At 70.2% G+C, this 56,858-nt stretch carries 57 protein-coding genes, 1 tRNA gene and 1 pseudogene (1 of these 59 running past the window's edge); 22 read left to right on the top strand and 37 right to left on the bottom strand.

The window, feature by feature from the left end:
• Positions 1 to 140 carry the start of a DNA polymerase III subunit delta' gene (locus tag QYS60_RS17265; RefSeq protein ID WP_003935247.1) on the bottom strand. 1,048 nt of this gene lie to the left of the window's left edge, so only the first 140 of its 1,188 coding nucleotides appear in the window; the start codon lies at positions 138 to 140; the stop codon falls past the left edge of the window.
• A 94-nt stretch (positions 141 to 234) separates the two neighbouring features.
• Here QYS60_RS17265 and QYS60_RS17260 point away from each other — a divergent pair, with 94 nt between their 5' ends.
• On the top strand, positions 235 to 621 hold the full coding sequence (locus QYS60_RS17260; protein ID WP_003935248.1) for a VOC family protein: 387 nt from the start codon (positions 235 to 237) through the stop codon (positions 619 to 621).
• A 4-nt stretch (positions 622 to 625) separates the two neighbouring features.
• On the opposite strand, the gene QYS60_RS17255 is transcribed toward QYS60_RS17260, so the two are convergent.
• The 4 genes from QYS60_RS17255 to QYS60_RS17240 all read right to left on the bottom strand — a co-directional run bounded on the left by QYS60_RS17255 (position 626) and on the right by QYS60_RS17240 (position 5,303).
• The gene (locus tag QYS60_RS17255) at positions 626 to 1,300 is read right to left on the bottom strand and encodes a helix-turn-helix transcriptional regulator (RefSeq protein ID WP_054374975.1); all 675 of its coding nucleotides are present in this window, start codon (positions 1,298 to 1,300) and stop codon (positions 626 to 628) included.
• 31 nt (positions 1,301 to 1,331) lie between these two features.
• Positions 1,332 to 4,247, bottom strand: coding sequence for a type I DNA topoisomerase (topA, locus tag QYS60_RS17250; RefSeq protein WP_371383745.1), 2,916 nt, complete (start codon positions 4,245 to 4,247; stop codon positions 1,332 to 1,334).
• Positions 4,248 to 4,382: 135 nt separating this feature from the next.
• On the bottom strand, positions 4,383 to 4,970 hold the full coding sequence (locus QYS60_RS17245) for a hypothetical protein (protein ID WP_003935251.1): 588 nt from the start codon (positions 4,968 to 4,970) through the stop codon (positions 4,383 to 4,385).
• 129 nt (positions 4,971 to 5,099) lie between these two features.
• The gene (locus QYS60_RS17240; RefSeq protein ID WP_003935252.1) at positions 5,100 to 5,303 is read right to left on the bottom strand and encodes a cold-shock protein; all 204 of its coding nucleotides are present in this window, start codon (positions 5,301 to 5,303) and stop codon (positions 5,100 to 5,102) included.
• A gap of 391 nt (positions 5,304 to 5,694) precedes the next feature.
• Here QYS60_RS17240 and QYS60_RS17235 point away from each other — a divergent pair, with 391 nt between their 5' ends.
• Positions 5,695 to 8,040: a DEAD/DEAH box helicase gene (locus QYS60_RS17235; protein WP_371383744.1), complete on the top strand. Its 2,346-nt coding sequence runs from the start codon at positions 5,695 to 5,697 to the stop codon at positions 8,038 to 8,040.
• Positions 8,041 to 8,045: 5 nt separating this feature from the next.
• On the opposite strand, the gene QYS60_RS17230 is transcribed toward QYS60_RS17235, so the two are convergent.
• The 7 genes from QYS60_RS17230 to ssd are packed head-to-tail and all read right to left on the bottom strand — an operon-like array spanning position 8,046 to position 12,600.
• The gene (locus QYS60_RS17230; protein ID WP_371383743.1) at positions 8,046 to 8,390 is read right to left on the bottom strand and encodes an Rv3654c family TadE-like protein; all 345 of its coding nucleotides are present in this window, start codon (positions 8,388 to 8,390) and stop codon (positions 8,046 to 8,048) included.
• Positions 8,387 to 8,701 (bottom strand): TadE family type IV pilus minor pilin, encoded by a 315-nt coding sequence (locus QYS60_RS17225; RefSeq protein ID WP_371383750.1) that lies wholly within the window; start codon positions 8,699 to 8,701, stop codon positions 8,387 to 8,389. The genes QYS60_RS17230 and QYS60_RS17225 overlap by 4 nt, the downstream gene beginning before the upstream one ends.
• Positions 8,702 to 8,718: 17 nt before the next feature.
• Positions 8,719 to 8,922, bottom strand: coding sequence for a DUF4244 domain-containing protein (locus QYS60_RS17220; RefSeq protein ID WP_003935256.1), 204 nt, complete (start codon positions 8,920 to 8,922; stop codon positions 8,719 to 8,721).
• 42 nt (positions 8,923 to 8,964) lie between these two features.
• On the bottom strand, positions 8,965 to 9,597 hold the full coding sequence (locus QYS60_RS17215; protein WP_371383749.1) for a type II secretion system F family protein: 633 nt from the start codon (positions 9,595 to 9,597) through the stop codon (positions 8,965 to 8,967).
• Positions 9,561 to 10,361 (bottom strand): secretion protein F, encoded by an 801-nt coding sequence (locus tag QYS60_RS17210; protein WP_371383742.1) that lies wholly within the window; start codon positions 10,359 to 10,361, stop codon positions 9,561 to 9,563. The genes QYS60_RS17215 and QYS60_RS17210 overlap by 37 nt, the downstream gene beginning before the upstream one ends.
• A complete protein-coding gene (locus tag QYS60_RS17205) occupies positions 10,358 to 11,530 on the bottom strand; it encodes a TadA family conjugal transfer-associated ATPase (RefSeq protein ID WP_371383741.1) in 1,173 nt (390 codons plus the stop codon). Before QYS60_RS17205 ends, QYS60_RS17210 begins: the two co-directional genes overlap by 4 nt.
• On the bottom strand, positions 11,527 to 12,600 hold the full coding sequence (ssd, locus tag QYS60_RS17200) for a septum site-determining protein Ssd (RefSeq protein WP_371383740.1): 1,074 nt from the start codon (positions 12,598 to 12,600) through the stop codon (positions 11,527 to 11,529). The genes QYS60_RS17205 and ssd overlap by 4 nt, the downstream gene beginning before the upstream one ends.
• 345 nt (positions 12,601 to 12,945) lie before the next feature.
• Between ssd and QYS60_RS17195 the strand changes: the two genes are divergently transcribed.
• Positions 12,946 to 13,788, top strand: coding sequence for an HAD-IB family hydrolase (locus tag QYS60_RS17195; protein ID WP_371383739.1), 843 nt, complete (start codon positions 12,946 to 12,948; stop codon positions 13,786 to 13,788).
• Between the two features lie 411 nt (positions 13,789 to 14,199).
• On the opposite strand, the gene QYS60_RS17190 is transcribed toward QYS60_RS17195, so the two are convergent.
• On the bottom strand, positions 14,200 to 14,949 hold the full coding sequence (locus QYS60_RS17190) for an oxidoreductase (RefSeq protein ID WP_371383738.1): 750 nt from the start codon (positions 14,947 to 14,949) through the stop codon (positions 14,200 to 14,202).
• Between the two features lie 203 nt (positions 14,950 to 15,152).
• Here QYS60_RS17190 and acs point away from each other — a divergent pair, with 203 nt between their 5' ends.
• A complete protein-coding gene (gene acs / locus QYS60_RS17185; protein WP_289377549.1) occupies positions 15,153 to 17,090 on the top strand; it encodes an acetate--CoA ligase in 1,938 nt (645 codons plus the stop codon).
• Between the two features lie 70 nt (positions 17,091 to 17,160).
• On the opposite strand, the gene QYS60_RS17180 is transcribed toward acs, so the two are convergent.
• Positions 17,161 to 18,534, bottom strand: a complete 1,374-nt coding sequence (locus tag QYS60_RS17180; RefSeq protein WP_371383737.1) for an MFS transporter — start codon at positions 18,532 to 18,534, stop codon at positions 17,161 to 17,163.
• Between the two features lie 196 nt (positions 18,535 to 18,730).
• Between QYS60_RS17180 and nhaA the strand changes: the two genes are divergently transcribed.
• From nhaA to QYS60_RS17165, 3 genes are read left to right on the top strand one after another with little or no spacing between them, the layout of a single operon-like run.
• Positions 18,731 to 19,948 carry a Na+/H+ antiporter NhaA gene (gene nhaA / locus QYS60_RS17175; protein ID WP_289377550.1) on the top strand — a complete coding sequence of 406 codons (1,218 nt, stop codon included), beginning with the start codon at positions 18,731 to 18,733 and terminating at the stop codon, positions 19,946 to 19,948.
• Positions 19,945 to 20,445 carry a phage holin family protein gene (locus QYS60_RS17170; RefSeq protein WP_371383736.1) on the top strand — a complete coding sequence of 167 codons (501 nt, stop codon included), beginning with the start codon at positions 19,945 to 19,947 and terminating at the stop codon, positions 20,443 to 20,445. Before nhaA ends, QYS60_RS17170 begins: the two co-directional genes overlap by 4 nt.
• 8 nt (positions 20,446 to 20,453) lie before the next feature.
• Positions 20,454 to 21,398, top strand: a complete 945-nt coding sequence (locus tag QYS60_RS17165) for an alpha/beta fold hydrolase (RefSeq protein ID WP_289377552.1) — start codon at positions 20,454 to 20,456, stop codon at positions 21,396 to 21,398.
• A 12-nt stretch (positions 21,399 to 21,410) separates the two neighbouring features.
• Here the strand turns inward: QYS60_RS17165 and QYS60_RS17160 are convergent, their stop codons facing one another.
• The 4 genes from QYS60_RS17160 to nth are packed head-to-tail and all read right to left on the bottom strand — an operon-like array spanning position 21,411 to position 24,748.
• Positions 21,411 to 22,601 (bottom strand): MarP family serine protease, encoded by a 1,191-nt coding sequence (locus tag QYS60_RS17160; RefSeq protein WP_371383735.1) that lies wholly within the window; start codon positions 22,599 to 22,601, stop codon positions 21,411 to 21,413.
• Entirely contained in the window at positions 22,598 to 23,296 is a 699-nt protein-coding gene (locus QYS60_RS17155) for a CoA pyrophosphatase (RefSeq protein ID WP_054373128.1), read from the bottom strand. Before QYS60_RS17155 ends, QYS60_RS17160 begins: the two co-directional genes overlap by 4 nt.
• Positions 23,293 to 23,916: a TlpA family protein disulfide reductase gene (locus QYS60_RS17150; protein WP_371383748.1), complete on the bottom strand. Its 624-nt coding sequence runs from the start codon at positions 23,914 to 23,916 to the stop codon at positions 23,293 to 23,295. The genes QYS60_RS17155 and QYS60_RS17150 overlap by 4 nt, the downstream gene beginning before the upstream one ends.
• Positions 23,917 to 23,953: 37 nt before the next feature.
• Positions 23,954 to 24,748, bottom strand: coding sequence for an endonuclease III (nth, locus tag QYS60_RS17145; protein ID WP_289377554.1), 795 nt, complete (start codon positions 24,746 to 24,748; stop codon positions 23,954 to 23,956).
• A 72-nt stretch (positions 24,749 to 24,820) separates the two neighbouring features.
• Between nth and QYS60_RS17140 the strand changes: the two genes are divergently transcribed.
• Complete coding sequence (locus QYS60_RS17140) at positions 24,821 to 25,090, top strand: hypothetical protein (protein WP_040781511.1); 270 nt, start codon at positions 24,821 to 24,823, stop codon at positions 25,088 to 25,090.
• Positions 25,091 to 25,288: 198 nt separating this feature from the next.
• The gene (locus QYS60_RS17135; RefSeq protein WP_003935274.1) at positions 25,289 to 25,963 is read left to right on the top strand and encodes a Crp/Fnr family transcriptional regulator; all 675 of its coding nucleotides are present in this window, start codon (positions 25,289 to 25,291) and stop codon (positions 25,961 to 25,963) included.
• Between the two features lie 63 nt (positions 25,964 to 26,026).
• On the opposite strand, the gene QYS60_RS17130 is transcribed toward QYS60_RS17135, so the two are convergent.
• The 3 genes from QYS60_RS17130 to QYS60_RS17120 are packed head-to-tail and all read right to left on the bottom strand — an operon-like array spanning position 26,027 to position 27,524.
• Complete coding sequence (locus QYS60_RS17130; protein ID WP_003935275.1) at positions 26,027 to 26,815, bottom strand: MBL fold metallo-hydrolase; 789 nt, start codon at positions 26,813 to 26,815, stop codon at positions 26,027 to 26,029.
• A gap of 59 nt (positions 26,816 to 26,874) precedes the next feature.
• Complete coding sequence (locus QYS60_RS17125) at positions 26,875 to 27,354, bottom strand: RidA family protein (protein WP_003935276.1); 480 nt, start codon at positions 27,352 to 27,354, stop codon at positions 26,875 to 26,877.
• 5 nt (positions 27,355 to 27,359) lie between these two features.
• Positions 27,360 to 27,524, bottom strand: a complete 165-nt coding sequence (locus QYS60_RS17120; RefSeq protein ID WP_006945567.1) for a DUF4177 domain-containing protein — start codon at positions 27,522 to 27,524, stop codon at positions 27,360 to 27,362.
• A 42-nt stretch (positions 27,525 to 27,566) separates the two neighbouring features.
• On the opposite strand from QYS60_RS17120, the gene QYS60_RS17115 reads away from it, so the two are divergent.
• Together QYS60_RS17115 and QYS60_RS17110 are read left to right on the top strand one after the other, a co-directional pair.
• Positions 27,567 to 28,580, top strand: a complete 1,014-nt coding sequence (locus QYS60_RS17115; protein WP_003935278.1) for an ArsA-related P-loop ATPase — start codon at positions 27,567 to 27,569, stop codon at positions 28,578 to 28,580.
• Positions 28,577 to 29,716, top strand: a complete 1,140-nt coding sequence (locus tag QYS60_RS17110; protein WP_289377555.1) for an ArsA family ATPase — start codon at positions 28,577 to 28,579, stop codon at positions 29,714 to 29,716. The genes QYS60_RS17115 and QYS60_RS17110 overlap by 4 nt, the downstream gene beginning before the upstream one ends.
• A gap of 21 nt (positions 29,717 to 29,737) precedes the next feature.
• Here QYS60_RS17110 and QYS60_RS17105 read toward each other — a convergent pair whose 3' ends face one another.
• A complete protein-coding gene (locus tag QYS60_RS17105; RefSeq protein WP_040781514.1) occupies positions 29,738 to 30,061 on the bottom strand; it encodes a WhiB family transcriptional regulator in 324 nt (107 codons plus the stop codon).
• 301 nt (positions 30,062 to 30,362) lie between these two features.
• Between QYS60_RS17105 and QYS60_RS17100 the strand changes: the two genes are divergently transcribed.
• Positions 30,363 to 32,714 carry a penicillin-binding protein gene (locus tag QYS60_RS17100; protein ID WP_371383747.1) on the top strand — a complete coding sequence of 784 codons (2,352 nt, stop codon included), beginning with the start codon at positions 30,363 to 30,365 and terminating at the stop codon, positions 32,712 to 32,714.
• 42 nt (positions 32,715 to 32,756) lie between these two features.
• On the opposite strand, the gene QYS60_RS17095 is transcribed toward QYS60_RS17100, so the two are convergent.
• A complete protein-coding gene (locus tag QYS60_RS17095; protein ID WP_054373134.1) occupies positions 32,757 to 33,233 on the bottom strand; it encodes a GatB/YqeY domain-containing protein in 477 nt (158 codons plus the stop codon).
• A 65-nt stretch (positions 33,234 to 33,298) separates the two neighbouring features.
• Here QYS60_RS17095 and QYS60_RS17090 point away from each other — a divergent pair, with 65 nt between their 5' ends.
• The 3 genes from QYS60_RS17090 (at position 33,299) to QYS60_RS17080 (ending at position 35,501) form a co-directional block, all read left to right on the top strand.
• Positions 33,299 to 34,252 (top strand): metallophosphoesterase, encoded by a 954-nt coding sequence (locus QYS60_RS17090; RefSeq protein WP_371383734.1) that lies wholly within the window; start codon positions 33,299 to 33,301, stop codon positions 34,250 to 34,252.
• Between the two features lie 54 nt (positions 34,253 to 34,306).
• Positions 34,307 to 34,380, top strand: a tRNA-Pro gene (locus QYS60_RS17085).
• 101 nt (positions 34,381 to 34,481) lie between these two features.
• Entirely contained in the window at positions 34,482 to 35,501 is a 1,020-nt protein-coding gene (locus QYS60_RS17080; protein WP_371383733.1) for an ABC transporter substrate-binding protein, read from the top strand.
• A 6-nt stretch (positions 35,502 to 35,507) separates the two neighbouring features.
• On the opposite strand, the gene QYS60_RS17075 is transcribed toward QYS60_RS17080, so the two are convergent.
• The 7 genes from QYS60_RS17075 to QYS60_RS17045 all read right to left on the bottom strand — a co-directional run bounded on the left by QYS60_RS17075 (position 35,508) and on the right by QYS60_RS17045 (position 43,436).
• Positions 35,508 to 36,245, bottom strand: coding sequence for a maleylpyruvate isomerase family mycothiol-dependent enzyme (locus QYS60_RS17075; RefSeq protein ID WP_371383732.1), 738 nt, complete (start codon positions 36,243 to 36,245; stop codon positions 35,508 to 35,510).
• Between the two features lie 49 nt (positions 36,246 to 36,294).
• The gene (locus QYS60_RS17070) at positions 36,295 to 37,743 is read right to left on the bottom strand and encodes a family 43 glycosylhydrolase (RefSeq protein WP_371383731.1); all 1,449 of its coding nucleotides are present in this window, start codon (positions 37,741 to 37,743) and stop codon (positions 36,295 to 36,297) included.
• A gap of 126 nt (positions 37,744 to 37,869) precedes the next feature.
• Entirely contained in the window at positions 37,870 to 39,645 is a 1,776-nt protein-coding gene (locus tag QYS60_RS17065) for a cholesterol oxidase substrate-binding domain-containing protein (protein WP_371383730.1), read from the bottom strand.
• 87 nt (positions 39,646 to 39,732) lie between these two features.
• The gene (locus QYS60_RS17060) at positions 39,733 to 40,542 is read right to left on the bottom strand and encodes a metal-dependent hydrolase (protein WP_003935288.1); all 810 of its coding nucleotides are present in this window, start codon (positions 40,540 to 40,542) and stop codon (positions 39,733 to 39,735) included.
• 155 nt (positions 40,543 to 40,697) lie between these two features.
• A complete protein-coding gene (locus tag QYS60_RS17055; protein WP_003935289.1) occupies positions 40,698 to 41,171 on the bottom strand; it encodes a Dps family protein in 474 nt (157 codons plus the stop codon).
• Positions 41,172 to 41,466: 295 nt separating this feature from the next.
• Positions 41,467 to 42,927 (bottom strand): catalase, encoded by a 1,461-nt coding sequence (locus tag QYS60_RS17050; RefSeq protein WP_371383729.1) that lies wholly within the window; start codon positions 42,925 to 42,927, stop codon positions 41,467 to 41,469.
• Positions 42,928 to 43,004: 77 nt separating this feature from the next.
• Positions 43,005 to 43,436: a Fur family transcriptional regulator gene (locus QYS60_RS17045; RefSeq protein WP_059175023.1), complete on the bottom strand. Its 432-nt coding sequence runs from the start codon at positions 43,434 to 43,436 to the stop codon at positions 43,005 to 43,007.
• A 134-nt stretch (positions 43,437 to 43,570) separates the two neighbouring features.
• On the opposite strand from QYS60_RS17045, the gene QYS60_RS17040 reads away from it, so the two are divergent.
• Positions 43,571 to 44,365 carry a DUF5602 domain-containing protein gene (locus QYS60_RS17040; protein WP_124258499.1) on the top strand — a complete coding sequence of 265 codons (795 nt, stop codon included), beginning with the start codon at positions 43,571 to 43,573 and terminating at the stop codon, positions 44,363 to 44,365.
• A gap of 2 nt (positions 44,366 to 44,367) precedes the next feature.
• Complete coding sequence (locus QYS60_RS17035; protein WP_003935293.1) at positions 44,368 to 45,165, top strand: DUF5602 domain-containing protein; 798 nt, start codon at positions 44,368 to 44,370, stop codon at positions 45,163 to 45,165.
• A gap of 15 nt (positions 45,166 to 45,180) precedes the next feature.
• Here the strand turns inward: QYS60_RS17035 and QYS60_RS17030 are convergent, their stop codons facing one another.
• From QYS60_RS17030 to QYS60_RS17015, 4 genes are read right to left on the bottom strand one after another with little or no spacing between them, the layout of a single operon-like run.
• A complete protein-coding gene (locus tag QYS60_RS17030; RefSeq protein WP_371383728.1) occupies positions 45,181 to 45,807 on the bottom strand; it encodes an acetoacetate decarboxylase family protein in 627 nt (208 codons plus the stop codon).
• On the bottom strand, positions 45,800 to 47,515 hold the full coding sequence (locus QYS60_RS17025) for an FAD-dependent oxidoreductase (protein WP_371383727.1): 1,716 nt from the start codon (positions 47,513 to 47,515) through the stop codon (positions 45,800 to 45,802). The genes QYS60_RS17030 and QYS60_RS17025 overlap by 8 nt, the downstream gene beginning before the upstream one ends.
• Positions 47,512 to 49,017 (bottom strand): NAD(P)/FAD-dependent oxidoreductase, encoded by a 1,506-nt coding sequence (locus QYS60_RS17020; RefSeq protein ID WP_203011382.1) that lies wholly within the window; start codon positions 49,015 to 49,017, stop codon positions 47,512 to 47,514. The genes QYS60_RS17025 and QYS60_RS17020 overlap by 4 nt, the downstream gene beginning before the upstream one ends.
• On the bottom strand, positions 49,014 to 49,592 hold the full coding sequence (locus tag QYS60_RS17015) for a TetR/AcrR family transcriptional regulator (RefSeq protein WP_003935297.1): 579 nt from the start codon (positions 49,590 to 49,592) through the stop codon (positions 49,014 to 49,016). The genes QYS60_RS17020 and QYS60_RS17015 overlap by 4 nt, the downstream gene beginning before the upstream one ends.
• A 190-nt stretch (positions 49,593 to 49,782) precedes the next feature.
• On the opposite strand from QYS60_RS17015, the gene QYS60_RS17010 reads away from it, so the two are divergent.
• The 4 genes and pseudogenes from QYS60_RS17010 (at position 49,783) to QYS60_RS16995 (ending at position 54,952) form a co-directional block, all read left to right on the top strand.
• Positions 49,783 to 50,949, top strand: coding sequence for an acyl-CoA dehydrogenase family protein (locus QYS60_RS17010; protein ID WP_371383726.1), 1,167 nt, complete (start codon positions 49,783 to 49,785; stop codon positions 50,947 to 50,949).
• A gap of 49 nt (positions 50,950 to 50,998) precedes the next feature.
• On the top strand, positions 50,999 to 52,522 hold the full coding sequence (locus tag QYS60_RS17005; RefSeq protein ID WP_371383725.1) for a long-chain fatty acid--CoA ligase: 1,524 nt from the start codon (positions 50,999 to 51,001) through the stop codon (positions 52,520 to 52,522).
• A gap of 25 nt (positions 52,523 to 52,547) precedes the next feature.
• Positions 52,548 to 53,887: pseudogene (locus QYS60_RS17000) on the top strand (MFS transporter).
• Positions 53,888 to 54,106: 219 nt separating this feature from the next.
• Positions 54,107 to 54,952: a PhzF family phenazine biosynthesis protein gene (locus QYS60_RS16995; protein ID WP_371383724.1), complete on the top strand. Its 846-nt coding sequence runs from the start codon at positions 54,107 to 54,109 to the stop codon at positions 54,950 to 54,952.
• Between the two features lie 29 nt (positions 54,953 to 54,981).
• On the opposite strand, the gene QYS60_RS16990 is transcribed toward QYS60_RS16995, so the two are convergent.
• The 3 genes from QYS60_RS16990 to QYS60_RS16980 are packed head-to-tail and all read right to left on the bottom strand — an operon-like array spanning position 54,982 to position 56,389.
• Positions 54,982 to 55,323 (bottom strand): DUF3703 domain-containing protein, encoded by a 342-nt coding sequence (locus QYS60_RS16990; RefSeq protein WP_371383746.1) that lies wholly within the window; start codon positions 55,321 to 55,323, stop codon positions 54,982 to 54,984.
• Entirely contained in the window at positions 55,323 to 56,060 is a 738-nt protein-coding gene (locus tag QYS60_RS16985) for a cation diffusion facilitator family transporter (RefSeq protein ID WP_371383723.1), read from the bottom strand. Before QYS60_RS16985 ends, QYS60_RS16990 begins: the two co-directional genes overlap by 1 nt.
• A complete protein-coding gene (locus QYS60_RS16980; protein WP_003935304.1) occupies positions 56,060 to 56,389 on the bottom strand; it encodes a helix-turn-helix transcriptional regulator in 330 nt (109 codons plus the stop codon). The genes QYS60_RS16985 and QYS60_RS16980 overlap by 1 nt, the downstream gene beginning before the upstream one ends.
• Positions 56,390 to 56,518: 129 nt before the next feature.
• Between QYS60_RS16980 and QYS60_RS16975 the strand changes: the two genes are divergently transcribed.
• A partial coding sequence (locus QYS60_RS16975; protein WP_371383722.1) for a hypothetical protein occupies positions 56,519 to 56,858 on the top strand: 340 nt, incomplete at its 3' end.

The raw sequence follows: 56,858 nt of genomic DNA, 5'->3' as shown, positions 1-56,858 counted from the left end.
CCGGAACCGGGAGGGCCGGTGAACAGCCACGAGTGCGTCATCCGGGAACCGGCCCCACCGCCGCGCGCCGCGGTGGCTGCGGCGATCAGTTCGGTCTCCACGTCGCGCTGACCGACGAGACGTTCGAAGACACCGGGCATGGCCTCAGCGTAGCGACCGGCTCCGACGCCGCCGAGGCGTCGGCCGTCCGAAACCTTCAAGACGGTGACGTCACCGCGACCTAGCGTCACCGGTATGACTGCACAACTCGCCCTGGTCGGGCTCGTCGTCGCCGACATGACCCGTTCCTTCGACTGCTATCGACGCCTCGGGCTGGACCTTCCTGCCGGTACCGACGAACCCCACTTCGAAACGACACTCCCAGGTGGGCTCCGCTTGGCATGGGACACCGTCGAGTCGGTCCGGTCCTTCCATCCGGACTTCCGGCCGGGAACGGGTGGCCCTGCGCTCGCCTTCGACTGCGGTTCACCGGCAGGCGTGGATGCGACGTACCGCGACTTGCTGGAGGCGGGATGCACGAGCGCGCTCGAACCGTGGGACGCGTTCTGGAAGCAGCGCTACGCGAGCGTCCACGATCCCGACGGGCACAGCATCGAACTGTTCGCGTCCCTGCCCGGGTGACCGCTCAGCCGAGGAGCGCACCGAGCGTGGTACCGGAGAGGGCGCGGACCTCCCGTGCGAGATGAGCCTGGTCGCTGAAGCCGCACTCGGCCGCGACGTCGGCGAACGGTCGGCCGGTGCGGGCGAGACCGACCGCCCGGCGGAACCGCAGCACTCGTGCCAGCGTCTTCGGTCCGTAGCCGTACGCGCGCAGCGCGTGCCGGTGCAGCCGGCGCACACTCCAGCCCGCCGAGCCCGCCACCTCGGCGACGGACGCGCCGGCACCGAGCTGCGCCGCGATGCCCGTCTCGACGCTGCGGTCGACGCCGTCCAGACGGCGCCGGGTCTCGCGCAGAAGCGCACCGACCGGGTCGGACTCCGCGTCCGACACCAGGCGACGAACGTGTGCGCCGGGCCGGATGTGGTCCAGCGGTACGCGTGCGTCGCGTAACTCGGCCGCGTCCACGCCGAGCACCGCCGGCCCCACGCCGGGGCCGAAACGCACGGCGGTCAGGTCACGGCGGGTACCCAGGTCGGAGAACTGCGCTCGGGTGTCCGGTCCGGCGACGAGGAGGCCGTCCTCGTGCCAGATCAGGTCCGTGCAACCGTCGGGCAGCACGGACGTTCCCGCCGAATCCGCGGTCCTCGTCGCCGTCCACACGAGCACACCGGGTATGCCGGACGCCGCTTCGCGGTACACACGGCGAGGATATGACGCCGTACCCCGGAGGTCACTCCTTCTTGGCGGCGGTCTTCTTCGCAGTCGTCTTCTTGGCCGCGGTCTTCTTCGCTGCCGTCTTCTTCGCGGGGGCCTTCTTCGCAGCGGTCTTCTTGGCGGTCTTCTTCGCCGGACCGCGGGCACGACGATCCGCGAGCAGCTCGGAGGCCCGCTCGTCGGTGATGCTGTCGACCTCGTCGCCCTTGCGGAGGCTCGCGTTGGTCTCGCCGTCCGTGACGTACGGGCCGAAGCGGCCGTCCTTGATCACCATCGGCTTGCCGCTGACCGGATCGGTGCCCAGTTCCCGCAGCGGCGGCGTGGCAGCGGCCTGCCGTCCGCGTCGTTTCGGCTCGGAGTAGATCTTCAGCGCCTCCTCGAGGGTGACGGTGAACATCTGTTCCTCGTTCGCCAGCGACCGCGAGTCGGTGCCCTTCTTCAGGTACGGGCCGTAGCGACCGTTCTGGGCGGTGATCTCCTCACCCGTCGCAGGGTCGACCCCGACGACCCGCGGCAACGACAGCAGCCGCAGTGCGTCCTCGAGCGTCACCGTCGACAGTTCCATCGACTTGAGCAGCGACGCCGTCCGCGGCTTGGGACCGGCCGCCTTCTTGGTGGCCTTCTTCGCCGGTGCCTTCTTCGCAGCCTTCTTCGCCACGGCCGTGGCGGTGGTGGCGGTGCCGCCCGCCGCGGGCGATTCCTCGACCGGGATCGGCGTGATGTCGGGTTCCGGCTCCGGCAGCAACTCTGTCACATACGGACCGAAGCGGCCCTCCCGCGCGACGATCTCGTTGCCGGTGACCGGGTCGGCGCCGAGGACCCGGCCCTCCTGCGGGGTCGAGAACAGCTTCTCCGCATACTCGAGCGTCAGCTCGTCCGGCGGCAGGTCGTCGGGCAGGTTCGCGCGCTGGGAGACCGGTTCCCCGTCGGGCGCGTCGGGATCGGCAACCATCCGCTCGAGGTAGGGGCCGAACCGGCCGACGCGCACGCGGATCTCCCGTCCCTCGGCGTCGTCGAACAACCGGATGGAATTGATCTCGCGGGCGTCGATGTCCTCGAGGTTCTCCCCCACCATCTTCTTCAGGCCGCCCTCGCGCGCCACCGAGTTCTCGGCTCCGTGGGCGCCACCGAAGTAGAAGCTCGACAGCCAGTCGGTGCGCTGCTCGTGACCGCCCGCGATCTCGTCGAGGTCGTCCTCCATGGCAGCGGTGAACCCGTAGTCGACGAGGCGCCCGAAATGCGCCTCGAGGAGCCCGATGACCGCGAACGCCACCCACGACGGGACCAGGGCGCTACCCCGCTTGTAGACGTAGCCGCGGTCGAGGATGGTCTTGATGATCGACGCGTACGTCGACGGCCGGCCGATGCCGAGGTCCTCGAGGGCCTTGATCAGGCTGGCCTCGGTGTAGCGAGCCGGCGGATTGGTCGAGTGACCGTCCGGATCGAGCTTCGTCGCGGTGACGCGCTGCCCCTCGGACAGGTTCGGCAGCCGGGATTCGGCGTCGTCGGACTGGCCGCCGGCTTCCTCGTCGACGCTCTCGACGTACGCCCTCAGGAAGCCGGGGAAGGTGATGGTGCGGCCGGACGACGAGAACGTGCATTCCTCGCCGCTCGCGGCGGTGCCGGTGATGCGCAGCGTCAGGGTCGTGCCCCGCGCGTCGGCCATCTGGGAGGCGACGGTGCGCTGCCAGATGAGTTCGTAGAGGCGGTACTCGTCGGTGTCGAGACGCGAGTGCAGTTCGCCGGGCGTGGCGAACACGTCGCCGGCCGGGCGGATCGCCTCGTGGGCCTCCTGCGCGTTCTTGACCTTGCGGGTGAACTGCCGCGGGGTGGCGTGCACGTACTCCGCGCCGTACAACTCGGTGGCCTGCGCCCGGGCGGCGGCGATCGCGCTCTCGGACAGGGTCGTCGAGTCGGTACGCATGTACGTGATGTAGCCGTTCTCGTACAGGCGCTGGGCGATGCGCATCGTGCGCTCGGACGAGAACCGCAGCTTGCGGCCCGCCTCCTGCTGCAGCGTCGACGTCATGAACGGGGCGTACGGCTTGCGCGTGTACGGCTTGCTCTCGACCGACGTCACCGTCAGGTCCACGCCGTGCAGAGCGTCGGCGAGCCGTCGCGCGTACGCCTCGTCGAGCACGACGACGCCGGTGGACTTCAACTGGCCGTCGGCACCGAAATCGCGGCCGGCGGCGACGCGGGCGCCGTCGACACCGACGAGCCGCGCCCCGAACGATCGGGGGCTCGCGTCGGCGCCGGCGTCGAGGGTGGCGGCGATGTCCCAGTACGTCGCAGACCGGAAAGCCATGCGCTCACGTTCGCGCTGGACGATGACCCGGGTGGCGACGGACTGCACGCGGCCCGCCGACAGCCGCGGCATGACCTTCTTCCACAGCACCGGACTGACCTCGTAGCCGTAGAGGCGATCGAGGATCCGGCGGGTCTCCTGCGCGTCGACCAGGTTGTTGTCGAGGTCGCGGGTGTGCTCCGCGGCGGCTCTGATGGCCGGCTCGGTGATCTCGTGGAACACCATCCGGCGGACCGGGACCTTCGGCTTGAGCGTCTCGAGCAGGTGCCAGGCGATGGCCTCGCCCTCCCGGTCGGGGTCGGTCGCGAGGTACAGCTCGTCGGCGTCCTTCAGCAGCCCCTTCAGCTCGGTGACCTTGGACTTCTTCTCGGGACTGACGACGTACAGCGGCTCGAAACCGTGGTCGACGTTCACGCCGAGGCGGGCCCACGACTCGCCCTTGTACTTGGCCGGCACGTCGGCGGCCCCGCGGGGCAGGTCGCGGATGTGCCCGACGGACGCCTCGACGACGTAGTCGCGGCCCAGGTAGGGCGCGATCTTCTTCGCCTTGGTCGGGGACTCGACGATGACGAGCCGACGCGTGCCCGACGAGCCGTTCGACGTGCTGTTGTCCCGTGCTGCCACAGCGCTGCCGCACCTTCCCTGTTCGCTGACATGTCCCGCTTCTCTGAAGACATGTATACCGACCCGTTCCCCGGACGCGGCCATACACAGGGTCGCACACCTGCAACGGAAGGCCTGTCACGTGTGATGCGGCGCCTACTGCACGCGTGGCCAGATCTGCCGCGCGCGGGGGTCGTCCGGGGGCGCCCCGATGTTCTCGACGAGACGCGTCAATCGCCGTCTCCCGGACACCCGCAGGCCCGGTCCGGCGCCACGGGTGCCGATCAGCGTCGGCGCGATCCCGGCACGCATCAGCGACTGGGCCAGCACCGCGTGGGTGTCCGGGGCGTGCGGATCCAGCCCCAGAACGTAGCGTTCGCCCTCGACCTCGACACGACCGGCCGCGAGCACCCACGCCCGCAGGGCTCGCGAACCCGGCACCCATCCCGCCGGCACCGCCTTCACCGCGCCCCGCGTCCATTCGGCCGCGATCGGGACCAGTTCGGGCAGGGCGGCGGTGCGCACCAGCGGATGTCCCTCGTCCGTGCGGGTCACCTCCGGGGACAGCGCGGCCTGCGCCATCAGTTCCGCGATCGCGTCCGCCCGCCACGGCTCGTCCACGACCACCGAGATCCGCGCGCCGTCGCCGGAGACCACCGCGTGCCCGTGCGCCGCCAGCAGACCACCGAGGTCGGCCGGGTCCGGTGGCATCTCCTCGGCCCCGAAGAACGACAGTTGACTCACTCCCCCGTCCTTCCTTCGCTGCCTCCCGCAGAAACAGATCGTCCCCCATCACCGATGGTGACGGGGGACGATCGAGGCTTCGGTCCTTGCGGACCGAGTCACGTCACGCTCCGGCAGGAGCGTCGACGATCAGAGCGCGCGAACGCCGGTGGCCTGCGGGCCCTTGGTGCCCTGGCCGACCTCGAACTCCACGCGCTGGTTCTCCTCCAGGGTGCGGAAGCCGCTGCCCTGGATTTCCGAGTAGTGGACGAAAACGTCGGCGGAGCCGTCCTCGGGAGCGATGAAGCCGAAGCCCTTCTCCGCGTTGAACCACTTCACAGTGCCCTGTGCCATGCTTTTCCTTCTCTTTCTAACACCGGATGCGGCGGTTCGCGGGCGAGCGAGCCGCCGGGCCGGTTCCGACCGCTGTACTTCTTGATCCCCCCACAGGAAGAGCAAAGCACCGCGCTCGCAACCATCGATCCTGCGAGCCGTGCACTTTCTCAAGTCACCGAACACAGAAGCTGCGACCGATGTCAGTGAACCACGTTCCGGGCGCCGACAACAGTAGGAGGGCGCACAATTCGCCCGAAAATTTGATCTTGTACATACCGACGGTACGATTACTCGTCGGTACGGTTACATCGATGTTAACCCGCGCGCGGGCCGGACACCGACCGAACGCCGGGAACGACGGCCGACTACGCTGGTTTCCCATCCCGACCGCATCCTCCGGAGTACCCGTGTGACCAGCTCGCCGCACCGCCGTCCCGTCGGCGACGGGCCGACGAGCTTCGGCCACGAACTGCTCGAACGAGTTCTCGCGGGCACGCCGGCCTCGGAGCACCCCCTCACCCACAGCGCGGAACTGCCCGCCCGCGACGTGCGGCACACCGACTGGCCGGACTGGGCGTCCGACGCCGTCGTCCGAGCCCTGCGCGCGACGGGCGTGCCCCAGCCGTGGAGCCACCAGAGGGCGGCCGCCGACCTCGCCACCGGCGGGGAGCACGTCGTCGTCTCCACCGGCACCGCCTCGGGCAAGTCCCTCGCCTACCAGTTGCCCGTGCTCACCGCACTCGTCGAGGACCCGCACGCCACCGCGCTGTACCTCTCCCCCACGAAGGCACTCTGTGCGGACCAGTTGCGCGCCGTCACCGACGTGACCACCGCCGAACCCGAACTCGGTCGGGTGCACGCGTGTGCCTACGACGGCGACACCTCCACCGAACTGCGGCAGTGGGCGCGCAGCCACTCGCGATGGATCTTCACCAACCCCGACATGCTGCACATGTCGATGCTGCCCGGGCACGCCCGCTGGTCCCGGTTCTTCCGGCGACTGCGCTACGTCGTGGTCGACGAGTGCCACTCCTATCGCGGCGTCTTCGGCTCCAACGTGGCTCTGGTACTGCGCCGGCTGCGACGGATCGTCGCACGCTACGGCGCCCGACCGGTCTTCGTCCTCGCCTCCGCCACGACCGCCGACCCCGGCGCCGCGGCGTCCCGGCTCGTCGGCGCGCCCTGCCGGGAGGTGACCGAGGACGGCTCCCCGCACGGGCCGCGCACTGTCGCGCTGTGGGAACCGCCACTGCTCGAGCAGGTGACCGGTGAGAACGGCGCCCCGGTGCGCCGCGCCGCCGGAACCGAGGCGGCGCGCATCCTCGCCGACCTCGTCGTCGAAGGTGCCCGCACCCTCGCCTTCGTACGGTCCCGGCGCGGTGCCGAGCTCACCGCGCTCGGCGCGCAGCGGCTGCTCGCCGAGGCCGCCCCCGAACTCGTCGATCGTGTCGCCGCGTACCGCGCCGGCTACCTCGCCGAGGAGCGGCGCGAGCTCGAGGCGGCTCTGGCGGACGGTCGCCTGCTCGGTGCCGCCAGCACCAACGCACTCGAACTCGGCATGGACATCGCCGGCCTCGACGCCGTCGTCGTCGCCGGATTCCCGGGCACCGTCGCGTCGTTCTGGCAGCAGGCCGGCCGGGCCGGCCGCCGCGGCGCGGGATCGCTGGTCGTGCTCGTCGCCCGCGACGATCCCCTCGACACCTACCTCGTGCACCATCCGGCGGCGCTGCTCGACAAGCCCGTCGAGGCGACGGTCACCGATCCCACCAACCCGTACGTGCTCGGTCCGCAACTGCTGTGCGCCGCGCTCGAGCTGCCGCTCACCGATGCCGAGGTCGAGGAGTTCGGTGCGGCCGACGTACTCGCCGCCCTGGCCGCCCAGGGCGCGATCCGGCGGCGCCCGCACGGCTGGTTCGTCACCCCCGACACCCGTCCGCACTCCGACATCGATATCCGCGGCGGCATCGGCACCCAGATCGCCATCGTCGAATCGGACACCGGACGGATGCTCGGCACCGTCGACGGCGGCCGCGCGCCGGCGACCGTGCATCCGGGCGCGGTGTACCTGCACCGCGGCGAGTCGTTCGTCGTCGACGAGTTGCACCTCGACGACGGGATCGCGCTCGTGCACTCCGAGGACCCCGAATGGTCCACGTCCGCACGGGAGATCACCGACATCGTCGTGACCGCCGTGACGGAGCAGCGCTCGCTCGGCCCGGTGACCGTGGCCCTCGTCGAGGTGGAGGTGACCCATCAGGTGGTCTCCTACCTGCGGCGGCTGCCGTCGGGCGAGGTTCTCGACAGCACCGAACTCGACATGCCGTCGCAGTGTCTGCCCACGCGCGCAGTGATGTACACCGTCACCCCCGAACTGCTCGACCGGAGCGGAATCGGACCGGAGCGGGTACCCGGCGCGCTGCACGCCGCCGAGCATGCCGCGATCGGGCTGCTGCCGTTGGTGGCGACGTGCGACCGCTGGGACATCGGCGGTGTGTCCACGGCCGTGCACCCGGACACCGGGCTGCCCACCGTCTTCGTCTACGACGGGCATCCCGGCGGCGCGGGCTTCGCCGACCGCGGTTACGCGCGCCTCGCCGAATGGCTCGGTGCGACCCGCGCGGCCGTGACGGCCTGCGAGTGCGCCGCCGGGTGCCCGTCGTGCGTGTACTCCCCCAAATGCGGCAACGGCAACGACCCGCTCGACAAAGCCGGCGCGATCGCGCTGCTGGGCGCGGTGCTCGACGCCCTCGCCTGACCGACTCACTCGACCGGTCCCGCCCGCGCGATCGCCCGGGCCTGCCGCCCGCCCGGCAGCGACACCGCGGCCTCGACCTCGACGACGGCGTCCCAGCCGTCGACGGTGCACGAACGCACCTGCACCCGCATCCGCGCCGCGATCCGGTTCGCCTCCGCGCAGGCGGTACCCGCCCCGCGGTCGAGTGCGCCGGCCACCGCGAGGGCCGCCAGGTCGGCCGCTCCCTGCGCCCGATGCCGCGTCGCGACCCCCGCACCGATCTGTACGAGCAGCCCGGTGACCGCGATCAGCGCGACCGCAACGAAACACCCCACCACACTCGCGCTTCCCCGATCGTCCCGGAATGTCACTGCGCCACTTCCGGTTCGAACGCCGCCACGGCCTCCGCGGTGAGCGTCACCGCCGGCAGCAGCGGACCGTCCGCTGTCACCGTCGCCACGACGAGGTCCCCGTCGGGGCGCACGGAGATCCGTGCGCCCTCCGGCGCGATCCGCGCCGCCACCTCCACCGCCCGCGCCCCGTCGCCGCGGGCCGTGAGCCGGGCGGCCTCCCGTGCCGCGTCCTGACATCGGAGCTGGCTCGAAACGCACAGCACCGCACCGAGACACAGCACGAGAACGCTCACCAGTGTGGTGAGGGCGATCGCCGCCTCGACGGTCACCCCACCGTCGTCCCCGCTCACACCGCCGTATTCAGTGCGCGCTCGACGATGCCGGTGAGCGCAGTGACGATGTTGTCGCCGGTGACGACCGTGTAGAGCACGGCCCCGAACGCCGCCGCTGCGATCGTGCCGATCGCGTACTCCGCGGTGGACATCCCGTCCTCCGCAGCGACAGCACCGCTCAGCCGTTGCACGATCACACGAATCCCGTTGCCTACCATGGTTCCTCCCCTTCTCCGGCGCGGACCGTCCGCACCGACATCTCACAACAGCCCCTCACCGAGCACGCGGCCCGCGAGCCCGATCACGACGGGCACGATGCCCAGGCACACGAACGCCGGCAGGAAGCACAGGCCCAGGGGGCCGCTGACCAGAACCCCGGCGCGCTCGACGGCTGCAGCCGCCCGGTCCTCCGCTCGTTCGCGCTGCCGTTCCGCCACCTCGGCGACGATGCCCGACAGCGGCGCGCCGGATCGTGCCGATCGCCGCGCGGCGCGGGCGAAGGCCTCCAGCGCCTCCGTCTCGTCGTCGGATCCGTCGGCCGTCGCCTCACCGAGACCGCTCCACGCGTCCGACGGCGCGGCCCCGAGCTCGAGCCGGTCGGCGCCCCGTCGCAGGGCCAGTGCGAGCGCCGGCGGCGCCGAATCGGCCACCGCCCGGGCCGCCGTCGCCGTCGGAAGGCCGGCACGCAGGCAGGCGGCCATCAGGTCGAATGCGGCCGGCACGGCATGCGGGTCGTCCGGGGTGCCGCCGGATCCGGTGGCTCCCCCGGGGGTCGCGGCCCCGGCGGTCCGGCACCGTCGCGTCCGCAGGTCCGGCAGGATCACGAGTGCCGCGGCCAGGCACACCAGCGCTACCGTCACGATGCCGCCCGCGTCGCGATCCGATCGGTCCACAGCAGTCCGGCGCACGCCAGCACGGTGCCCACCACCAGCAGCACCCCGCCGAGACCGTCGCCGAGCAGCACCGACACCGGCGCCGCCCCCATCATCTGCCCGAGCGCCACACCGAGCGCCGGCAAAGCCGCGAGCACCGCCGCCGTCGCGCGGGCCCCCGCCAGGCCCGCCTCGGTGCGTGAGCGCAGACGCATACGACCGGACAGATCCGCTCGTGCGGCCGCGAGGAGTTGCGCCAGCGCCAGCCCGTACCGGTCGGACACCTCCCAGGCCCCGGCGACCCGATCGAGCGACGCGGCGATTCCGGACGGCTCCGTCGCGCGGGCTACCGCACGCAGGCCGTCGGCCGCGCTTCCGCCGAGCCGTGCCCGCGCCGCCGCGACGCGGAAGGCGTCGGCAGTGGGCCCGGTCGTCTCCCGTGCCGCCGTCGCACACGCGTCGGCCGGATGGGTGCCCACCTCCAGCTCGGCGACGACGGTTTCGAGACCGGCGAGCAGGGCCCGCTGTTCGGCGTCACGGGCTCGGTCCCGGCGGCGTCGCCGTACCCGGCGCACGGTGGTGCCCGCGACGATCGCCGCCGCGACGGCCGGCGCGACGCCGACCGACAACACCGGGAGGACGCACAGCACTGCCGTCACCTCCTGCGGCGGTCGCCACGGCCGTCCGGCGACGACTGTCGTGCGCAACGACCGCAGGCGCGGCGCGGCGACCGTCGCCGGTGCGACCAGCAGGGCCGCGGCCAGGCACAAGGTGGTCGCGGTCACGGCGCCTCCCGCCGCCGGAAGAGCTGTTCGAGCCGGTCCATGCCGGCCTGCGTGCCGCGCCCGTGGGTCCACGCGGGTGCGACGACGACCCCCGAGACCTCGTCCCGCTGCACGACACCGATCTCCGTCAGCCGACGGGTGCCGTCGGGGGTGCGGTGCACGTGCAGGACCACCTGCACCGCTGCGACGAGCTGACTGTGCAGGGCGGCGCGGTCCAGGCCGCCGAGCGCGGCGAGGGCTTCGAGCCGCGCCGGCACCTCGTCCGGAGAATTGGCGTGCACGGTGCCCGCACCCCCGTCGTGACCGGTGTTCAGCGCTGTCAGCAGATCCACGACCTCGGCGCCGCGCACCTCACCGACGACGATGCGGTCGGGTCGCATTCGCAGCGCCTGCCGGACGAGATCGCGCACCGCGACCTCCCCGACCCCCTCGACGTTCGCGGCCCGCGCGACGAGCCGCACGACGTGGGGATGGGCGGGCGCCAGTTCCGCCGCGTCCTCGACGCACACGATCCGCTCGCCCGGATCCACGGTGCCGAGCAGCGCCGCGAGCAGGGTGGTCTTGCCCGCCCCCGTACCTCCGACGACGAGGAAGGCGAGCCGGGCGGCGACGATCCGGCGCAGCAACCCGTACGCGTGCGGGTCGACGGCGCCGCGATCGCGCAGCGCGTCGAGTCCCTGGGTGGCGGGCCGCAGCACCCGCAGCGACAGACACGTGCCGCCCTGTGCGACGGGCGCGAGGACGGCATGCAGGCGGACCCCGAATTCGCCGTGCCCGGGCAGCCGGCCGTCGACCCACGGTTGGGCGTCGTCGAGCCGCCGCCCCGCGAACAGCGCGAGGCGCTGGGCCAGTCGCCGCACCGACGCCTCGTCGGGAAAGGCGACGGGAGTGAGCCGCAGCCCGCCGCCGCGGTCGACCCAGACGCGGTCGGGGGCGGTGACGAGTACGTCGGTGACGCCGGGTTCGGCGAGCAGCGCTTCGAGCGGTCCGGCGCCGGACAGCTCGGTCTGCAGGTGCCGCAGGGCCGTGAGCAGATCGAAATCGCCGAGGACACCGCCGGATTCGGCGCGCAACGCGGCGGCGACCCGGTCCGGTGTGGGCTCGCCGGCCTCCGTCGCGAGACGTTCGCGGACCCGGTCGAGCAGCTCGGCGGTGAGGACGGCGCTCATGCTGCCCACCGCGATCCCGGCTCGGGACCGCCCAGCACGTCGAGGACCGACTCGGCGGCGTGGACGAGAGGCGAACGACGTCCGATCCGCAGTCCACCGCGTTCGAGTGTCTCGGCAAGGCCCGGCTGCGCGCGCATCGTGGCGAGCAGCGGCAACCCCACCACCTCGGCGACGTCGCGGCCGCGCAGTCCGCCGGGGGCCGGGCCGCGCACGACGATTCCCTGGTTGGTGTTCTGGTCGGCGACCCAGCCGGCGACCCGTCCCGCGGCGAGGGCGGCACGCACACGGGCGGGGACCACCAGCACGGCCAGGTCGGCGGCCGCCACCATCGCCTCGGCGGCCGGCCCGCGGCTGCGCGGCACGTCGCACACCACCACGTCGCCCGAACGGCGGACGGTGTCGAGCACCGCGGTGACGGCAGCGGGGGCCGGTTCGGACGTGGACTCGCGATCTGCGGACAGCACGCCGAGTCCCGGGAGCCATTCGGGCACCGCGTCCCGCAGGGACCGGGCCGAGAGCCGGCCCCGATCGACGGCGAGGCCGGACCAGCGGACGCCCGGCCGCTCCTCGATTCCGGTGAGGACGTCCAATCCTCCACCCAAGGGATCACCGTCGACGAGGAGTGCCCCCGCACTACGTCGGAAGGCGGCGACGGTCCATGCCAGGGCGGCCGCGAACGTGGAGGCGCCGGCCCCGCCGCAACCGCCGAGTACGGCGACGACGTGTCCACCGCCGGTGTCGGGTTCGGCAGCGGTGCCGAGCACGGTGAGCAGTTCGACTTCGTCGTCGGGCAGGCCGACGACGTGTTCGGCCCCGACGGCGGTGGCCGCCTGCCAATCAGGGAGGTCGGCCCCGCCGGCGGTGACCAGGACGATTCCGCCGCGACGGGGGAGCTGCTGCGCGCAGAGCAGGGCTGCGCTCCGGTCGACCACGACGAGTCCCGCGTCGAGCCAGGTTCTGCGCGGCGGTGGCGTCGCCGCCGCGCCGACGGTGCGGTCGGTGGCGGCCGCCACGCGGTGCAGACTCGCCGTCAGGGCGGGATCGTCGACGAGGGCCAGGACGTCGTTCATGGCGCTCAGCTTGCGGGCCCAGCGGGCCTGCCGGAAGCGGAGACGGAGCGAATCGGCGAATCTGTGGATGAATGCGCCGCCTGTGGATGAACCCTCTCGGCTCCGGAAAAGTCCCGGAACAGAGGACGACCCTCGCCAGGGGGGGAGGAGGCGAGGGTCGTCATGTTCAGCCCCGGGGGGTCGGGCTGAACACCCCCTGGACTATGTCCAGGTGAAGTCGATACTACGCCGGGACCTGATATTTGCAAGTTCAACCGTCGCGTGTTCCATGCAGGTGGCGGTGCCCGACGACCGGCCGCGTCACGGGGCGTGCCGGGAAGGTGCAGCCGCACCTATTGTGGTGCCGTGACCGATACGACCGTGGCCCCGACCCCGTCCGGCCGAATCGCCGCCTTCTTCGATCTCGACAAGACCATCATCGCGAAGTCCAGCGCGCTCGCCTTCAGCAAGCCCTTCTTCGCCCAGGGGCTCCTCAACCGGCGGGCGGTGCTCAAGAGCAGCTACGCCCAGTTCCTGTTCATGCTCTCCGGCGCCGATCACGATCAGGTGGAGCGCATGCGCGCCCACATCGCGGCGATGTGTACCGGCTGGGATGTCGAGCAGATCAAGGCGATCGTCGCCGAGACACTGCACGACATCGTGGACCCGCTGGTCTTCGCCGAGGCCGCCGATCTCATCGCGGACCACCGGCTCCGCGGACACGACGTGATCATCGTGTCCGCGTCCGGAGAGGAGGTGGTCACCCCCATCGCGACGGCGCTCGGGGCGACGCACAGCACCGCGAGCCGGATGCGGATCGAGGACGGCCGCTACGCCGGGGAGCTGGAGTTCTACTGCTACGGGGAGGCCAAGGCGGAGGCGATCCAGGCGCTGGCGCTGCAGTACGGCTACGATCTCGCACGTTGCTACGCGTACTCGGACTCGTCGACGGACATCCCGATGCTGCGGGCCGTGGGCCATCCGCGGGCGGTGAACCCGGATCGGGTACTGCGTCGCGAAGCCGTCGAAAACGGTTGGCCGATACTCACTTTCACCCGCCCCGTGCCGCTCCTGCACCGATTCACCACGACGTCGCCGACCGTGGTCGCCGCGGCGGCCGCGATCACCGCGGGCGCGGCCGCTGCGGGCGCCGCGGCGTACCTGGCGTTGCGCCGGAGGCCCCGGGACGGGTTCGCGGCACGGGGGTGACGGTCCCGAAAATGGGGCTTGCCCCCCTGTGAGACCGGGAGTAGAAAGGAGTTACGGAAGGACGGAAGGCCAAGAGCGAATCGGAAGAGAAGGTTCGATCTCCCGACCGGACTTCCCAGCACGGACACCGAGCACCCACGCGGAGCCGATGCCACTATAAGGGCAAAAGCGTTGTGGGCTTGCGAGATTCGGGTCTTCGAGGGCGAGCACCCCGCACCCGTTGCGAGGACGAACCAGCGATATCCGAACACTCGCCGAGGCCAGTGACACACAACCCACGCAGCACGCTTGGTAACTCGGCAGTCCGTGCTGGCGGGCGACGCCACCGAAGTCATTCGGCGACGTCGCCCGCTTACATGTGATCACATGATCCCCGAAAACGATGTCGGGCAGCCTGATTCACTGCTCGGACTAGCCGGCGAAGGCGTCCGCGATCGATGTCGCCTCCCGCGCGCCCGCCTCCAGCCCACCGCAGCAGAAGACGACCCAGCCACCGACGCCGACCGCGGTGCCCGACTCGAAACCGGCGAGCCCGTCCCGGTAGGCCTGAGCGCGACGCATCCAGCTCACCTCGGGTACGCCGAGATTGTGCACGTCCAGCCCACTGGCGACCGACACGAGGCGGGACGCCGCCCGGGCGATCACGCCGTCGGCCACCCCGAAGGGACGCAGCACCGCCAGCTCGCCGTGCACCACCGCGGCCAGCACCGGGGCAGGTGCGCGGGTCCCGCCGGTCACCAACTGCGCGAGGGCGTCGAGCCGCTCTCCTACGCCGGGCTCCGTGCGGGGCCGGCCCAGCAGCTCCGGATCGTCGACGAGGTCGGCCGCCGCGAGCAGATGCAGACGCGCGAGGGTCTGCAAGGGCGCGCGCTGCCAGGTGGACACCATGACGGCCAGGCCGTCGCCGTCGAGCGCCTGCGCCACTCGCAGTGCGCCCGCCAGAATCGGATCCCCCGCCTCCCCGGGCGTCGGCAGTTCCATGGATCCGCCGTCGAGCACGGCGGAGGCCCGGGCCGCCCGGACCGACGCCTCGGCGGCGGTGTTCGGCCAGCCGCGCCGGTTGGTCTTGTGCCGGTGTACCTCGGCGAGGGCGTCGCGCGCCCGGTCCGCGGCGTCGCGCACTCCGGGCAGGTCGAGCAGGGGCTGCAAGGGGTCGGTCACGGCATCCGACGGTACCGGCCGGCGCCGACTGTCCGCCTGCCGGTTCCGCTGACCGTGGAGGCCGACCGCCCGTCGCGTGGGACCGACCGATTGTCGAAAGTGAGCAGGTTGCAGCCGTATGCAACGGTGCGATGTCGGTCACAGGTGACTACCCTCACAGGTGCCCGAACTGTTTGGACCGACCGGAAAGAGGCCCCGCAACCATGACGAGCGCAGCGCAGGACCACGAACAGCAGGTGTACCCACCGAGCCCCGAGTTCGTCGCCACCGCCAACGCCGGTCCCGAGTTGCAGGCCGCCGCGGACGCCGACCGGCTCGGGTTCTGGGAGACGCAGGCCCGCCGGCTGGACTGGGCCACGCCGTGGACCGAGGTGCTGGACTGGTCCGAGGCGCCGGTGGCGAAGTGGTTCGTCGGCGGGCAGCTCAACGTCGCCTACAACTGCGTCGACCGGCACGTGCTCGCCGGCAACGGCGACCGCGTCGCGATCCACTTCGAGGGCGAGCCCGGCGATTCGCGCTCGCTGACCTACAACGATCTGCTCGCCGAGGTGTCCAAGGCGGCGAACACCTTCACCGATCTGGGCCTGGTCGCCGGCGACCGGGTGGCGATCTACATGCCGATGATCCCCGAGGCGATCGTGACGATGCTCGCGTGCGCGCGCCTGGGCCTGACCCACTCGGTGGTGTTCGGCGGGTTCTCCTCGCACGCGCTGCGCTCACGCATCGACGACGCGCAGGCCAAGCTGGTGGTCACCGTCGACGGACAGTGGCGCCGTGGCCAGGCCGCGCCGCTCAAGCCGGCCGCCGACGAGGCGGTCTCCGAGGCGGCGTCGGTGCAGCACGTGCTGGTGGTCAAGCGCACCGGCATCGACGTCGACTGGACCGACGGGCGCGATCTGTGGTGGCACGAGACGGTGGACAAGGCCTCCGCCGAGCACACCGCCCAGCCGTTCGACGCCGAGCACCCGCTGTTCATCCTCTACACCTCCGGCACCACCGGCAAGCCCAAGGGCATCGTGCACACCTCCGGCGGCTACCTGACCCAGACCTCGTACACCCACCACTACGTGTTCGACCACAAGCCGGGCCAGGACGTGTACTGGTGCACCGCCGACATCGGCTGGGTCACCGGGCACAGCTACATCGTGTACGGCCCGCTGTCCAACGGCGCGACCCAGGTCGTCTACGAGGGCACCCCGAACTCGCCGAACGAGCACCGGCACTTCGAGATCATCGAAAAGTACGGGGTGAGCATCTACTACACCGCCCCGACCCTGATCCGCACCTTCATGAAGTGGGGCCGGCAGATCCCCGACGCGCACGACCTGTCCTCGATCCGCCTGCTCGGGTCGGTCGGTGAGCCGATCAACCCGGAGGCCTGGCGCTGGTTCCGGGAGGTGATCGGCTCGGGCACCGCCCCCATCGTCGACACCTGGTGGCAGACCGAGACCGGCGCGATCATGATCTCCCCGCTGCCGGGCATCACCGCCACCAAGCCGGGCTCGGCGATGGCGCCGCTGCCGGGCATCTCCGCCAAGATCGTCGACGACAACGCGGCCCCGCTCGGGGCCGGCGGCAACGGCTACCTGGTGCTCGATCAGCCGTGGCCGTCGATGCTGCGCGGCATCTGGGGCGACATGGACCGGTACAAGGACACCTACTGGTCCCGGTACGCCGAGGAGGGCTGGTACTTCGCCGGCGACGGCGCCCGCTACGACGAGGACGGGGCCCTGTGGGTCCTCGGCCGCGTCGACGACGTCATGAACGTCTCCGGGCACCGCATCTCGACCTCGGAGGTCGAATCCGCGCTCGTCGGGCACCCGGCCGTCGCCGAGGCCGCCGTCGTCGGTGCCGCCGACGAGACCACCGGCCAGGGCATCGTCGCGTTCGTCATCCTGCGCGAGGGCGTGGAGAACACCGGCGACGCGCTGATCGCGGAACTGCGCAACCAGGTCTCCACCGAGATCTCCCCGATCGCCAAGCCCCGGCAGATCTCCGTCGTGCCGGAACTGCCCAAGACCCGGTCCGGCAAGATCATGCGCCGCCTGCTGCGCGACGTCGCCGAGGGCCGCGAGCTCGGCGACACCTCCACCCTGGTCGACCCGAAGGTCTTCGAAGCCATCCGTTCCCAGAACAAGTAGGCAGCAGAGCTGCCGGTGTGTCCTTTGGGCGGCCCCAACAGCCCAAAGGACACACCGGCCGCGGAGCGGCCTAGACCTCGTCCAGCTGGCGATCCTTGGTCTCGTGCATCACGAGCAGCGCGACGAAGGTGAGTGCGGCCGCGGCCAGGAGGTACACCCCCACCCAGCCGACGCCGTAGGTCGTGGCGAGCCAGGTCGCGATGAACGGGGCGACGGCCGCGCCGAGGATGCTCGAGACGTTGTAGGCGATGCCCGATCCGGTGTAGCGCACGTTGGTGGGGAACAGCTCGGGCAGCACGGCGCTCATGGGACCGAAGGTGAAGCCCATCAGGATCATGCCGACGACCAGGAACAGCAGCATGCGCGGTTCGTCCATACCCTCCGGGTCGAGCAGGATCCCGAAGGTCAGGCCGAACGCCATGATGATCCCGGTGACGACGAGCAGGGTGATGCGGCGGCCGTAACGGTCGGCGAGCCGGCCGGACACCGGAATCGCGGCCGCGAAGAACAGCACCGCGACCAGCTGCAGCACCAGGAAGTCCGAGTACTGGAACCCGGCGCCGGTACCGCCTTGCGCGGGCGTCTTCCCGGTGCCGTGGCTGAGCACCCAGGTCGTCATGATGTAGAAGAGGGTGTACGTCGCGAGCATCACGAACGTGCCGATGATCAGCTGGCGCCAGCTGGTCCGGAAGACCTCGGCCAGCGGGGTCTTGACCTTCTTGCCCTCGGCGACGGCGCGGGCGAACACCGGCGTCTCCTCCAGCTTGAGCCGCACGTAGAGGCCGATGATCACCATCACCGCGCTGAGCAGGAACGGAATCCGCCAGCCCCACGTCAGGAACGCGCTGTCCAGGTCGGGCTCGGCGTTGTTGTGGTTCAGGAACAGGGTGATGATCAGGAACAGGCCGTTGGCCAGGAAGAATCCGATCGGCGCGCCCAGCTGTGGCCACATGGCGGCCCACGCCCGCTTGCCCTTCTCGGCGGTCTCGGTGGCCAGCAACGCCGCACCGCTCCATTCGCCCCCGAGGCCGACGCCCTGGCAGAAGCGCATGAGTGCGAGCAGCGCCGGGGCCAGCAGGCCCACCTGGTGGTACGTGGGCAGGATGCCGATCAGGAAGGTCGCGATGCCCATGGTCAGCAGCGAGCCGACGAGGGTGGCTTTGCGGCCGATGCGGTCGCCGAAGTGGCCGAACAGGATCGAGCCGACCGGGCGGGCGACGAACGCGAGACCGAACGTCGCGAGCGAGGCGAGCAGGGCGGTGGTGCCGTTGCCCTTGGGGAAGAACAGGTGCGGGAACACCGAGACGGCGGCGGTCGCGTAGATGTAGAAGTCGTAGAACTCGATCGAGGTGCCGACGGTACTCGCGACGATGATGCGGCTGCGCGGTACTCCCGCGACCAGCGATCCGTCTCGGCCGGCGGTGTTGTCGAGGGCAGTACTCACGAAACCAGCTCCAGAGATTCACATGATGGGAAACGATCCCAGCTTCTAGGAAAGTGAACACCTTCTTTCCGGAACGAATCAAATCGGACACCCGCCGACCGGCCGGACGGGGGGATACGATTCGTCGCCGGGTGCGCTGGGAATCCCGGTCGGCGGCAGCACCGTCGCCCCGCGGATTCGTCGATGGAAGGCCTTCGTGACTCAGCCACTGCGCTCGGAACTCACTCGGTACCTACGCACCGAGACCGTCGGTGGCGCCATCCTTCTGGTCGCCGCCGCCGTCGCCGTCCTGTGGGTCAACTCCCCACTCGGACCCGTCTACGAGAGGCTGCGCGACTTCACCGTCGGACCGGAGGCGCTGCACCTGCATCTCACCGTCGGCACCTGGGCACAGGACGGCCTGCTCGCCGTGTTCTTCTTCGTCGCCGGACTCGAACTCAAACGCGAACTCGTGATCGGTGAACTGGCGGACCGCAAGAAGGCCCTGCTGCCGGTCATCGCGGCCTGCGGCGGCGTGCTGCTGCCGGCACTCATCGCCGCCGCCGTCGGATGGGGCACCCCGGGCATGGACCGCGGCTGGGCAATTCCCGTCGCCACCGACATCGCCTTCGCCCTCGGAGTCCTCGCCCTCACCGGTTCCCGCATCCCCACCGGCGCGCGTGTCTTCCTGCTCAGCCTCGCCGTCGTCGACGATCTCATCGGCATCGCACTGATCGCCGTCCTGTTCACCACGTCCATCGCGGCGCTGTGGCTGCTCGGGACCGTCGCGTGCGCCGCCGCCTATCGGTACGCCCAGCACCGGCGGATCACGACCCCGTGGCTGTACGTCCCGCTCGCGCTGCTCACCTGGTACGGCATGCACGAGGCCGGCATCCACGCCACCATCGCGGGCGTCGTGCTGGGTCTGCTCACCCGCGTCCGCGCCGACCCAGGCGAGCGGCGGGCACCGGCCGAGCGGCTCGCCCACGACATCCAGCCCTGGTCCGCCGGCCTGTGCGTGCCCCTGTTCGCGCTGTTCGCCTCCGGCGTTCCCATCGACGGCGAGGTCCTCGCCGATGTGTTCACCAGCCCGGTGGGCCTGTCCGTTCTGCTGGGCCTGCTGATCGGCAAGACGGTCGGCATCTTCGGCGCGTCCTGGCTCGCGATCCGGGTTGGCGTAGCCACCAGGCCCGCCGGGCTGGCATGGGCGGACCTGCTGGCCCTCGCCGTACTCGGCGGCATCGGGTTCACCGTGAGCCTGCTCATCGCCGACCTCTCGCTCGCCGGTATCGACGGCGGGGCACCCGCGGAGATCGCGAAGGCGTCGGTCCTCGTCACGTCACTGATCGCCTCGCTGCTGGGATCGACGCTACTGTTACGGCGTGGGCGAGCCCACCGCAGTCATTACGAATCAACTGGAGGGGTCGACAAGTGAGCGTGACGAACGGGAACCGGAAGCAGGGTGACGGGGTACCGACGAGCATCTCGTCCATTCCGCTGACCGAGGTGCGCGCCCGCACTCCTCAGGAAGCGAGCATCGGGGACCTGGTCCGCGACGCCACAGCACAGGTCTCGACGCTGTTCCGCGCCGAGGTCGAACTCGCCAAGGCCGAGGTCACCGGCGAGGTGAAGAAGGGCCTGCAGGGCAGTCTGTTCTTCATCCTGGCCTTCGCGGTCCTGGTGTTCAGTTCGTTCTTCTTCTTCTTCTTCCTCGCCGAACTGATCGACATCTGGACGCCCCGCTGGCTGGCGTTCCTGATCGTCTTCCTCATCATGGTCGTGGTCACGGCGATCTTCGCCTTGATCGGGTACCTCCGGGTGCGCAGACTGCGCGCCCCGGAGAAGACCATCGACTCGCTCAGGCAGGCCCGTACCGTCCTGCCGCAGCAGCACGACGCGGAGCCGGCAGCGGGCCCCCGGCACGCGCGCTGACCCTCCACATGCAGGGCACCGTGTCCCTCCCCGACCCGTCCACGGTCCGGTTCCCCGGACCGTGGACGCACCGCGACATCCATGCCAACGGCATCCGCCTGCACGCCGTCGAAGCCGGCCCGTCCGGCCCCGACGCACCGCTGGCGCTGTTCCTGCACGGGTTCGCCGACCTGTGGTGGTCGTGGCGTCACCAGCTCACCGCCTTCGCGGACGCCGGCTACCGCGCCGTCGCCGTCGACCTGCGCGGCTACGGCGACTCCGACAAGCCCCCGCGCGGCTACGACGGCTGGACCCTGTCGGGCGACGTCGCAGGACTCATCCGCGCCCTGGGCTGCTCGGAGGCGACGTTGGTCGGGCACGCCGACGGCGGGCTGGTGTGCTGGGCGACGGCCGTGCTGCACCCGCGGCTCGTCCGGGCCATCGCCCTCGTGGACTCGCCGCACCCGATCTCACTGCGGGACGCGACGCTGCACGACCGTGCGCAGCGCGCGGCGCTGCTGCCCACGTTCCTCGCCTATCAGGTGCCGTGGCGGCCCGAACGCAAGCTCGTGCGCGACGACGGCTGGGAGATCGAACGACTGCTGCGGGCCCGCGCGGGCACCCGGTGGCAGCAGTCGGACGAATTCCGGGAGGTCGCCGAGCGGATGCGCTCGGCCATCCGGATTCCCGGCACCGCGCACTGCACGCTCGAATACCAGCGCTGGGCCTTCCGCAGCCAGTGGCGGCCGGACGGACGACGATTCATGGCGGCGATGGACAAGACGCTGACGCTGCCGGTCCTGCAACTGCACGGCGCGCTGGACCCGTACGTCGTACCGGCGACCGTGCGCCGGTGCGTGCGCCACGCTCCGGGCCGGAAACTGCTCATGATCGACGACGCCGGGCACTACGCCCATCAGGAACGTGCCGACGACGTCACCGCCGCGCTGCTCGACTTCGCCGCCGGGCTGTAGGAGCCCCGGCACTCAGGCGATGCAGGTTCCCGTCGCCACCGCCGCGAACGACTCGTCGGCCAGGTCCAACTGACTGCCGACCTCGGCCGCGGTCAGCACGAATCCGGTATCGCTGTTGTCCACGGCCGCCCCGAACACGACGCCCAGGACCCGGCCCTGCTCGTCGACGAGCGGACCGCCGGAATTGCCCTGGCGGATGGACCCGCGGACGGTGTACACCTCCCGTTCGACGGTGCCCGAGCGGTAGATGTCCGGTCCCTGCAGGTCGAGCGTCTCTCGGATGCGCGCGGCACTCGCCGTGTAGGGGCCCCCGCCGGGGTAGCCCAGGACGAGGGCGTCCTGTCCCGAGGCGGCCGGGTCCGGGGCGAATTCGAGAGGTGCCACGTCGAGTCCCGGCACCGAGAGGATCGCGACGTCGACCGCAGGATCGAAGAGCACGACCTCGGCGTCGAGCGCCCCGCCCAGCGTCTGCACCGACACCGCCGACGTGCCGGCGACGACATGGGCGTTGGTCATGACGCGTTCGGGCGCGACGACGAACCCGGAGCCCTCGAGCGCGCGCTGGCAGGTCGGCGCGATTCCGTTGATGCGCAGCACACTCGGATGCAGGTCGAGCGCGACGGGACTGGCGAGCACACTCGGGTCCGGCGGCTCCACCTCGGCGACCGGAGTACGCCCGAACGGACCGATGACGTCCGGCAGCCCCGAGGTGTCGAGCAGTGCCGAGAACTCCTTCGGGACACCGCGCAACCAGTCCGGGGCCAGCACGTCCACCGTGCTGAGCACCCGCGACCCGCGTACGGCCGCGGAGATCTCCGGCTGGGACGAGGCGGTGAGCGGAATGGCGAGCAGCCATGCCGCCACCAGCACCGCCACGGCCTGCAGGCCGGCCCCGACCACGCTGTCGACACCCCGCGCAACGGGGCTGTGCATGTTGCTCCGGGCTGCTCGGCCGAGCACCATGCCCGCGACCTCGCCGATGATGACGAGGACGACGATGAGCGCGATCCCCGCGAGGATCCGCATCCGGCCCTCCTCGACGTGCACGAGCACGTGCGGGGCGATGAGGATGCCGGCAACCGCGCCGAGCACCACGCCGAGGAACGCCAGTGCGGACGCCACCGCGCCCTGCCGCAGGCCGGACGACGCGGCCACGAGCACGACCAGCAGGATGAGCAGGTCGATCCATCCGGACGGCGTCACGGTTCGACCACCCCTGTCTCGAGCTCGGCGAGCGTGACGTCGAAGTCACGGATGTCGGTGTGGTCCCACTCGATCTCCCAGCCGGACACCGCGAACAGACCCGCCAGGATCCCCGCGGTGAATCCCCACACGAGCATGTCGTCCACCAGGAACGCCGGCCCCTGATAGCCGCGCTCGTGCCGGATCTGGAAGCGGTTGTCCGGGTCGAGCAGGTCGTGCAGGGACACCCGGACCACCCGGGCAGCCTCGCGGGGGTCGACCACCCCGATGGGTGTGGGCTTCTCCCAGAAGGCCACCACCGGGGTGACGTCGAATCCGGACGGCGGGATGAAGATCTCGGGCAGCACCGTCAGCGGACGGACCCCCGCGGGGTCGAGGCCCGTCTCCTCCTGTGCTTCACGCAGCGCCGTGGCGATCGGGCCGTCGTCCTCCGGGTCGGCGGCACCACCCGGGAACGCGACCTGCCCGCTGTGCTGACGCATCGTCGGCGCCCGCTGGGTGAGCAGGACGTCCGCGTCGGCGGGCAGTCCACCCCGGGCGAGAGGATCGGGTTCGGACGAGCCGCCGAACAGCACGAGCACGGCCGCGGGACGAACCGGAATCCCGCTCGGGGCCCGGCGGTCGAGCACCGGATTGACCCGGTGCGGATCGCTCGGCAGGACGGTGGACACGTGGCGCAGCCAGTACGGCGTCATACCTTCACTCCCAGGTGCTCCTCCACGGCGGCGGCGACCTCGTCGGCGCTGCGGAACGGCTGGGGCAGCACCTTGGCGACCGAACCGTCGGGCCGCAGCAGCACCGTCACCGGGAGCACCGGGGGCGACTGCACCGCGGCCTGTGCCCGCGCGGACCCGTCCTGCACGCCCGGCAGCTGCACGGCGTACTCGGCGAGCCGGGACAGGGCGTTGGCCTCGTTGGGATCGGTGTGGACGGTGACCACCGCAACGGCGTCCCCGGCGCGCTGCGCGTACTCCTGCAGGTAGGGCAGTTCTTCCGCGCACGGCCCGCACCACCACGCCCACAGGTTCACCAGGGCGGGCCGTCCCGCGAGCGCAGCCGCCAGATCGACGCTGCTGCCGTCGCCGAGACACTCGAACCGCAGCCCCGCGAGCGGTCCGGCTCCGTTTCCGGCCGGAGCCGGGCAGCCCTCGAGCGCCGCCGCGGCACGCAACGGCGCAAGGGCCTCGGGGGTGTCCTGGGCACGGCGGTCCACCGGCGCCGCGGTCGGCCGGGCACCGTCGACGGCCGATGCCGGATCGTCGGTATCGCGGGGCCAGATCGCGACGATCAGCGCCACCACGACGACGAGGGCCACCAGGCTCCAACGGCCTGCGCGGGTCAGTTGCACCGGGTCACCGTCCGGCCAGCTCGAGCAGGTGCTCGGTCTCCGGTCCCTTCACCAGCGCGGCGGCGGTCACAGGGTCGGTCGGTCCGATGCCGAAGGACGGGCAGTCCTTGGCCAGTACACAGATGCCACAGGCGGGTTTGCGGGCGTGGCACACGCGCCGGCCGTGGAAGATCACCCGATGCGAGAGCAGGGTCCATTCCTTGCGTTCGACGAGCGCACCGACGGCGTGTTCGATCTTGACCGGGTCGGTTTCCCCGGTCCACTTCCAGCGGTGCACGAGACGCTGGAAGTGGGTGTCGACGGTGATGCCGGGGATGCCGAACGCATTGCCGAGGACGACGTTGGCGGTCTTGCGCCCGAATCCGGGAAGTGTGACGAGATCCTCGAGCCGGCGTGGTACCTCGCCGTCGAAACGCTCGAGCAGGGCCTGGCCGAGACCGATCAGGGAGTTGGCCTTGTTGCGGTAGAAGCCGGTGGACCGGATGTACTCCTCGAGCTCGGCGCGGTCGGCCTCGGCGTAGGCGCGGGCATCCGGGTAGCGAGCGAACAAGGCCGGGGTCACCTGATTGACCCGCACGTCGGTGCACTGCGCGGACAGGATGGTGGCGACCGCCAGTTCGAGTGGCGTGGTGAAGTCGAGTTCGCAGTACACGTGGGGAAACGCCTCGGCGAGCCGCCGGTTCATGCGGCGCGCCCGGCGCACCAGGGCGAGCCGACTCTCGGGTGGGCGCTCGCCTCCGGACGCGCGCCGTCGGCGCACGTCGGGACTCTCGGACGGGGTCGCATGCACCTGCTCCACTGTACGTACCCGGCCCGTCGCGGATTCGGCGCTGTGTCGCTTCTGAGACCTTTCTTGTGTTTACTTCCCGGTATGCAAGCTCTTGCTGTCGTGCTCTTCCCCGTGCTGCTCATGCTGTTCGCATTGGCGATGGAGCGGGTCGAGTCCCGGCTGAGCCGTCTGTCCGTTCGCCAGCAGGAGGTCGAGGAGTTCCTCGACAAGGCGAGCCACGACGACGTCGCCACCCTGGCCAGGGAGGGATTCCCCCATGCTCTCGCCCGGTTCCACCGCCGCCGGCGGCGGGTCCTCGTCATGGAGCTCGACGATGCGGAGTCCGACATAGGAGAGCGTCGCGCGAGCTGATTTCGGGACGCTTCGATAGAATGCGTGGGCGCTGCTGCGGGAACGGCACGACGGTTGTCGTGGTGTCAATCACTCGTGCCGAGGGCGCGCACAGTAGACTTCGATTCCGTACGCGTTGCAGGCGGCCTGTCCGGGCGCCCGTGGACGTCGTGCAGACCCGGCAGCATGACGATGAGAATTACCCCCAAAGGAGCGCACGTGGACGACGTCCTGGCCAGAGCAGGCATCTTCCAAGGAGTCGAACCCTCGGCGGTTGCGGCGCTGGTCAAAGAGCTTCAGCCGGTCGATTTCCCCCGCGGACATGTCATCTTCAACGAGGGTGAGCCGGGCGACCGCCTGTACATCATCGTCTCCGGCAAGGTGAAGCTCGGCCGCCGTTCCCCGGACGGCCGCGAGAACCTGCTGACCATCATGGGTCCGTCCGACATGTTCGGCGAGCTGTCGATCTTCGACCCGGGCCCGCGCACCTCCACCGCGACCACCGTGACCGAGGTCCGCGCCGTGAGCATGGACCGCGACGCCCTCAAGGCCTGGATCGACCAGCGTCCGGAGATCGCCGAGCAGCTGCTGCGCGTGCTCGCGCGCCGCCTGCGCCGCACCAACAACAACCTGGCCGACCTGATCTTCACCGACGTGCCCGGTCGCGTCGCGAAGGCGCTGTTGCAGCTCGCGCAGCGGTTCGGCACCCAGGAGGCGGGTGCGCTGCGTGTCACGCACGATCTGACGCAGGAGGAGATCGCACAGCTCGTCGGCGCCTCCCGCGAAACCGTGAACAAGGCGCTGGCCGACTTCGCCCACCGCGGCTGGCTGCGGCTCGAGGGCAAGAGCGTGCTCATCTCCGACTCGGAGCGCCTCGCCCGCCGCGCGCGGTAGCCACCCCTTCCGAACGACCGAGGCCGGTGCATCGACGATGCACCGGCCTCGGGTCTTTTGACGTCAGGCGAAGCTGCGCAGGTACTCGAGCTGGACGTTGACCGACTTCTCCGCGACCGGCCACAGCGACGGGTCCACATCGGCGTACACGTGCTCGACGACGGATCGCGGCGTGGCGTCGTCCCCGAGCACCCGCAACGCGGCCCGCACCTGATCGAGCCGTTCCTCCCGATGGGCGAGGTAGCCGCGGGCGATGGTCTCCAGGTCGGGCAGGTCCGGTCCGTGACCGGGCAGCACCGTGTAGCCGCCACCCAGGTCGATCAGCCGGCGCAGCGACCCGAGGTAGTCGCCGAGGTCGCCGTCGGAGTCGTCGAGAACGGTGGTGCCCCGGCCGAGGATGGTGTCGGCGGTGAGCACGCTGCGGTCGTCCTCGAGGACGAAGGACAGCGAGTCCGCGGTGTGACCCGGCGTCGCGAGCACCCGGATCCGCAGCCCGGCCGCCTCGATCACCTCGCCGTCGGCCAGGCCCGCTCCCCCGCCGTGCCGGTGCCGCGCGTCCACGGCCCGTACCTCGGTGCCGGTGAGTTCCGCGAACCGTCCGGCGCCGTCGGTGTGGTCGCCGTGCCGATGGCTGACCAATGTCAGCGCCACGGGAACGCGGGCGACGCGGGCGAGGTGTGCCTCGTCGAGCGGGCCCGGATCGACCACGACGCATTCGTCGCTGCCGGGAGCCCGCAGGATCCAGGTGTTGGTGCCGTCGAGTGTCATCATCGACGGGTTCTCCGCCAGCACCACCGCGGCGTTGGCGGTGACCTGACGCAGCTGTGCGTACGCGGGGTGAACCAGCGTCACGATCCGGCCTCCTCCATGTGGGGTGCGTCCCACTCTAGATCCGGTCCACCCCGCACCCGTCAGCGCACCTCGGCGATGATCTCGACCTCGACGGGCGCGCCGAGCGGCAGCTCGGCCACGCCGACGGCGGACCGGGCGTGCACGCCTGCCTCCCCGAACACCTCGCCGAGGAGTTCGGACGCGCCGTTGATCACACCCGGCTGACCGGTGAAACCCTCCGCCGACGCGACGAAGCCCACGACCTTGACGATGCGGACCAGGTTGTCGATGCCGACGAGGTCGTCCACCGCGGCCAGCGCGTTGAGCGCGGCGATGCGCGCCGCGGCCTTCGCGTCCTCGGCCGTGACCTCGGCGCCGACCTTGCCCACCAGGCCCAGTGCGCCGTCGACGAACGGCAGCTGGCCGGAGGTGTAGACGTGGTCACCGGTGCGGACGGCGGGAACGTAGGCGGCGACGGGCGCCGCGACCGGCGGCAGGCTCAGGCCCAGCTCGGCGAGTCGTGCCGTCCAGTTCCGTCCGGCGGAATCCTCTGTTGCCACGCCGATCAGCCCTTCGGGCGCTTGAGATACGCGACGTGCTGCTCACCGGTGGGTCCCGGAAGCACCGATACGAGTTCCCAGCCGTCGGCTCCCCACGTGTCCAGGATCTGCTTCGTGGCATGGGTCAGCAGGGGCACCGTCGCGTACTCCCACGTTGTCAATTCGCTCATGTCTCGACCCTATATGCGCACGGGACTTATAGGCTCGACGTCGTGGCATCAACGACTGCTGAACACGACGTCTGGCCGGCGAAGGCTGCGCAGGCGCGGCTGCACTTCGTCTCGGGCAAGGGCGGCACCGGTAAGTCGACCGTCGCGGGGGCCCTGGCCCTTGCGCTGGCGGCCGGGGGCCGCAAGGTGCTCCTGGTGGAGGTGGAGGGACGGCAGGGCATCGCCCAGCTGTTCGACGTACCGCCGCTGCCGCCGGCCGAGACCAAGATCGCCACGACGGACAGCGGTGGCGCGGTGTACGCCCTGGCTCTCGACATCGAGACGGCCTTCCTCGAGTACCTGGACATGTTCTACAACCTCGGGTTCGCGGGTCGGGCGATGCGCCGGATCGGTGCCATCGAATTCGCGACCACGCTGGCGCCGGGTCTTCGGGACGTGATCCTCACCGGCAAGATCAAGGAGACCGTGGTGCGCACCGACCGCACCGGTGAACCCGTGTACGACGTGGTCGTGGTGGACTCTCCGCCGACGGGACGCATCGGCAGCTTCCTCGACGTGACCAAGGCGATGGCCGACCTCGCCAAGTCGGGTCCGATCCGGTCCCAGAGCGAAGGGGTCGTGCGGCTGCTGCACTCCGACGAGACCATGGTCCACCTGGTCACGCTGCTCGAGGCGCTGCCGGTGCAGGAAACCTCCGACGCGGTGAGCGAGCTCCTCGAGGCGGACCTGCGGCTCGGCACCGTGATCGTCAACCGGACCGCCCCCGACTTCCTGCCCGAGGAGATGGTGGACGAGGCTGCGGCCGGCCGGATCGACGCGGCCGCGGTACGTGAGGGCCTCGACCGCGCGGGGGTCGCGCTCGGCGAAGAGGACTTCGCGGGTCTGCTGACCGAAACGATCGAGCATGCATCCACCCTGCAGGCGCAGCAGGTCAGCGCCGCCCAACTCGACGAGGTGAACGTGGCACGAATGCATCTGCCCGCGCTGGCGGACGGCGTGGATCTCGGCGGGCTGTACGAGCTCGCGGAGCAGCTCGGCGAACAGGGTGTGCGGTGACCGCGCCGCGGGCGCACCATGCGCCGCCGCTCGACGTTCGGTCCATCCTGGCCGATCCCTCGTCGCGCATCATCGTGTGCACCGGCGCGGGCGGGGTCGGGAAGACCACGACCGCTGCGGCGCTGGCGTTGCGTGCCGCAGAGCAGGGCCGCAACGTCGTGGTGCTGACGATCGATCCGGCCCGGCGGCTGGCCCAGGCACTGGGTGTGCAGGCCCTCGACAACAGTCCGCAGCTCGTGCAGCTGGGGCCGGGCGCGAAGGGCGAACTGCACGCGATGATGCTGAACATGCGCCGCACCTTCGACGACATGGTGCTCGAGCACTCGACGCCGGAGAAGGCACAGCAGATCCTCGACAACCCCTTCTATCAGACCGTGGCCTCGTCGTTCTCCGGCACTCAGGAGTACATGGCGATGGAGAAGCTCGGGCAGCTCGCGGCGAGCGACACCTGGGACCTGATCGTGGTCGACACCCCGCCGTCGCGCAATGCGCTGGACTTCCTCGATGCACCGCAGCGACTCGGTGCGTTCCTGGACGGCCGGATGATCCGGATGTTCACCGCGCCGGGGCGAGGGCTGGGACGGCTGGTGACGGGCGCCATGGGACTGGCCCTGAAAGCGGTCTCGACGATTGTCGGTAGCCAGATGCTCTCGGACGCATCGGCTTTCGTGCAGTCCCTGGACTCGATGTTCGGCGGCTTCCGGGAGCGGGCGAATCGCACCTACCAGTTGCTGCAGCAGCCGGGCACCCACTTCATGGTGGTCGCGGCGGCCGAACCGGACGCGCTGCGGGAAGCATCGTTCTTCGTCGAGCGGCTGTCCGAGGACCGCATGCCGCTCGCGGGGCTTGTCCTCAACCGCACGCACCCGACCCTGTGCTCGCTACCGGCCGACCACGCCCTGACCGCGGCGGATCTGCTCGAGGAGCAGGACCGCAAGGAGAACGCGCCGGCCGAGGCCGTGCTGCGGGTCCACGCGCACCGGGCGGTGACGGCGAAGCGGGAGCTGCGGCTGCTGGCCCGATTCACGAGTGCGCATCCGCGGGTGCCGGTCGTCGGTGTACCGTCGCTGCCCTTCGAGGTCTCGGATCTCGAGGCACTGCGCGCCGTCGCCGATCAGATGACCCGCGAGGCATGACCTCGCGGGTTCGCCGATCGGTCAGACGGCGCTCTGGTGCTGACGCTGAGCCTCGAAGAAGTCGGCCCAGGAGTCGACTTCGGGATGCTGCTTGAGCAGCGCCCGGCGCTGACGTTCGGTCATCCCGCCCCAGACGCCGAATTCGACGCGGTTGTCGAGGGCGTCGGCGCCGCACTGGAGCATCACCGGGCAGTGCCGGCAGATGACTGCGGCCTTGCGCTGGGCGGCGCCACGGACGAACAACTGATCGGGGTCCACTTCACGGCATCGGGCTTTCGACACCCATGCGATGCGTGCTTCTGCTTGGTCTACGTCGAGCCGGGCCATGGGGGTGGTCATGTGCATTCAGTTGCCCCTTACTCTCCGAACGCCGTGTCACGGGGTCCTGGAAGGCACGCAGTATCGACGGCCTAGCACGACCGTTCTGCGCCACATTCCTATTCAGGTGTTATCTGCATCACACTGAGGACTCAATCTAGGTAAAGAGTTCCCCGTGCGCAAGGTGGAGAAACACTTTTCTGGTACGCCCGTGCATCACTGCACGTCGGAGGGTTTTCGCCAGCGCAACGCGGACACGGGAACGTGTGCGGCGGGGTCCGTGCTCCGCCTCGGCACGTACTGTGTAGGCGTGTCGATCGGAAAAACGGTGGCGAAGCTCGCAGGATGCACGGCACTGGGCGGAGTCCTGCTGGCCGGTGTGATGTTCCCGGCGGCCGGAGGGTTCGGGTACGTCTCGAACCGCGCCGCGGACACGGTGGACAACAGTTCCGCCGAACTCGTCGAGGGGGTGGTGCCCGCGGTCACCACCATGACCGACGCCGCGGGCACGCCCATCGCCTGGCTCTACGACCAGCGCCGGTTCGAGGTGCCGAGCGACCAGATCTCCAACGAGATGAAACTCGCCATCGTCTCCATCGAGGACAAACGCTTCGCCGAACACCAGGGCGTCGACTGGCAGGGCACGATCCGTGCCTTCCTCACCAACACGACCAGCGGGCAGGTCGAGCAGGGCGCGTCCACGATCGATCAGCAGTACGTGAAGAACTACCTGCTGCACGTGGTCGCCAAGACCGACGCCGAGCGCCGCGCCGCGATCGAGACGACACCCGCGCGCAAGATCCGGGAGATCCGGATGGCGCTGACGCTCGACGACGAGCTGACCAAGGACGAGATCCTCACCCGTTATCTGAACCTCGTGCCGTTCGGGAACGGATCCTTCGGTGTGCAGGACGCGGCCCAGACGTACTTCGGCATCGACGCGAAGGACCTGAACGTCACCCAGTCCGCGATGCTCGCCGGCATGGTGCAGTCCAGCTCCGCGCTGAACCCGTACACCAATCCGGACGGCGTGCTGGCGCGGCGCAACGTCGTGCTCGACACGATGATCCAGAACATTCCCGAGCGCGCTGCCGAGATCCGCGCCGCGAAGGAGCAGCCGCTCGGCGTCCTGCCCGAGCCGAAGACCCTGCCGCGCGGGTGCATCGCCGCGGGCGACCGGGGGTTCTTCTGCGAATACGCGCTGCAGTACCTGGCCGAGGCCGGGTTGTCCCGCGAGCAGATCGACAGGGGCGGGTACCTCATCCGCACCACGCTCGATCCCGAAATCCAGAACTCGGTGAAGTCGTCGCTGGACGAGTTCACGAGCCCGACCGTCGATGACGTCGCGACGGTGATGAACGTGATCCGGCCCGGGGAGGATTCGCATCGTGTCCTCGCGATGGGGTCGAGCCGCGTATACGGCCTCGACGGCGAGGCCAACCAGACGGTGCAGCCGCAGCCGTACTCCCTGACCGGTCACGGCGCCGGCTCGGTGTTCAAGATCTTCACGGTGGCCGCGGCGATGGAGAAGGGCCTCGGCACGAGCGCCGTGCTGGACGTGCCGGCCCGCTACAACGCCCGCGGCCTCGGCGACGGCGGCGCCCCCGGGTGCCCGCCGGCCACCTACTGCGTCGAGAACGCCGCGCCGTACCCGTCGAAGCTGTCGGTCACGGACGCACTGGCGCAGTCCCCCAACACCGCCTTCGTCAAGCTGATCGAGGCCACCGGTGTGGACTCCGTCGTCGACATGTCGGTGCGGCTCGGCCTGCGCTCCTACGCCCAGCCCAACTCCTCCGGTTTCGGCGAGCAGAGCATGTCCGAGATGCAGAAGGCGCAGCACCTCGGTTCGTTCACCCTGGGACCCACCTGGGTCAACCCGCTGGAGCTGTCCAACGTCGCGGCGACGCTCGCCTCCCACGGCAAGTGGTGCCCGCCCACGCCGATCGACGCCGTGTTCGACCGCGAGGGCAAGCCCGTGCCCATCACCCAGCAGGCATGCGAGCAGGTCGTCGAGCCGGGCCTGGCCGACACGCTCGCCAACGCCCTGGGCAAGGACACCTCGGGCGGCGGTACGGCGGCCGGCGCGGCCGGCTCGGTGGGCTGGAACCTGCCGGTGTCGGCCAAGACGGGAACCACCGAGTCGCACATGTCCTCGGCCTTCCTCGGCTTCACCAACAATCTCGCCGGAGCCGTCTACACGTACGGCGACTCGCCTACGCCGGGGCAGATCTGCTCCGGTCCGGTACGCCCCTGCTACGACGGCAACCTGTTCGGCGGCACCGAGCCCGCACGCACGTGGTTCGATGCGCTGCTGCCGGTCGCGAACAAGTTCGGCCCTACCGCGCTGCCACCCGTGGATCAGAAGTACGTGCGCGGCGCCGGCAACGCGCAGGTTCCCAACGTCGTGGGCCTGAACCGGCAGCAGGCCAGCCAGCGCCTGATCGACGCCGGGTTCCAGGTGACGGAGACGACCGTCAAGGCGGAAGGCCGCAGTGGCACCGTCGCCTCGGTCTCGCCGTCCGGTTCCGCAGTCCCGGGCTCGACGGTGACGATCTTCGTCAGCGACGGTTCGGTGCGCGCCGCGCCGCCGAGCCCGAGTGCGACACCGGCCCGGCCGAGCGAGAGCCGGGTGCCGGACACGACGGTGCCGGCCGCGCCGGCACCCATCCCGGGACGATGACCGCCGCCGCCCGGTCGCGCGACGACCGGACGGCGCCGTCGTCTACAGGCGCGACTTGACGGCGGCGGACAGGCGCTTGCCGTCGGTCTTCCCGGCGGCGATGGCGGTCGCCGCCTTCATGACCTGACCCATCTGCCGCGGCCCCGGCCGCTCCCCGATCTCCTCGGCGACCTGGGCGATGGCGGTGTCCACCACGTCGGCCAGTTCGGCGTCGGTGAGCGGGGTCGGCAGGTACTCGTCGATGATGCGGGCCTCGGCGTGCTCCTTGGCGGCCAGTTCTCCTCGGCCGTTCTCGGTGTACACCTCGGCAGCCTCGCCACGCTTCTTCGCTTCGCGCGCGAGCACCTTCACGACTTCCTCGTCGGTGAGATCGCGTGCCTGCTTGCCGGCGACTTCTTCGGTCTGCACGGCGGCGAGCAGCATGCGCAGCGTGTTGGTGCGCAGCGAATCCTTGTCCTTCATCGCGGACGTGAGGTCGGCGCGGAGCGTGGCTTTGAGCGAGGACGTGGTCTCGGACATACCTCGACGCTACGCGGTGCCCTGCGAACCCGTGCGCGGACGAGCCCCGGCGGTACGCTGGAGACGTGCCAGACGTTCCCATTCTCCGACGTGCCGCGATCGGCGCGGCCGGTGCCGCTGTTCTCGGCCTCGGCTATGCGACGCTCGTCGAACGCAACGCCTTCGCTCTGCGGGAGGTGACGCTGCCGGTGCTCGCGCCGGATGCCTCGACGCTGCGCGTGCTGCATCTGAGCGACATCCACATGACGCCCGGGCAGCGGCTCAAGCAGAACTGGCTTCGCGAACTCGATCGCCTCGAACCCGACCTGGTGATCAACACCGGCGACAACCTCGCGCACCCGAAGGCGGTCCCCGCCGTCGTGCAGGCGCTCGGCGGTCTGCTCGCCCGGCCGGGCTTGTTCGTCTTCGGCAGCAACGACTACTTCGGGCCGCGGGTGAAGAACCCGCTGAAGTACTTCGACCGCGACCACGAGCGCGTGCACGGCGCGCCGCTGCCCTGGAGCGATCTGCGCGCCGCGTTCAGCGAGCGCGGCTGGCTCGACGTCACGCACGTGCGGCGCGAGCTCGAGATCGCCGGGGTGCGCATCAGCGCGGCCGGTGTCGACGACCCGCACATCGACCGGGACCGGTACGACACCGTCGCCGGTCCCGCGAATCCGGCGGCGGATCTGCGACTGGGGCTGACCCACTCGCCCGAACCGCGGGTGCTGGACCGGTTCGCGGACGACGGGTACGACCTGGTGATGGCGGGGCATACCCACGGTGGTCAGCTGTGCCTGCCGCTGGTCGGCGCGCTGGTGACCAACTGCGGGCTGGACCGGTCGCGGGTCAAGGGACCGTCGCGCTGGGGGTCGCACATGCGGTTGCACGTCTCGGCGGGCATCGGCACGTCACCGACGGCACCCGCCCGGTTCTGGTGCCGCCCCGAGGCGACGCTGCTGACGCTGGTTCCGGCGCCGCGAGAGCAGGCTCGAAGCACTGCGGACGTAGGTACCCGGAGCACCTTCTCGCCGCACTGACCAGGCGATTTAACCGTCACCCCCATCGTGCTGTAAGCTGACCGAGGTTCGAAACGGGGTGTGGCGCAGCTTGGTAGCGCGCTTCGTTCGGGACGAAGAGGTCGTGGGTTCGAATCCCGCCACCCCGACTCGTGAAGAACATCGAAGGACCCTCTCCACTCACGGAGAGGGTCCTTTCGTTTTGCGGGGGTGCCGAGACCGGACTCGTCGGTGAGGGTAGCCTCCCCTCATGCATCAGCTCGGACATCTCTGCCGCCGCACCGCTGCGGCCCTGCTCGTCACCTTCACCGTCGCCGCATGCGGCGGGGCGACCGAATCCACCCGCGACACCGGCGCCGGCAACGCCGACGTGGCAACCGGGGGCCGGCTCTTCGCCACAGCGGACGAGGAGACGGCGGAACTCGGCAGCGACGCGGCACCCGGACAGTTCCCTCGGGTCGTCACCCATGCCGCCGGTGAGACGACGCTCGCAGCCGAGCCGCAGCGGGTAGTCGTGCTCGACGGCGGCGAGCTCGACGACGTCCTCTCCCTCGGCCTCACGCCCGTCGGCATCGCCAGTCCCGAGGGCGCCGCGGAGCAGCCGTCGTATCTGGCGGACCGGCTCACCGACGTGGCCGACGTGGGCACGATCAACAACCTCGATCTCGAGGCCATCGGCGCGCTGCGACCGGATCTGATTCTCGGCAGCAAGCTGCGCGCGGACAAGATGTACTCCCAGCTGTCCGCCATCGCTCCGACCGTCTTCTCGATCCGCCCCGGCTTCCCGTGGAAGGAGAACTTCCTGCTCGTCGCGGACGCACTCGGCAGGGAGGAGAAGGCGGAGTCCGTTCTGAACGACTACCAGACCCGCGCCGACGAGGTGCGGGAGTCGATCCAGGGCGATCCGAGCATCTCGCTGGTGCGGTTCATGTCCGGCAGGATCCGCTTGTACGGGAACCTCTCGTTCATCGGGGTCATCCTGCAGGACGTCGGGTTGCGACGGCCGCCGGTCCAGGACCTCGACGAGCTCGCCGCCGAGGTCAGCCCGGAAACAATCACGGAGGCAGACGGCGACTGGATCTTCTATTCGAGCTACGGCCGGGAAACCGACGAGGCGGCCGTGGTCGGCGGCCCCCTGTGGTCGAGCCTTCCAGCCGTGCGGCAGGGACGCGCGGTCGCGGTGAGCGACGAGACGTGGTTCCTCGCCCTCGGCCCGACCGGCGCGATGCTCGTTCTCGACGACCTCGAACGGTTGCTCGCACGGCAGTGACCGGCGTCAGATCCGCACCTCGTCGCGCCATCGGGTCAGCAGAGCGGCGTCACCGGACACGTCGAATTGCCCGAGGGACGCGCGGTTCCACAGCAGGAGCAGCAGATCCGACGCCCGTCCGCGCACTGTGACGTCTCCTGCAGCACGGGTGTGCCCCAGGGTCGGCCCGTCGGCCGTGAAGATGATCGTCCACTCGCCCTCCACCGCGGGGTCGGTCGCGTGCAGGTGCATCGTCCTCCCCGATCGCGGCAGCGAGCCGGCACCGTCCGCCCCACCGAGGGCGCGGAACGGGAGCAGCACCCCGAAGAGTTCGTCGATGCCTTCGACGGCCAGCGCGGTCTCGACGGGCGTGGTGCCCACACCTGCGGCGAGCTCGGCGTCGATCCGGTGCAGCGCGGTCTCGACGGCCATGCGACGAACCCAGAACGATGCCGGCTGCAATCCGGCGAAGGTCTGTTCCTCCCCGTTCGGGTCGGCCGCCTGCACGGCCTCGGTCAGCTCGTCGAGTCCGTCCCGCACCCACGGGAGGACGGCGGCCCCGGCCGGAGCCGGCGGGATCTCGGTGCGACGGCCGGCCCGCAGCCAGGCTGCCGCGTTCCGGTGCACGCGGCCGACGTGCCCGGCGAGCCGTTCGACGGACCACCGCGGGCACGTCGGGACCGGCCGGTCGAGCCGGCCTCCACCGACGGCGAGCAGCCGCTCGGTGTCCGCGCGCAGCAGCTTCAGGTAGGACGCTCGATCCACGTCTCGATTATGCGGCGAGGGCACCTGGTTTCCCGCCGGAGCGCCCCTCTCAGCGCGCCGTCTCGCGCACGCGCAGTGTCATCACGTCGACCGGCTCCCCGACGTCCGAGAGCCCGTCGGACTTGCGGGCGGTGACGGTGCCGAACTCGACGATCTCCCCGCCGTGGGTGCCGGCGAACGCGTACAGGCCGTACGTGCCGTTCGCCGCACCGTCGCTCACCGTGAACGCGATCCGCTCCTCGAGGGTTTCCCCCGCCGCCAGGTCGACGTCGATCGGGTCCAGGACCGGCTCGCCTTCCTCGCCGTTGGGGCGGACCGCGCCGGCCCACACCTGCCCTGTGTAGGGCGCATCGTCGGGTGCTTCGACCAGCAGGGTGGCCTCGATCACCCCACCGGATGCGGGCAGCTTCGTGGACGTGTCCGCGGTCAGGGAGACGCGCACGGGCAGATCCGTTCGGGGAACGGCAGGACGGGTCGACGACGGGGAGCCGTCGCCGATCTCGGGCCAGCCGTTGGCCCACACGATGCGGTCGATCATGCCTTCCCGCCGTTGAGCGCCGCTGGGCAACTGGAGATTGTCGCGGGGGATCGCGTGGTAGACGATCCAGTCGTCGCCGGCGTCGTCCGTGACCACCGTGTTGTGCCCGGGCCCTGCCCACGGGTCGCTGCCGGCCAGGATGAGCGCGCCGCCGCCCCCGTCGAGATCGTCGCCCTTGCGGTCGACGTACGGGCCGGTCAACGACTCGGACCGGCCGACGAGCACCCGGTACGCGGTGTCGGCGCCGTTGCAGCAGTGGCCGGAGGAGAGGAACAGGTAGTAGTAACCGTCGCGATACTCGACGTGCGGTCCCTCGAAGCGTTCGTCCGCGACCCGGACCGGTTCGCCGGCAGGCGCGGTTCCCTCCGCATTCAGCGGGATGGCATAGACGCCTTTGAAATTGCCGACGAACATCGTCTTCGTGGTGCCGTCGTCCCAGACGAACGGATCGATCGTGCCCTGGACTCCGACGTCCTCGGCGCAGAACACGGGACGACCCAGGTCGGTCCAGGGGCCGGCCGGCCCAGGGGCGGTGGCGAGACCGATGCACGGATTCGCGCCGTCCGGGAGCGCGTAGTAGAGGCTGTAGCCGGAGTCCGACTCGATCACGTGGGGGGCCCAGACGTAGTTGTCCGCCGGGTGCCAGCCGGGAATCTCGGAGAAGACGTCGTCGACGAACTTCCAGTCGGTGAGGTCGAAGGACGTGAAGACGGACATCCCTCGCAGTCCTTGCCCGTCGCCCCAGTCGTCGCCCGTGGTGTACATGTAGTACGCCCCGTCGGAGGCGCGCACGATGCTGGGGTCGGCCGCCACCGGTTCGACGATCGGGTTCGCCGCGGCCGACGGCGCCGGGGCGATCAGGCAGGCGAGCAGCGCTGCAGCGGCGGCGGATCCCCGACGGACGTGGCGTCGCGCCGCGTGTGTGCCTCCTGCGTTCTTCCCCGTCTCGAACTTCCGCACGTCGCTCCCACCGTCGCACTCACATGGAACGGGGCAAATGTATACGGATGTGACTGATGTGAGAGTTGTGAACGGCGGAAGCCGCCGTATCGAAACCGAACCGTGCCCTCTGATCGGTCCCGCACCTCACCCCGGCGGCAGCAACCGATCGAGGAATCCGTTGGTGAACACCCGGTGCGGGTCGTGCCGGTCGAACGACGCGCGCGCCGCGTCCCAGCCCTCGTCGGCGGACAGCCCCGTGCGGTACATCGCCGGAACGACCTCACCGAGGAACCTCGGATCCCGGTACCCACCCTCCGCGTCGAATGCCCATCCCTTCGACCACTCCGACCGGAAGGTCGCGTAGTCACCGGAGTAGCGGTCGGCCATCCACTGCTCCATCTCCTGGAAGAAGGCGGACTGTCCCGCGGTGCCGGGAACGGAGACGACGTTCATCCAGATGGCCGTGTCCCAGTCGGGCCGGTCGGGACGGGGCCGCACGGCCGACAGGTTCGGCGCGCCCGCCGACTCGACGAGCACCTCCGACTGATCGTCGACGGTGCACAGCCGCACCTCGAACGGCATGTTGACCGGGTACTGCCCGAGCGAGGCGTAGTGGGTCATCCGTTCGTGCAGCCAGGTGGTGAACTCGTGGATGACGCGGGCGATGTTCGCGCGCCGCGTGAGGACCACCCCACCGCCGGCGACGACGCGCAGCGTGGTGGCCCGCAGATAGAACAGCAGGTCCTTCGACCAGCCCCACAGGTCGGCGGTGCCGGTGGCGGCGAGACCGGCGGCGACGGCACCGAACTGGGCGGCGCCGAATGCCGGGGTGGCGGCCTGCATCCCGCTCGCCACCTGACCGAGAGGCGTGGTGACCTCCTCGGGGATGCTGTCGGAGAAGAAGTAGTTGTACGGCCCGTGCACCTCGCGCGCGGTCGACGGCTTCTCGGGGCACACCGACCAGATCTTCAACCACGGCGTCCGGGTGAAGGGGAACCAGATCGCCTCGACGCGGCCGGACTCTTCGACGAACCGCTCGAAGGTGCGTCCCGGAGCGCCGGGCGGGGCGAACAGTTCCTGCCACGGCACGTCGGTGAAACTCTGGCAGCGCAGCCGGTAGTTGGCCCCGGCCTGCAGGGTCACCGAGGTGACGAAGCTGCGGCCCAGGTGGGCGAGCAGGGGCGTGATCTCGGGTTCGGACCGACGGAACTCCCGTAGTTCGTAGGCCCCGGCGGCGACGTTCCACACGACGGCGGTGAGTGCGACGACGAGGTTCGACAGGGAGCCGAACGACTGGCCGGGGATCGCCCGCTCCCCCGCGGCCGGGTAGGTGGCGCCGTGCGCGCCGATCGACAGCGCTCCGGCGATGGTGATGTCGCCGATGGCGGGCGCATTGGCCCAGCCCAGGCCGTGCCGCTCCAGCGCGGTGAGGATCGACTCGATGCTCGCACCCGCGCCGGCGGTGACGGTGGCGGGCGTTCCCGCGGGGTCGACGGTGACGGAGTTCAGGTGTGCCATCGTGTCGATCAGCACGATCTTCTCGACGCTCTCGCCGGGCACGACGGTCAGCGGGCTCCAGCTGTGCATGGTGCCGCGCGGGCGGACGCGGTAGCCGTGGGAGCGGGCCCAGTCGGCGATGCGCACGACGTCGTGCGCATCGCGCGCGGTGGCGGTCCACACCGCGTCGAAGTGGATCGTCCGGGCCCAGTTCTCGAAGCGCTGCTGGGCCAGCGGGATATCCGCGGGGAACGCGGGGGGCGCCGGAATGGTGGCGCGCGGATCACCGACCGGGACGGCGCCGGCGGGTTTCCAGGCGAGACCGGTCAATCCCACGGCGCCGGCGGCGCCGAGGAAGCCTCGTCGACTGAGGGGCGTGGTGGAGACGGGGGTGCCGTCCGTCCGGGCGTCGCGGGCTTTCACCGGGCAGGGCTCCGATCTGGCGAGAGGCAGAAACAGAGCAAAAATAGAACAAGTTCTCTTTCGATGCCAGTGGTTCCGGAATCCGCGTCAGCTGCCCGCGCGCGACACCCCGACGGCTTCGCGCAGGAGTTCGGGCGCGCCGTCGATCGACCACACCGCCATCGCGACCGCGGCGATCGTCAGCGCCGGGCCGAGGATCGCCAGCTCGAACGCGCCGCCGGCGCGGATGGCAAGGAACCCGGGCATCCTGATCTCCCACCAGCGCTCACCCCGCCAGGGCACGAACGGCGCGAGGAACGGGATGCCCTCCTTGGTGACGGCGTCGCCGAGGCAGTGCGTCGCGCACCCGAGCGCCACCGCCACCCCGAGGCCCACCGAACCCACCTCGCCGGGGAACCAGTTCCACATGAGCACCGACAGCACCGCCGAGGTCGCGGTCACCACGAGCCACCCGTTGCGCTTGGCCCAGCCGTCCGCGAGCCCGCGCAGCGCCAGGCCGAGCGTGACGAACAGGACGGCGACGACCGCGACCCGGTCGAACCGGGCGACGAGCATGGACACCCCCGCCCCCAGCAGGGCCGCGAACAGGGCCGTGTGTGTCAGCGTGCGATGGCCACCCCGGCGGCTGCGGTCACGGCGGCCTTTGGTGAGCGTGTAGTAGCCGAGCGAGAGGTTGTCGATGCCGCGCGCCGCCACCTGACTGACCGGTCCGAAGGACCGCGCCACCGTCGACTGGGGGGTGTCGAGATCCGGCAGCAGGGCGGAGCCGGCACAGACCGCGGCGAACGCGAAGGTCTCCGCCGTGGAGGCGGGCCCGCCCCACTCCGGGGGCAGCACGTCGGCGACGAGGAGGCCGACCAGCGCCCCGGACACCGCGTGGGTAGGACCCATGACCATCGCTGCAGGCACCTTTCGATCGGAGAACGGACCGGTGCCAACGTAGCAATCACATCCGACACTTCAGTAACACAGGTGTTCGATCGCCCGGAGTACTCGCCGGAGCGCACGAAGGGCCACCCGCGGGAACGGGTGGCCCTGACGGATGTGCCGGCTCAGGCGAGCTGGGCCTGCCACATCCAGTGCGTCTGCTCGAGACCGGCGGTCTGGGCGATGAGCAGGTCCTGCGTGACCGGGTCCGCCTCGTCCGTCGCCGCGATGCGCTCACGCAGGCGGCCGATGACGGCCGACAGATTGTCGGTGATGGACGCGACGACCTGCTCGTCCTTGGTCCAGCCCGCGCCGAATCCCTTGGTGCCCGAGTCCTGGGCGACGGTCGTGGCCCGTCCGTCCGGGCTGACGCCGATCGCCGTGAGTCGCTCCGCCACCTCGTCGGTGTAGGTCCGGGCGGCTGTGACGATCTCGTCCAGGGCGAGGTGCAGGCTGCGGAACTGCGGGCCGACGACGTTCCAGTGCGCCTGCTTGGCGATCAGGCTCAGGTCGATCATGTCGACCAGGGTGCCCTGGAGGGCGTCCCCCGCGATCTTCTGCTGCTCCGGATTCAGCGTGCTGGTGATCGGTCCGGTCATGATCCGAGCTCCTATCCGTGTCGATGTGCCTCCCGGCGGCGACGGACGTCGCGCCGGCCGTGCTTCGGACATACTCCCCTGGTTCAACGCCCGAGGCGGTGACCCGGTTCCCTGTGGCCGCAGGCAACGAAGTGGACACGGGATTCCCTGTTTCCGGAGTGTCCGTGGCGGCCGTGCCCCCGTGGGCGGATGATGGAGGAAGAATCCACACCGAGGGAGGACAGAGAGATGCAGACGGTCGTCGTGTGGATACTGGCCACCCTCCTCTACTGGTGGGGCCTGCTCTGACGCGCGGTCAGGCCCGGCCCGACCGAACGCCCTCCTCGACCTTCTTTCCGAGGTCCGTGTCGACGTTCGACCAGTATTCGAAGATCCGGTCGTACAACGCCTCCGAGGTTCCGCCGAGGATGTGTCCGACGATGTTGCCCACAAGCCGCTCCCGGGCGGCGTCGTCGAGCACCTCGCGCACGAGCGTGCCGGCCTGACCGAAGTCGTCGTCCTCGGCATGCCGGACGTAGCCGGCCCGTACCGCCTCGGTGCCGAACTCCCACCGGCCTTCGTCGCCGGCCACCCGCGGGTCGGCGTGCGGGCCGCCGAAGCTGTTCGGCGCATAGACCGGGGTGCCCGGGTCGTTGAACGAGTACCGCATCGCGCCGTCCTGCGAGTACGAGTTCACCTCGTTCTTCGGCGCGTTGACCGGCAGCTGCGCGTGGTTCGCGCCGATGCGGTAGCGGTGCGCGTCGGCGTAGGAGAACACCCGGCCGAGCAGCATCTTGTCCGGCGACAGGCCGATGCCCGGCACGATGTTCGACGGCGCGAACGCGGCTTGCTCGATCTCGGCGAAGAAGTTGCGGGGGTTGCGATTCAACGTCCAGGTGCCGACCTCGATCAGCGGGTAGTCACGCTGGGACCACACCTTGGTCAGGTCGAACGGGTTGAAGCGATACCCCTCAGCTTCGGCCACGGGCATGATCTGCACCTTCAGCGTCCAGCTGGGGAACTCGCCCCGCTCGATCGCGTCGTGGAGGTCGGCGCGATGGTAGTCCGGGTCGGTACCGGCGAGCCGGTCGGCTTCGGCCTGGGTGAGGAATTCGATGCCCTGGTTCGTCTTGAAGTGGTACTTGACCCAGAACCGCTCACCTCCGGCGTTGACCCACTGGTAGGTATGGGAGCCGAAACCGTCCATGTGGCGCCAGGTTCGGGGGATGCCCCGGTCGCCCATCAGCCATGTCACCTGGTGCGCGCTCTCGGGACGCAGCGTCCAGAAGTCCCACTGCATGGTGTGGTCGCGCAGTCCCGAGCCGGGCAGCCGCTTCTGGGAGTGGATGAAGTCGGGGAACTTGATGGGGTCCTTGACGAAGAACACCGGGGTGTTGTTGCCGACGAGGTCGTAGTTGCCGTCCTCGGTGTAGAACTTCACCGCGAACCCGCGCGGGTCACGCCACGTGTCGGGGCTACCCTGCTCCCCGGCCACCGTCGAGAACCGCACGAGGGATTCGGTTCTCGCGCCGGGCTGGAACAGCTTCGCCGCGGTGTACGCGCTGACGTCGTTCGTGACGACGAGTTCGCCGAACGCGCCGCCGCCCTTGGCGTGCACGACACGCTCCGGGACCCGCTCCCGGTTGAACTGGGCGAGCTTCTCGATCAGGTAATGGTCGTGCAGCAGGATGGGGCCCTGCGTTCCGGCGGTGAGCGATTCGTTGTCGCTCGCGACGGGGATGCCGACGGCGGTCGTGGTGGGGCGGGGATTCGTCATGGTGGTCCTCCTGAGGAAGGGTGCACGTCACGCCACCGCGGGGTGCGGTGGCGAACGGAGGGAGAAGCGTTGCTTAACTATGATTCTCGACAGTCTGGGCACAAACCCCAGAACGTCACTTCCGCCTCGTCGACGGTGTATCCGTGATCGTCCGAGGGCTCGAGGCACGGGGCCGCTCCGACGGCGCAGTCGATATCGGTCACCGCACCGCAGTTGCGGCACACCAGGTGGTGGTGGTTGTCGCCGATCCTGGTCTCGTACCGGGCGGGCGAGCCGGCGGGTTCGATGCGGCGCAGGAGCCCGGCTCCGACGCACGCCTTGAGCACGTCGTAGACCGCCTGCGTGGAGACGGAACCGAGTTCGCTCCGCACCGCGGCCGCGATCTCGTCCGCATCGGAATGCGGGTGTGCGGCAACCGCGCCGAGCACCGCAACGCGCGGAGCGGTCACCCGCAGACCCGCGGCGCGCAGTTGCGCCCGGGCATCGACAGGCTCGTCCGTTCGGTGCATGACCCCAGTATGCCCCCAATCTGGAATTAGTCAAGAAAAGGACCGGATCGGTGCGCGCACTATCCTCCGATTCCACACAACGGACCCCTCGGTGCGGTCTACCCTGCTTCTCAGCCCACCGGAAGAGGTCCGCCATGCGCACCATCCCGATTTCTCGCGCCTCCGGGATCGCGATCGCGGCCGGCACCGCGCTCACGCTGCTGCTCGGCTGCTCCAGCGGCTCCGACTCGGAGCCCTACTCGTACGGGCCCACCGTCGACGTCGGCGACGGCACCGCGCGGACCTATGTCGAGACGGGCGACGACGGCACCCCCCGGGCGATCGGGCTGCGCTTCTCGGCGACGGCACTCGACGGGCTCGCCGACGTCCTCGAGGTGCACACGCTCGAGTTCCCGGCCGAGGCGGACGAGACCGCCTTCGACCACCTGACCCTGGACTGGAACCCGCACGGGCACGAACCGGTGGGATTGTTCGACCAGCCCCACTTCGACATCCACTTCTACATGATCCCCGCCGAGAAGGTCGACGAGATCGACCCGGCTGCACCGGGATACGCCGAGGCGGCGGCCAACATGCCCGAGCCTCGGTACATGCCTGCCGACTACGTTCCCGCCGGCCCGCCCGAGATGGCGCTCGTCCCGCAGATGGGGATGCACTGGGTCGACGGCACCCTGCCGATCGCACCCGGACAGTACGACTTCACCCAGATCCTCATCGAGGGATCCTGGGACGGCGAATGGACGTTCGTCGAACCGATGATGACCCGCGAATGGCTGCTCACCCGGCCCACCGTCGACGAACCGGTGAAGCAGCCGGAGGCCTATCAGCAGAGTGCGTACTACCCCACCACCTACTCGGTGAGCTTCGACGACCAGGAGCAGGAGTACGTCGTCGAACTCGGTGGCCTCACCATGCGAGAGGAGTCGTGAAAGTGGTGCGTCTTCGCACGTTCGCGGTGCTCGGAGTCGTCGGTGCGACGGCGACGACGACAGTGCTCGTCCTCGGCTCGGCGGCCGGCGCCCAGGGTTCCACGGCCCTCGACGGCCCGCCGCACCCGGTCGGCAACGGATCGGCCCACACGTACGTCACCGTCGGCCCCGACGGCGCTCCCACCGCGATCGGCGTCCGCCTCGACGCCGCCGCGCTCGACGGCCTCACGAGCGGTCTGCTGCCCACCACCGAGGCCTACGTCCTCGACGTGCCTGCCGGGGCGCCCGACACCGTCGTCGACCACGTCACGCTGGACTGGAACTCGCACGGCCACAATCCCGAGCACGGGTTCGACCAGCCGCACTTCGACGTGCATTTCTACCTCGTGGACACCGCGACGGTGGAATCGATCCACCCGTTCGTCCCCGGCTATCTCGAGCGGGCCGCGAAGCTGCCGGACCCGAAGTACCTGCCGGAAGGCTACGCACCGTCGGACCCCCAGCCGATTCTCGGCACCGTCGCCAAGATGGGACTGCACTGGCTCGACACCACCGAGCCGCACGGGCACTTCACGGAAACGGTCCTGCAGGGTTCGTGGGACGGCCGGCACATCTTCATCGAGCCGATGATGACCAGGGACTGGCTGGCCTCCCGGCCCGACCTGCACGAGGACCTGCGCCAGCCGAGCGCGTACCAGCAGTCCGGCTACTACCCCACCACCTACTCCGTGACGTGGGACGACACGGCCGGACAGTACGTCGTCGAGCTCGGCGGGCTCACGATGCGTGAGGCGTCGTGAGCCCGGCGCCGCCCGTCAGCGCACCGTCCGGGCCGGACCGATGCTCATCCGGCCCGAGGTGACGACGATGCCGTGGTGTGTCCCTGGCAGCAGCCACTGCCCGAGTGTCGGACCCTGCGCCTCGACACGGACCCGTGCGTACCGGAACCGTCCTCTCAGCCGCGCCGTAGCCCGGGCCTGACTGCCGTCCGGTTCGGGCTGGGCGAAGGCCAGCCCACCGACGATCGGCAGTTCGGGACCGCGCGGGGACGCGTCGGTGTCCACCTTCCACGTGTCGCCCGTGGCCGAGAACCGGCCGGTGACGTCGCCGTCGAACGAGGCGAGCACCTTGGGCAGGTGCCAGTGCTCGCGGCCGCCGTGCACGGATGCCTCGGAGTCCACGGCGATGAACGGCACGGCCATCGCCGGGACCAGGCCGGGGCGCAGGACGGGGCTGGCGAGCACCTCACGGTAGGGGCCGACGGGCGAGTCGAGATAGTCCACCACCATCGCGAGGGTGAACGGCAGGGTCCGGCCACCGGGGCCGAACTGCGCCGCCCCGGGCGCGCTGCGATGCCACCACAGGGCCGCGCGCGCCCGCGCCGACCAGGGTGGCGGGGCGGACGTCGGCCAGTCGGTGCGTTCGTCGGTGCTCTCAGGCACGCTCCACAACACGGGCGGCCTCCTCTCGTCGGACGGGATAAATCGGCAGGCGCAGCGCCCCGGGCGCGGAGTCCGGAACGCTGGGTCGCACCGGTCGCACGGCGGTGACCGGCACGTAACCGGAGCCGGGCGCCGGACGGGGATCGGCCTCGCCCTTGTTGGGCCACAACGCCATCGCCCGCTCGGCCTGCGCCGTGATGGTGAGCGACGGGTTCACACCCAGATTGGCACTGACGACCGATCCGTCCACGACGTGCAGACCGTCGTGACCGTAGACGCGCAGGTAGGGGTCCACGACACCGGACTCGGGCGAATCCCCGATCACGCATCCGCCGAGGAAGTGCGCGGTCATGGGGATGTCGACCAGGTCCGCGATCGATCCGCCCGCGTCGCCGTCGATCTTGTCGGCGACCCGCCGGATGGCCTCGTGCCCCACCGGGATCCACTCCGGCGGTGGCGCGCCGGGTCCGCGGCGGCTCGTGAGCCGGCGCCCGAGGATACCGCGCTTGCTCGCCAGTTCGAGGGAGTTGTCGTCGGTCTGCATGACCAGTGCGATCACGGTCCGCTCGGACCAGCGCCGCACCGACAGGGTGCGCAGGAACGCCGCGGGATTGCGGGCCGCCACGGCGAAGAACTTCGCCAACCGCGGTGTCCGGCCGCCGCCGTCGACCAGCAGGGCCTGCAGGAGGCCGATAGCGTTGCTGCCCTTGCCGTACCGCACCGGTTCGATGTGGGTGTGGTCGTCCGGGTGGAAGGAGGCGGTGATCGCGATACCCCGGGAGTAGTCCACGGTGCGGTCCTGTGCCGTCGCGGCGAGCACCGCTTCGGAATTGGTGCGCACCACTGTGCCCAGCCGCGGCGACAACCGCGGCAGGGCACCGGTCTCCCGCATCGCGAGCAGCAGCCGCGACGTGCCGTAGGTGCCCGCGGCGAGCACCACCTGGTCGGCGGTGTATACGTCGTGGCGCTTGCGGATCCGGTTCGTGCTGCGGGTGCGGACCTCGTATCCGCCCTCGGCGCGCGGACGGACAGCAGTGACGGTGGTGAGCGGATGGATCGTCGCACCGGCCTGCTCCGCGAGGTACAGGTAGTTCTTCACCAAGGTGTTCTTCGCGCCCACCCGGCAACCGGTCATGCAGCCGCCGCACTCGGTGCAGCCGGTCCGGGCCGGGCCGGCGCCACCGAAGAACGGGTCCGGGACCGTCTGCCCCGGTTCACCGAAGAACACCCCGACCGGCGTGGTGGTGAACGTCTCCCCCACCCCCATCTCCTCGGCCACCGAGCGCATCACTTCGTCCGCGGGGGTCGTCAGCGGATTCGGGCGCACGCCGAGCATCCGCGCGGCTTGCTCGTAGTACGGTCCGAGCTCGGCCTGCCAGTCGGTGATGTGCCCCCACTGCGGGTCCTGGAAGAAACGGGCGGGCGGGCGGTAGAGGGTGTTGGCGTAGTTGAGCGACCCGCCGCCGACGCCTGCGCCCGCCATGACCAGGACGTCGGGCAGCAGATGGATGCGCTGCACGCCGTAGCAGCCCAGCGCCGGCGCCCACAGGTACTTGCGCAGCCGCCAGCTGGTCTTCGGCAGTTCGTCGTCGGCGAAGCGCCGGCCCGCCTCGAGGACGCCGACGCGGTAACCCTTCTCGGTCGCGCGCAGCGCGGCGACACTGCCCCCGAAGCCGGAGCCGACGACCAGCACGTCGTAATGGGTCATGCCGCAATCCTTTCGGCCACGGGGCGGGCCAGGTAGTTCTCGGGATCGAATTGCCGGGTCCGGGCGCGGTACCGCCAGGTGAACGTCGGCCACATCACCGAGTTCCGGCCCTTGCGGTCGAGGTACCAGCTGTCGCAGCCGCCCGCGTTCCACACGGTGCCCGCGAGGGCGGGGTCGAGTTCGGCGTTGTAGGTGCGCTGCGCACCCGCAGTCACCTCGACGGTGCCTAGTTCCCGGGACCGCATGGTGCGCAGGGCATCCGCGATGTAAGTGGCTTGCGACTCGAGCATGTACACGATCGAGCTGTGCCCGAGGTTGGTGTTCGGCCCGTACATCAGGAAGAGGTTGGGGAAGCCGTGGACGGCGATGCCCAGGTAGGCACTGGGGCTGCCGTTCCAGGTCTCGGCGAGGGTACGGCCGTCGCTCCCCCGGATGTGCTGGGCCACCGGCGGTTCGGTGACGGTGAAGCCGGTCCCGAAGATGACGGCGTCGACCTCGTACTCGTTGCCGGCCTCGTCGACGACACCGTTCTCGGTGAGTGCCGTCAGCCCGGACGCCACGACGGTGACGTCGGGCCGGGTGATCGCCGGGAACCAGTCGTTGGACAGCAGGATCCGTTTGCACATGATCCGGAACTTCGGGGTGAGCTTCGTCCGCAGCTCCGGATCGGAGACCTGCTTGTCGAGCACCGACAGCGCCCGGCGTTCGAACAGCGGCACGAGCCACCGGCGCGCGAACGGACGTGTCATCCCGACGACGTACGTCTCCTTCTGCCCGTAGACAGCCCCGCGAACGACCTTCTGGGCGAGCGGGAAACGCCGGTAGAGAGCCCGCACCGGACGGGTGATGGTGTGGTCGTGCTTGGGCATGACCCACGAGGCGGTGCGCTGGAACAGCGTCAGGTGCCCGACGGTGCCGACGATGGCGGGGACGAACTGGATCGCGGAGGCACCGGTGCCGATCACGGCGACGCGCTTGCCGGTCAGGTCGTAGTCGTGGTCCCACTGCGCCGAGTGGAACATCTTGCCGCGGAACGATTCCAACCCCGGCACCTTCGGCAGGGTGGGGGTGGACAGTGCCCCGGTGGCCGAGACGAGCACGTCGGCGGTGAGGTCACCACGCGACGTCGCCACCATCCAGCGGGCGCTTTCGTCGTCCCACTGCGCGTCGCGCAGTGCGCACCCGAACATCGTCCGGTCGGTGACGCCCTGCTCCTTCGCGACCCGGCGCAGGTAGGCGTAGATCTCGTCCTGGGTGCCGTGGACCTTCGACCAGTCCGGTTCGGGCGCGAAGGAGAACGAGTACAGCGCGCTCGGCACGTCGCAGGCCGCACCCGGGTAGGTGTTCACCCGCCAGGTGCCGCCGACGTCGTCGCCTCGCTCGATCACGAGGACGTCGGCGCGTGGATTCTCGCGCAGGAGGGTGGCGGCCATGCCGATGCCCCCGAAGCCGGCCCCGACGACGAGCGTGTGTACGTGCGGCGGGAGGGTCTCGATGCTCACTTCATCACCAGTTCCTTCCAGACCGGGAGCAGCCGCTCCCGGATCTCACGATCGGATTCGGGGGTGCGCATCAGGGCGGCGACGGCAAGTCCGCGAGCGAGTTCGATGCTCAGGTCGATCTCGTCGGGTCCCATCCGGTCGCCCATGATCTCCAGGCAGCCGACCCGGAGCGCATCGGAGACCTTGCGCTCGAGGGGGATCACCGCCTCGTGCAGGGTGGGATCGGTCCGTGCGGCCACCCACAACTCGAGCGCGGCGTGGAACAGCGGCCCACAGAACGCGTCGGTGAGGACGTCGAGGCCGCGCTCGGGGTCCGGACTGGCCTCGAGAATCTCCGTCAGGCGCTTGTCGACGAGGTGTTCGACCGCGGCGACGACGAGTGATTCCTTGGTCGGGAAGTGATGCAGTTGCGCACCCCGGGACACCCCGGCCCGCTTGGCGATCACCTGGGTGGTGGTGCGTGCGTAGCCGAGTTCGACGAGCGAGTCGACGGCCGCGTCGAGGAGTTTCGCCCGGGTCACGGCGGTGCGCTCGGCCTGTGTGCGCCCGGTGCCCGTGGATGTGGTTCGAGTCACAAGAACGGACGGTAACAGGCAATCAACAAACAGTCCAGACTGCTTGCAAATATGCGACGGGCCGACGTCGTGCCAGATGGGAGGCCCGACCCCCGAAAAGCAATCGAAACTCAACCGTTGACTATTTCAATCATTATTGGTCTACTGTGATCTGCGCGACAAACGTCGCAGAAGGAGGACCGCCGTCTCCATGAGTGCCGTGTCGCTCGAACGCACCATCTACGAACCCGACCACGCCGCGTTCCGCGAAACCGCGCGACGCTTCGCCGAGCGCGAGGTCGCCCCCCACCTCGAGCAGTGGGCCGCGGCGGGCCGCGTCGACCGCGAGCTGTACCGGCAGGCCGGCAAGCTCGGCCTGCTCGGTGTCGCCGTGCCGGAACGGTTCGGCGGCGGGGGCATCGACGATTTCCGGTTCGGCGCCGTGCTCATCGAGGAACTCGCCCGCGTCGGCGCCCAGGCCGTCACCATGGGCTTGTCGGGATTCAACGACCTGGTCGCCCCGTACTTCACGGCCCTCGGCACCGAGGAGCAGAACCATCGCTGGCTCGCCCCCATGGTCGCCGGTGAGGCGATCGGCGCGATCGCGATGACCGAACCCGGCGCCGGCAGCGACCTCGCCGCCGTCGCCACCACCGCGATTCCCGACGGCGACCACTTCGTGCTGAACGGCAGCAAGATCTTCATCTCCAACGGCCTGCTCGCCGACACGATCATCGTCGTCGCGAAGACCGATCCCGCCGCCGGGAAGAACGGGGTGAGCCTGCTCGTCGTCGAGGACGGCATGCCCGGGTTCACGAAGAACGGCCCGCTCGACAAGGTGGGCCTGTCCGCGCAGGACACCGCCGAGCTGGTGTTCGACGACGTCCGCGTGCCCCGCGCCAACCTGCTCGGCGAGGAGAACCGGGGCTTCGGCTATCTGCGGCACAACCTGCCGCAGGAGCGGCTCAGCATCGCGGTGACCTCCATGGCCCTGATGACCCGCACGTTCGAGACGGCGCTGCGCTACGCCACCGACCGCACAGCGTTCGGGCAGCGCATCGCCGACTTCCAGGCCAACCGCTTCTACCTCGCCGAACTGGCCACCGAGATCGAGATCGCGCAGGTGTTCGTGGACCGCTGCATCCTCGACGCCGCACACGGCCGCCTCGACGAGGTGACCGCGGCGATGGCCAAGTGGTGGGTCACCGAGCTGCATCTGAAGGTCGTGCACCGGGCCGTGCAACTGCACGGCGGCTACGGCTTCATGAAGGAGTACGCCGTCGCCCGCGACTATCTGGACTCCCGGGCCGGGACGCTCTACGGCGGCACCACGGAAATCATGAAGGAGATCGTCGGTCGCAGGCTCACCCGGCCGTAGCCGCTCCGGTCCAGAAGATCCCGAACCCCCTAGGCATCGAGGAGATCCCGTGCTCAACCAAGGCACCGGTACGTGGCCGCACCGACGCGCCCGGCAGGCCCCCGACGCGGTCGCGCTCGCCTTCCGCGGCACCGGCATCACCTACCGCGAACTCGACGAGCGGGTCACCCGGCTCGCCCACGCCCTGCGCGCCCTGGGCGTCGGCCCCGGGGACCGCGTCGCGCTGCTGTCGGCGAACCACCCCGCCTATCTCGAGGTGCTGTTCGCCGCCGGTCTGCTCGGGGCGGTGTTCGTGCCACTCAACGCCCGGCTGACCACCCCCGAGGTGGAGTACTGCCTGGCCGACTCCGGCAGCACCGTCCTGGTCCATTCCGCTGCCCTCACGGACGTCGCCGAGGCCGCCGCGACCGCGGCCGGAACCACCCGGCGCGTGGTCCTCGACGGCGAGCCCGACGACCGGGCTGTCGGCTACGAGACGATCGTCGCGGCCGCCCCCACCGACCGCCTCGACGTCCCGGTCACACACGACGACCCGTGCTTCATCATGTACACCTCCGGCACGACGAGCCGGCCCAAGGGCGTCGTCCTCAGCCACGGGAACGTGGTGTTCGCGGTGATGAACCCGATCGTCGACCTCGACTTCCTCTCGGACGAGGTGGCTCTCGTCGCCGCACCCCTGTTCCACACCGCCGCATTGAACTTCGTCGCCCTGCCCACCCTGCTCAAGGGTGGCACCGTGCTCGTCGAGGAAGGTTTCGAGCCGGGCCGAATCCTGCACCTGATCGAAACCGAAAGAGTCACCTACTCGTTCGGGGTGCCCACGATGCTCGACGCGATGAGCGCCCACCCGAACTGGGACCGCACCGACCTGAGTTCGATTCGTCGCTGGATCGTCGCGGCCGCACCGGTTCCCCCGCGGACCCTCCAGACCTACACCGCCCGGGGCGTCCGCCTCTGCCAGGGGTACGGGCTGACCGAGACCGGGCCGGGCGCACTGATACTCACCCCCATGGACGCCGAACGCAAGATCGGCACCGCGGGCGCCCCGCACTTCTTCACCGACGTGCGCGTCGTCGATCCCGACGGCTCCGCGGTCACCGCCGGCGACCGTGGCGAGATCCAGATCTCCGGGCCGAATGTGATGCAGCGCTACTGGAACCGGCCCGACGCCACCGCGGACGCCTTCACCGGCGACGGCTGGTTCCGCTCCGGCGACGTGGGCGTTCCCGACGAGGACGGCTTCGTCACGATCGTCGACCGGCTCAAGGACATGATCATCTCGGGTGGCGAGAACATCTACCCCGCGGAAGTGGAGGCCGCCATCCTCGACCTGCCCGGCGTGATCGGCTGCGCCGTCTTCGGTGTGCCCGACGAGAAATGGGGTGAGGTCGGCCGGGCGGCGGTCACCCTCGCCGACGGCGTCACCCTCACCGAGGACGAGCTGTTCGCCTTCCTCGGCGAGCGTCTCGCCAAGTACAAGATCCCCAAGTCCCTCCTCGTTCTCGACGAGATCCCCCGCAACGCCACCGGAAAGGTCCGCAAGGACACGTTGCGCGAGCAGTACGCCCACTGACCCGACTGTCACTGCAGGAGCTCACATGACCGTCACCGCATCCGCGGACATCACTGCGGCCCAGAGGAAGAAGGAAGTTCGACGCGTCGTGCTGTCGAGCTATCTGGGCAGCACGATCGAGTTCTACGATTTTCTGCTCTACGCGACCGCGGCGGCGATCGTCTTCGCCCCCGTGTTCTTCTCGGATCTGTCCCCGCTCGCCGGAACCATCGCGTCGATGGGGACGTTCGCCGCGGGTTATCTGGCCCGCCCCTTCGGTGGCATCGTCTTCGGGCACTTCGGCGACCGGTACGGCCGCAAGTCGATGCTGCTGATCTCGATGACGGTCATGGGCGTGGCATCGTTCCTCATCGGCCTCGTCCCGCCCGCGTCGGCGATCGGATCGTGGGCCGCGATCATTCTCGTACTGCTGCGCGTGTGCCAGGGCATCGCCGTCGGCGGCGAGTGGGGTGGGGCGGCGCTCATGTCCCTCGAGCACGTCGGGGGACGGGGACGCGGTTTCGCCGCGGCGTTCACCAACGCCGGGGCACCCACCGGTTCGCTGCTCGGCACCCTCGCCCTGGCGCTGGTGGCGCTGCTGCCCGAGGACGACTTCCTGTCGTGGGGCTGGCGCATCCCGTTCCTGCTGTCCGCGGTGATGCTTGCCGTCGGCCTGTTCGTCCGGGCCCGGGTGTCCGAGAGCCCGCTGTTCCGGGAGGCGATGGCGCGGCAGGCCGAGGTCGATGCCGCCGCCGCGGACCGGCCCACCCCGCCGATTCTGAGCATCCTGCGCCGACCGCGGAATCTGCTGCTCGTCGCCCTGGGCTGCATGGCCAGCTTCGGGATCCAGACCATGTTCACCACGTTCGCCATGGTTACGCGTCCCATTCCGGGGTGACCCGATCGCAGGCGCTGATGGCGTTCGCCGTCTGCCAGTTCGTCGCGATCTTCACCCTGCTCGGATTCGCCCGCCTCTCCGACCGCGTCGGCCGGCGCCCGGTGATGCTCTTCGGCCTCGGCGCGTTCGTCGTGCTGATCGTGCCGATCCTGGTGCTGCTGTCGTCCGGCAACGTCGCGCTGGTGACGCTCGGGTTCGTGCTCGGTTTCGGCGTCTGCCAGTCCGCGACCTACGGTCCGATGGCGGCGTACATCGCCGAGCAGTTCGGCACCGCAGCCCGGTACACCGGCGCCTCGCTCGGCTACCAGGGCGCGACGTTGCTCGGCGCGGGCTTCACCCCGGTGATCCTCGCGTCGCTGCAGGCGGCCGCCGGCGGCGGCACCGGACTCGTCGCGGCGTTCATGATCGGCCTGGCAGTGCTGAGCGCGGTGTTCATCCTCCTGGCGAAGGAGAGCAAGGACCGCGATCTGAGCACCTACGAGCACTGATCCACGAAACTCCGAGGGCGCGCAGGGCATCCCTGCGCGCCCTCGGACTTTCCGCCCCCGGTCGGCGTCGCGTCGGCCGGTGCTCCGGATACGCCCGCGCCGAAGTCTCCACCGCCTCGGCGATCTGCTCGAACGCCGTCTCGAGTGGCCGGATATTCGGGTGCGTACCGCCGATTCGGTGACCACAATGGGACGGCATCGACGGACGAAGGAGACGCAATGGTGCAGCCACGGTCCCGGGAGTTCGCGCAGGTCGACGTGTTCGCCGCCGAACCGTACCGGGGGAACCCAGTCGCGGTGGTTCTCGACGGCGCCGGCATCCCGGACGAGGTGATGGCGCAGTTCGCGGCGTGGACGAACCTGTCCGAGACCACGTTCGTCCTTCCCCCGACGACCGCCGGGGCCGACTACCGGCTACGCATCTTCACCCCGGCCGCGGAGATCCCGTTCGCCGGTCACCCCACCCTCGGCTCGGCGCACGCGTGGCTCGAGGCCGGCGGGGTGCCGAACAGCCCGGGTCTGCTCGTTCAGGAGTGTGGAGCCGGACTCGTCGCGTTGCGCCGCGGCGACGAGTCCCTGGCGTTCCGGGCTCCCGAACCGGTCCGTCGCGGCGACCTCGACGACGAACACCTGTCCCGGATCGCCCGGGGGCTCGGGATCGACCGTGCGCGAATCGTGGCACACAACTGGGTCGACAACGGACCCGGCTGGGCCGCGGTCCTGCTCGGGTCCGCGCAGGAGGTGCTCGACCTCGAACCCGATGACCAGCTCATGCGCGACCTCGTCCTCGGCGTCGTCGGTCCCTACCCGCCGGGATCACCGCACCAGTTCGAGGTGCGCGCCTTCGCGGCACCCGTAGGCATCCGGGAGGATCCGGTGACGGGAAGCCTCAACGCGGGCCTGGCCCAGTGGCTGATCGGTGCCGGCCTCGCGCCGGCCGACTACCGGGCGCGTCAGGGCACTCGCGTCGGCCGCCACGGCATCCTGACCGTGCATTCGTCGGGCGACGAGGTGTGGATCGGAGGATCCAGCACGACCTGTATCCGAGGCACCGTGCACCTGTAGGCACCGATCGCGGGCGGGTCCGCCTGCGACTACGCCGACAGCGCCCGGGCCAGATCGTCGGGGACCGGCATCGGCGTGGTCAGTCCGGCCGCGACCCGTCCGGTGTTGCCTTCGGGGTACCGGCCGGTCATCGAACCGGGGGCAGCGACGAGGATCCGCACGACCTGCCCGAGAGCCTCGCGGCGGTCACGGCAGCGCAGGGCCAGGGCGAGCATCGCGGCGTGGTTGCAGGTGTGCAGCCACAGGTCCGGCTGCGAGAGGATGTGTGCGCGTTCGAGATGGCGCCACCGCTGTTGCGCGTCGCGGGCGGTTCTCGACGCCGTCATCTCCTGTCGGTAGAGAGCTCGGGCAGTGGCACCGATACGAGGCATCATCGATCCTTCGGGTCGGGGGCGGTTCGGCAGCAATCGCATTCGGATCCGCAGCAGCATTCCGGCGCGTCATCGGTCACCACTGCGGGTACGGGACAGCAGGTTCGGCCTCTCCAGGCCTCGAGTCCTTCCCGCACCGCGAAGACCGCAATGACGAGTGCCGCGACCGGATCGGCCCACGACAGACCGAATGCGCTGTTGAGTACCAGCCCGATCAGCAGCACGGCCGAGAGGTACGTGCACAGCAGCGTCTGCTTCGAATCGGCCACGGCGGAGGCAGATCCGAGTTCGCGCCCGGTACGCCGCTGAGCCCAGGACAACACGGGCATGATCACCAGGCTCGCCGCGGCCAGCGCGATCCCGACCGGCGAGTGCCGGGCTTCGCCGATCCCGAGCAGCGATCGGATCGAGTCGACGCCGACATACAGGGCGAGCCCGAAGAACGAGAACGCGATGATCCGCAGCGTGGCCTTCTCGCGGGCTTCCGGATCTCGGCCGGCGAACTGCCAGGCCACCGCGGCGGCGGAGGACACCTCGATCAGCGAATCGAGCCCGAACCCGATCAGCGCCGTCGACGACGCCCGCGCGCCCTCGGTCAACGCGACGCTCGCTTCGACGATGTTGTACGCGATCGTCGCGGCCACCAGCAGCCGGATCCGCTTCGTGAGCACGGACCTGCGTTTCGTGGGCACCGCCCGGGACGGCGTCGACGACGCGGCGGGCCGTCGCGCGGACATCAGCAGCAGTCCTCGGCTGCGGCGGTGGGGCAGCACGAGGGGTCCACGGCCAGGACCAGGCCGAGCAGGTCGTCGAGCGCGTGCCCGATCCGGCGATCGGCGAGTTCGTAACGACTGCGCCGGCCTTCGGGCACCGCGACGACCAGACCACACCCACGCAGGCACGCCAGGTGATTCGAGAGGATCTGCCGGCTGACGCCGATCGATTCGGCGAGTTCCGAGGGATACCCCGGACCACGCCGCAGGGTCAGCAGAATCCGCGTCCGGGTCGGATCCGAGAGGGCATGACCGAACCGGGACAGCGCCTCGTGATGCTCCACCGCCTCCACGAGCTCGAATGTACATCGAATTCTGTATTCAGAAAAGGGTGTATCGGGGGCGGCCGCGAAGCGCGGTGCCGGACGTCGCACCGCCACTAGACTCGGCGGCCACATGCCGACCGCAGTCGAGGACGGGTGATGGACACTCTCGCGCGTTACGTCGAACTGTTCGTGCCGATGCTCTGGCTCGGAATGGTGCTCGCGATCTCCTTCCTGGAAGCGCCCTTGAAGTTCCGGGCACCGGGGATCACGGTCCCGCTCGGGCTCGGCATCGGCCGCCTGGTGTTCCGGGCCCTGAACACGGTCGAGGTCGTTCTCGCCGTCGTGCTGATCGTCGCGTGCCTGATCCTCTCGCCGGGCACTGCGGGCTGGGTGCTGCTGCTGGTGACCGTGACCGTGCTGGTGGTGCAGGTGGCGGTGATCCGGCCGCCGCTGACGCGCCGCTCGAACCGCGTCCTCGCCGGCGAGGACGCACCCC

Origin of the sequence: Rhodococcus sp. GXMU-t2271, from assembly GCF_041414735.1 — a bacterium.
Lineage (GTDB): Bacteria > Actinomycetota > Actinomycetes > Mycobacteriales > Mycobacteriaceae > Rhodococcus > Rhodococcus indonesiensis.
Note: the sequence above shows the minus strand (reverse complement) of the source record. Positions and strands in the feature narration are given on the sequence as shown.

Excerpts from the sequence above, each read along its gene's own strand:
- QYS60_RS17260 (WP_003935248.1), top strand. The coding sequence starts at position 235 with ATGACTGCACAACTCGCCCTGGTCGGGCTCGTCGTCGCCGACATGACC.
- QYS60_RS17240 (WP_003935252.1), bottom strand. The coding sequence starts at position 5,303 with ATGGCACAGGGCACTGTGAAGTGGTTCAACGCGGAGAAGGGCTTCGGC.
- QYS60_RS17220 (WP_003935256.1), bottom strand. The coding sequence starts at position 8,922 with ATGGTAGGCAACGGGATTCGTGTGATCGTGCAACGGCTGAGCGGTGCT.
- QYS60_RS17205 (WP_371383741.1), bottom strand. The coding sequence starts at position 11,530 with ATGAGCGCCGTCCTCACCGCCGAGCTGCTCGACCGGGTCCGCGAACGT.
- ssd (WP_371383740.1), bottom strand. The coding sequence starts at position 12,600 with ATGAACGACGTCCTGGCCCTCGTCGACGATCCCGCCCTGACGGCGAGT.
- acs (WP_289377549.1), top strand. The coding sequence starts at position 15,153 with ATGACGAGCGCAGCGCAGGACCACGAACAGCAGGTGTACCCACCGAGC.
- QYS60_RS17165 (WP_289377552.1), top strand. The coding sequence starts at position 20,454 with ATGCAGGGCACCGTGTCCCTCCCCGACCCGTCCACGGTCCGGTTCCCC.
- QYS60_RS17155 (WP_054373128.1), bottom strand. The coding sequence starts at position 23,296 with ATGACGCCGTACTGGCTGCGCCACGTGTCCACCGTCCTGCCGAGCGAT.
- QYS60_RS17140 (WP_040781511.1), top strand. The coding sequence starts at position 24,821 with ATGCAAGCTCTTGCTGTCGTGCTCTTCCCCGTGCTGCTCATGCTGTTC.
- QYS60_RS17120 (WP_006945567.1), bottom strand. The coding sequence starts at position 27,524 with ATGAGCGAATTGACAACGTGGGAGTACGCGACGGTGCCCCTGCTGACC.
- QYS60_RS17105 (WP_040781514.1), bottom strand. The coding sequence starts at position 30,061 with ATGCACATGACCACCCCCATGGCCCGGCTCGACGTAGACCAAGCAGAA.
- QYS60_RS17095 (WP_054373134.1), bottom strand. The coding sequence starts at position 33,233 with ATGTCCGAGACCACGTCCTCGCTCAAAGCCACGCTCCGCGCCGACCTC.
- QYS60_RS17080 (WP_371383733.1), top strand. The coding sequence starts at position 34,482 with ATGCATCAGCTCGGACATCTCTGCCGCCGCACCGCTGCGGCCCTGCTC.
- QYS60_RS17060 (WP_003935288.1), bottom strand. The coding sequence starts at position 40,542 with ATGGTCATGGGTCCTACCCACGCGGTGTCCGGGGCGCTGGTCGGCCTC.
- QYS60_RS17055 (WP_003935289.1), bottom strand. The coding sequence starts at position 41,171 with ATGACCGGACCGATCACCAGCACGCTGAATCCGGAGCAGCAGAAGATC.
- QYS60_RS17050 (WP_371383729.1), bottom strand. The coding sequence starts at position 42,927 with ATGACGAATCCCCGCCCCACCACGACCGCCGTCGGCATCCCCGTCGCG.
- QYS60_RS17045 (WP_059175023.1), bottom strand. The coding sequence starts at position 43,436 with ATGCACCGAACGGACGAGCCTGTCGATGCCCGGGCGCAACTGCGCGCC.
- QYS60_RS17040 (WP_124258499.1), top strand. The coding sequence starts at position 43,571 with ATGCGCACCATCCCGATTTCTCGCGCCTCCGGGATCGCGATCGCGGCC.
- QYS60_RS17025 (WP_371383727.1), bottom strand. The coding sequence starts at position 47,515 with ATGACCCATTACGACGTGCTGGTCGTCGGCTCCGGCTTCGGGGGCAGT.
- QYS60_RS17010 (WP_371383726.1), top strand. The coding sequence starts at position 49,783 with ATGAGTGCCGTGTCGCTCGAACGCACCATCTACGAACCCGACCACGCC.
- QYS60_RS16995 (WP_371383724.1), top strand. The coding sequence starts at position 54,107 with ATGGTGCAGCCACGGTCCCGGGAGTTCGCGCAGGTCGACGTGTTCGCC.
- QYS60_RS16990 (WP_371383746.1), bottom strand. The coding sequence starts at position 55,323 with ATGCCTCGTATCGGTGCCACTGCCCGAGCTCTCTACCGACAGGAGATG.
- QYS60_RS16985 (WP_371383723.1), bottom strand. The coding sequence starts at position 56,060 with ATGTCCGCGCGACGGCCCGCCGCGTCGTCGACGCCGTCCCGGGCGGTG.